Below are 57,047 nucleotides of genomic sequence, written 5' to 3'. Positions count from 1 at the left end.
GATCAGCGGAATCTCGGTGCAGCCCAGCACCACCGCATCGCAACCTTGCGCCTTGAGGTCTTCGATCACGCCCTGGAAGTACGCGACGGTCTCGGGCTTGAACACGCCATAGACGAGCTCGTCCATGATCAGCCGCCCGATCCGCGCGCGCTGCTCGGCGCTGGGCCGCACGTAGTCCAGCCCCAGCGCCGCGAGCTGGCGCGGATACACCTCGCTCTCCACCAGCCACTGCGTGCCGGTCAGCCCGATCCGGCGCAAGCCGCGGGCGCGCGCCTCGTTCGCCACCACTTCGGCGATGTGCAGCCACGGCAGCGGCGAGCGCGGCCGCACGTAGTCCATCGCCTGGTGGATGGTGTTGTCTGGGCAGATCAGCAGCCTGGCGCCGGCGCGTTCGAGCTTGCGCGCCGAGGACAGCATCAGTTCGCCGACGCCGTCGAGGTCGCCGCGCTCCAGGCACGCGACGTAGTCGGCCAGCGAGTGGCCGTGCAGGGCGATCTCGGGGTGCGCATGCGGGCCGAGCAGGGCCGCGGCTTCGGCGCAAACGGTTCGATAGCACAGCGCCGCGCCTTCCGAAGAACAGGCGACGATGCCGAGCGGCAGGGCAGAGGACATGCGGGCTCCAAACGCGCGGCGGACGCCGCCTGCCGGCAACATGCGTGCGCCGGCGCGGTCGCGCAAGTGCGCGCGCGCGGCGCCGGCAACGAAAAACAAACACCTTGCGCGCGCCGGCCCCGCTAGCATTCCGCTAATGGATTCTCTGACTCAAATCGTGCTCGGCGCCGCGCTGAGCGCCGCCATCGCTCCTGCGCAACACCGCCGCGCGGCCCTGCTGGCCGGCGCGGCGCTGGGCACCTTGCCGGACCTGGACGTCATCCCGGTCAACCTGCTCACCGACGACCCGGTCGCGCGCATGACCTGGCACCGCAGCCTCAGCCATTCGCTGCTGGTGCTGCCGTTCGTGGCCTGGGCGATCTGGGGCTGGTGCCGCGGCCGCGGCGGGCGCGTGGCGCAATCGCCGCGGCGCTGGTTCTGGGCGATGCAGGCCGCGCTGCTGACCCATCCCCTGCTCGACGCCTTCACCGTCTACGGCACCCAGCTGTGGTGGCCGCTGCCGGCGCGGCCGACGATGTGGTCGAGCATCTTCATCATCGACCCGCTCTACACCGTGTGGCTGCTGATCGCTTGCGTCTGGGCCTGGTTCGCGCGCGCCTCGCGCAGCGCGCAGCCGGCGCTGGTGCTGGGCCTGGCCTTGAGCTCGCTGTACCTGGGCGGCTCGCTGTGGGCCAAGCAGCGGGTCGAGGCGGCCGCGCAGCCGGCACTGGCCGCGCTGGGGCTGGAGAACGCGCCGCGCTTCTCGGTGCCGATGCCGTTCACCACCGCGCTGTGGCGGGTGGTAGCGATGACCCCGGACGGCTACGTCGAAGGCGAGCGCTCGCTGATCGCCGACCGCGGGCCGATGCACTTCCGCCTGTATCCCTCCGACGCGCTGGCCTATTCGCAGGTCAGCGGCTATCCGGCGGTGCACCGGCTGCAATGGTTCAACCACGGCTTCATGAAGGCCGAGGAGCGCGACGGCCGGCTGGTGCTGAGCGACCTGCGCATGGGCATGGAGCCGGACTACAACTTCCGCTTCGCCGTGGCCCGGCGCGAGGGCGAGCAATGGCGCGAGATCGCGCCGGAGCAATTGCGCTGGCCGTGGCAGGCGACCGAGCGGCTGCCGGCGATGTGGCAGCGGATCTGGCGCGAACCGGCGCCGGTGCCGGTGGCGCAGACGGTCGCCGACGTGCGCCGGCTGCAGCGGGCCACGGCGCTGCGCGCGCGCGGCGGCGAGCCGCTCGGCGCGCACCGCGAGCCTGAACCGATGCGCTGAGCGCGCATGCGATGTGGCGGGCGAGGACCGCCGGGCCATGCCGGCGGTCATGCAAATCTGCATAATCGGCGCGCCGCGGCCCCGGACGGCCGCGCTTCCGACTCCTCCGAGGTAGACCATGTCCCTGTCCCCGCGCCGGATCGCGCTCGCGGCCGTCGTCGTCCTCGCGCTCTGCCTCGGCGGCTGCGCCACCTTCATCCGCGGCTCGACCCAGTCGCTGACCATCGACAGCCTGCCCGGCGGCGCCACCGTGTCGCTGTCCAACGGCGAGCGCTGCGCCACGCCGTGCGTGCTCAAGCTCAAGCGCAAGCACCCGGTCGCGGTGGAGCTGTGCAAGCCCGGCTACCGCCAGGCCCAGACCCTGGTGCGCAGCGAACTGGGCAGCGCCGGCGCGGTGCGCATGGCCGGCAACGCGCTGATCGGCGGCCTGATCGGGGTCGGCGTGGACGCGGCCAGCGGCGCGGCCAAGGACCTCAGCCCGAACATGTTGGCGGTGCTGCTGGTGGAAGAGTCGCCCGGTTGCACCGCGCCGCAGTTTCCGGCCGTGCCCGAGGACGGACAGACGCCGGAAGAATATGCGCGGACCAAGAAGAAGGCGGCGGCGAAGTAACTTCGTATCGGCGCGACGGCGGCCGCACGGACAAACTGTGACGTGCATTGCATGAAGCGCGCGGCTGTGGCTTGATACCGCGGCGGCTGGGGAGCCGCCGGGCCACGCCCGTATTTCTACAAGGCCCGCTCTACAGGGCTGCATTTCTACAGGGGGCTTCACATGCGTCACATGTCTCGCCGGCTCGCGCCGGCGATCGGTATCGTTTTGTCTCTCGCCGTCACCGGCTGCGCCACCATCACCCGCGGTTCGACCCAGGCGCTGACCATCGACAGCGCGCCGCTGGGCGCGACCGCGTCGCTGTCCAACGGCGAGCGCTGCACCACGCCGTGCACGCTCAAGCTCAAGCGCAAGCATCCGTTGACGGTGGAAGTGTGCAAGGCCGGCTACCAGCCGGTGGTGACCCAGGTGCTCAGCCAGATCGCCGGCGCGGGCGCGGCCGGCATGGCCGGCAATGTGCTGGTCGGCGGCCTGATCGGCGTGGGCGTGGACGCGGCCACCGGCGCGACCAAGGACCTGACGCCCAATCCGCTGTCGGTAACCCTGGTCGCCGGCGAGCCCGGCTGCGTCGCGCCTAGTTTCCCCGGCGTGCCCGACGGCGGGCAGACCCCGGCGGAGTACGCGGCCCAGGGCAAGAAGAAGGACAAGGGCAGCAAGGCCGGCAAGGTCGAGAAAGCCGAGGCCAAGCAGGACGAGGCGAAGAAGGCCGAAGCCAAGCAGGCCGACGTGGCCGAAACCGCCGCCGCTGCCGCGCCTGCGGCTGCCGGCGAAGGCTGATCGAGCCTGCGCACGCCGGGTCGCACGACCCGGCCCGGGACGCCGCGCGCAAGCCGGCGTCCTGTCGTTCTGATCCGTTCCAATACCGATAGGCGCCGCGCGCGAAGCCGCCGCCGCGCCGCTCAGGCCGCCGCCGACAACTCCGGCGCCACGCCGGCCACCAAGGCGTCGAAGTAATCGCGGGTCAGCCGCAACTGCTGCTCGGCCGATTCGGCGCGGTTGACCACGGCGCGGAAGGCGGCGTTTTCAGGGCGGTCCTTGGCGTACCAGCCCAGGTGCTTGCGCGCGATGCGCACGCCGGAGACTTCGCCGTAGAACGCATGCAGGTGTTCGAGGTGGCCGAGCAGGATCGCGCGCACTTCCGCCAGCGGCGGCGCGGGCAGTTCCTCGCCGTGTTCGAGGAAGTGGGCGATCTCGCGGAAGATCCACGGCCGTCCCTGCGCCGCGCGCCCGACCATGACCGCGTCGCAGCCGGTGTGGGCGAGCACGGCCGCGGCCTTGCGCGGCGAATCGATGTCGCCGTTGGCGATCACCGGAATCGACAGCTGCGCCTTGATCGCGGCGATGGTGTCGTACTCGGCGCTGCCGGTGTATTGCTGGTCGCGGGTGCGCCCGTGCACGGCCAGCGCGGCGATGCCGGATTGTTCGGCGATGCGCGCGATCAGCGGCGCGTTGCGTTGATCGTGGTCCCAGCCGGTGCGGATCTTGAGCGTGACCGGCACGTCCACCGCCGCGACCACCGACTCCAGGATCCGCGCCACCAGTTCCGGCTCGCGCATCAGCGCCGAACCGGCCCAGGCGTTGCAGACCTTCTTGGCCGGGCAGCCCATGTTGATGTCGACGATCTGCGCGCCGTGGTCGACGTTGTAGCGCGCCGCCTCGGCCATGACCTGCGGCACCGTGCCGGCGATCTGCACGCTGATCGGGTCCGGCTCGCCGGCGTGGTCCATGCGGTGGCGCGACTTGGCCGTGGACCAGAAGCGCGGATCGCTGGTGGTCATCTCCGACACGCACAGCCCGGCGCCCAGGCGCTTGCACAGCACCCGGAACGGTTTGTCGGTGACGCCCGCCATCGGAGCGAGGACCACCCGGGGGGCGAGGGTGTGGGAGCCGATGCGCATGGCGCGCATTGTAAGCCACCCGGCCGCGACGGGCCGGGGGCGGGCGCCGGGCGCGCCGGCGCGGGCGGACGCCGGCTCAGGGCCCCGAGGTGTCTTCCACCTTCAGCGACGGCCCGTTTTCCTTGACCGAGGCGATGCCGCCCTCGCGGCCGCTGGCGTCCTTGTACATCTGGCTGTTGCCGATGGCCTGGCCGTTGCTCGCGTCGAGCAGGAAGTACAGGCGGCCGTCGGCGGCCTGCTTGCGCACGTAGCGCGCGTCGATCTGGCTGTTCTTGCGCACCGACTCGATCCCCTCCAGCGCCGAGACTTTCTGCTTGTAGCTCTCGCTGCTGAGGATCACCTGGCCGTTGCCGGCCTTGAGCACGAAGTGGTACTGCCCGTTGCTCTGCTTGCTGATGACGTACTTGCCTGCCATGTCCGTTCCCCTCCTAGGCGCCGCCATCGCGGCGGTGATGATGTTGCTGGGCACGCGCATAGGCGTACACGTCCTTAGAACGGCGTTGTGAAGCCGGACCGGACGCGGGGGCGGGGATGCGCGGGCGCAACAAATGTTTCGGCGGCGGAAAGCTATGCGCGAAAGCGGACAAATTCCGCGGTTTTTGTGGGAGGGCCTACAGGCCCGAGGCTTTTGTTCCAGATCGCGGCGATCCGAGCGAAAGGCCTCGGGCCTGAAGGCCCTCCCACAAGAGCAGGGCCTCGCCGGGGCAGCGGGCGAGCGGCGGGCTCAGCGCCCGCGCCGGCGTCGCCAGAACAGGAAACCGGTGACGAGCAGGAACGGCGGCATCAACCCGGTCAGTGCGATCAGCACCTGCCACACCCGCCCGCCGACGAAGCCGCCATGCAGCGGATAGATCGCCTCATAGGCGCGCGCGCCGGGGCCTTGCCGGGTCGAATCCAGAGTGCGCAGCACCGCGCCGCGATACGGATCGATCCACACCATGCTGCGCCCGACCGGGTGCCACTCGCCGACGGCGCGCGCGCGGATCGTGACCAGGCCGCTGTCCTTCTTCGGCAGGCCGATGCGGCGCAGTTGCGCGCCGGCCATCGGCCCGCCCGGCGCCACCGCCGCGTCGGCCGCGCGCAGCACGGCGGCCCAGTCGAGCGCGGCATCGGCGCGCGCGGCGAGTGTCGGCGGCTTGGGCGGCTTGGCTTCGGAAAGCGCCGCGCGCAACGCGCTGCGCGCGACTTCGTCGTAGACCATCGCGGTGCCGGTGAGCGAGGCCAGCAGGGTCAGCGGCAACAGCCACAGGCCGATGCCGCGGTGCCAGCTCAGCCAGCGCCGCGTCGGCGGGCCGCGATACCACTTCAGGCTCGCCGCCAGCGCCGACCAGCGCGGCCACCACAGGTACAGGCCGCTGAGCAGCATGAACACCGCGCCGATGCCGACGGCGCCGAGCACCTGCTCGCCGTTCTTGCCGGCCAACAGATGCGTATGCCAATCGCGCAGCCACAGGATCAGGTCGTTGCCGGTGTTGCGGGTCAGCAGCAGCTCGCCGCTGGCCGGGTCGAAATAGCGCCGCTCGTTGTTGGGGAAATAGCCCTGCCACACCGGGAACTGATCCGAGGGCAGATCCAGCGAGGTCATGCCCTGGCCCTGCCAGTGCGCGACGATCCGCGCCAGCGCCTGCGCGCGTTGCGCCGGGGCGACGTCGGCGTCGCGCTGCAACTGCGGATACGCCCACAGGCCCAGCTCGCGCTGGAAGCTCAGCACCGTGCCCGACAGCGCGACCAGCGCGAACACCGTGCCCAGGCTCAGGCCCAGCCACAGGTGCAGCCCCTTCAACGCCGCGCGCATGCGGCGCGGCTTGGGTTTAGGCGGTACGGCAGGGGCCTGGCTGATGTTCATGGCTCGGCGCGCGGTGGGGACGGGATCAGAAGCGGTGCGACCAGCTCAGGTTGAACACGCGACCGCGTCCGGCCACATAGGTGTCGTTGCGCGGCGTGCTCTGCGAGTAGTAGGTGATGTACTGCTCGTCGAACAGGTTCTCGATGCCGACGTTGAGCTGGCCCAGCGGCAGCTTGAAGCGGCCTTGCAGGTCGACCGTGGTGTAGCCGTCGGCGCTGGCCACGCGCACGCCCTTGGCGTCGAAGTCGCGGTCGATCGCGTGGCTGCCCTGCAGGCGGGTCGAGAAGCGATCGTTCCAGGTCTGGTCCCAGAACGCGGTGACCCGGTCGGGGCTGATGTTGACGCCGGGCAGGTCGCTGTCGACGCGGTCATCGCCGTCGCTGTCGTAGCGGCCCTTGCCGCGCGCATAGCCCATGCCGACGCGGCCGGCGTCGGAGAACTGGAACGCGATGTTGCCCTCGAGGCCGCGGATTTCGGTGCGCTCGCGCACGACGAAATAGCTCTGGGTGTTGCGGTCGAACTGCAGGCGCGAGCCGAGGTCGGAATCGGACCAATACGCGGCCAGATGCGCCAGCCAGCGGCCGTTGTCGAAGTCCACGCCGATTTCGCGGTTGTCCGACACCACCGGCGACAGGTCGACCAGCTTGTCCACGCTCTGGTTCGGCGTGGTGATGCCGCGCAGCACGCGGCCGATGTCGGCCACGGTGTAGCCCTCCGAATAGGAGGCGTAGAACTTCAGCGAATCGGTGGCCTCGAACACGATGCCGTAGTTGGGCAGGGTCTCGCGGGTCTTGGGCGTGCCGCCGCGGACGAAGCGGCTGCCGCCGGCGTTGGCCGGAATGGTGGTGAAATCGCCGACCTTGAGCTCGCCGCGCTCGTGGCGCACGCCGGCGGTCAGCATGATCTTGTCGGCCACCCACCACTCGGCCTGCACGAACGGCGACCAGGATTCGTATTGGGTTTCCGGCACCCACTTGAGCTTGGCCGCGACCAGTTCCTGGTAGGTCTTGTCGCGGTTCCAGTCCAGGCCGAAGGTCGCGCGCAGGCGCTGGCCGAACAGGTTGTCGCGCGACCAGCTGAACTTGCCGCCGATCTTTTCCGAGACGTTCTGCGACTGGTCCCACCAGTGCAGGTCGCGGCCGTCGCGCCAGAAGTCTTCCCAGTCGGTGGCGCCGTACAGGCCCTTGAAGTCGACCCAGAACAGCTGCGCGTTGAGGTAGCCGCCGGCCAGCGACTTGTCGGTGTAGTCCAGCACCAGCGAGGTCGAGCGGTTCTGCGCGCCGCGGCCCTCGCGGCTGCCGCGCGCGGAGGTCGCGAGCTTGCCGGTGCGGATGTCGCCGTTGACGGTGATGTAGTCGTTGTTGCCGCGCAATTCGTAACGGTTGGCGGTCAGTTGCAGGCGCTTGTCTGCGTCGATGTCCCAGCCGGCCTTGGCGAACAGGTTGTAGCTGCGCGCGTCCATCAGGTCGCCCTGGATGTCGTTGACCGCGATCGCGCGGCCGTTGCCATCGTAGAACAGGCCTTCGCTAGCGTAGGAAGCGCCGCCGACGAAATCAACGTCGCCGCTGCGAGTGCCGAACACGTAGGAAGCGCGGTAGCCGACGCTGTCGCTTTGGTTCGGCAGCGCGCTGCTGACGCCGATGTTGACGTCCTGGAAGACCGCGCCGTCCTCGCGCGGAGCGCGCTTGGTGATGATGTTGATGATGCCGCCCGAGGCGCCCAGGCCCTGCAGCGCATTGGCGCCGTGGATGACCTCGATGCGCTCGATCATCGCCGGATCGATGGTGTGGCCGTCGCGGCCGCCTTCGCGCAGCGGGGTGGACTGCGGCACGCCGTCGACCAGGTACAGCGGCTTGCGCCCGCGCAGGGTTTCGCCGGCGTTGGTCAGCTTCTGCCGCGAGGGCGAGAACGAGGGGATCAGGTTGGCGAGGATCTGCGACACGTCCTGGGTCACCGCCAGCTGCTGCTTGAGCTGCTCGGCGTCGATCACGGTGATGGTGTTGGCCAGCGCCGCTTCCGAATTGGGCATGCGGCTGGTGCTGGCCGAGACGGTGACGCGATCGAGATCCTTGGCCTCCTCGGCCTGGACGACGGGCGCGACGAGGACGGCCAGCACGGCGCTGGCGAGAAGCTGGGGACGGAGCATGGGGACGGGCGGCCTGAGAACTGCGACAGGGCTCGCATGTTAATGCGAACCATTCTCAGATCAAGGCTTGCCGACGAAGTGGGGTAGGGGCTAAGGCCCGATCCGGCGAAAAACACCAGTTGTTTCAGGTCTTTAGCTCTTCGACGAATGGATGGGAAAACTTTCCGGCACCCGGGGGCTTCCGACGCGATCGGCCACCCCGCAGTCGCGGCTTGCGCCGCTCCTACAGGTAGATCGCGCGGTGGCCGCAGCCCCTGTAGGAGCGGCGCAAGCCGCGACCGCGACAACTCACCTGCGACGAAACGTCCGGCACAAGCGACAAGCCGTACCCGGCCCGGTCGCTCAGCCGAACCGCGCCCGCACTTCGGCGTCGCGCGGCATCGCCGAAGCGGCGCCGGTGCGCTCGGTGGACAGACCGGCGAAGCGCACCGCGTAGCGCACGTGTTCGACGAACGCGGCGCCCGGCGCGCGCGCCAGCGCGGCGGCCAGCGCGCCGTTGAAGGCATCGCCGGCGCCGGTGGTGTCGATCGCTTTCACCGCCGCGGCGTCGACGCGATAGAACGCTTGCGCATCGCCGCGCAGGGCGGCGTCGGCGTGCGAGACGAAGCAGCCCGACTTGCCCAGGGTGATGACCACGCTGCCGTGCGCCAGCAACAGCCGGCAGTGCGCGTGCAGCGTCGCCTCGTCGAGGCCGGCCAGCGCGTCGGGATCCAGCGCCGCGCCGCCGCGCCGGCGCAATTGCGCGCAGAACTCGGTTTCGTTGGGCGTGGCCACGTCGGTCAGCGCCCACAGCGCGTCGCTGGCGACGGCGTCGGCCGGGGCCGGGTTGAGCAGGGTCGATCCGCCGGCATCGCGCGCGCGCGCGAACGCGGCGACCGCCGATTCGTCCGGCGTTTCCAACTGCGCCAGCGCCACCTGCGCCGCATCCAGCGCGGCCGCGTGTTCGCCGACGAAGGCCGGCGACAGCTCGGCGTTGGCGCCGGGGCCGATCACGATGGTGTTGCGGCCTTCGCCGTCGACGTAGATGCCGGCGGTGCCGGTCGGCTGCGCGCTTTGCAGCGCGCGCAGGTCGATGCCGTCGCCGGCGGCGAGCGCGCGTGCCAGTTGGCCGCCGGCGTCGTCGCCCAGCGCGCACACGAACGCGGTCGCCGCGCCCGCGCGCGCCGCCGCGGTGGCCTGGTTGAAGCCCTTGCCGCCGGGACCGGTGTGGTAGGTGCCGGCCAGGGTCTCGCCCGGGCGCGGCAGCGCGGCCAGCGCCCAGACATGGTCGACGTTGAACGAGCCGACGACGACGACGCGGCCCGCGGCCGAAGCAGTGGAATCGCTCATGCGCTTACGAGAAGTGGGTCAGCACGCCGGCGATGGTCGCGGTCATGAAGGTGGCGATCGAGCCGCCCAGCACCGCGCGCAGGCCGAAGCGGGCCAGGTCCTGGCGACGCTCCGGGGCGAGGCCGCCGATGCCGCCGATCTGGATCGCGATCGAGGAGAAGTTGGCGAAACCGCACAGCGCGTAGGTCGCGATCAGGCGGCCCTCGTCGCTCAGGCTCACGCCGGCGACCTTGCCGTTCACGATGTCGGCCAGATGGGTGTAGGCGACGAACTCGTTGAGCACGACCTTCTCGCCGATCAGGCCGCCGACCACGTTGGCGTCGGCCCACGGGGTGCCGATGACCCAGGCGATCGGCGCCAGCACGAAGCCGAGAATGGTCGACAGGTTGGTCGGCTTGCCGATCGCCGCAGCCAGGCCGGTGTACTCGCCGATCCAGGTCAGCGGCGCGTTGATCAGCGCCATCAGCGCGATGAAGGCCAGCAGCATCGCGCCGATGTTCAGCGCCAGGCGCAGGCCGTCGCCGGCGCCCGCGGCGGCGGCGTCGATGATGTTGGCGGTGTTCTTTTCCACTTCCATCTTGATCGTGCCGCGGGTCAGCGGCTCGCCGGTCTCGGGCACCAGGATCTTGGCGATCACCAGCGTCGCCGGCGCGGCCATGATCGACGCGGCCAGCAGGTGCTTGGCGTAGAACGCCTGCGCCGCCGGATCGCCGGCGCCGAGCATGCCCACGTAGGCCGCGAGCACGCCGCCGGCGATGTGGGCCATGCCGCCGATCATCATCGTGATCAGCTCCGACTCGGTCATCTTCGGAATGTACGGGCGCACGGTCAGCGGCGCCTCGGTCTGGCCGATGAACACGCTGGCGCAGACGCTGGTGGTTTCCGCGCCCGACACGCGCATGACCTTGGTGATCGCCCAGGCCATGCCGCGCACCACCGCCTGCATCACGCCCAGGTGGTAGAGCACGCCCATCAGCGCGGAAAAGAAGATGATCGTCGGCAGCACCTGGAAGGCGAAGATGAAGCCGAATTTGCTCACGTCCATGAGGTCGCCGAAGATGAACTTCGAACCGGCGCCCACGAATTCCAGCACGCGCACGAAGCCCTTGCCGATGGCGTCGAACACGTCCTTGCCGCCCGGCACCAACAGCACCACCGCGGCGAACGCGATCTGCAAGGTGATGCCGGTGGCGACCAGCTTCCAGTCGACCTTGCGGCGGTTGACCGAGAACACCCAAGCGATAGCGACGAGCACCGCCAGTCCGAACAGGCCGAAGCCCACGCGCGAAATCGAATCCACTCCACTCTCCCCGGGCGCCGGAGCCCCGGCGGCGTTTGGACGTCTAATAGTTAGTCGGCGCAGCCTAGTGGCAGCGGGCGTCAGCAGCAAGCCGCGGCGCAGCGCAGGACGCGAAAACCGCCGATTTTAGCGGGCCGGCGGGCCGCTGGGGCGGGGCAGGGCAGAAACCTCCTGGCCGGCGCCATGGCGCCGCGACCCGCGGCCGCGCCGCAATACGGCGAAAACCGCGCCGCAGCGTGCTCGCAGCTGCGTTTGCGCCGGCTAAAGCGGCGTCGAACCGAAGCGGGCCGCACCCGACACAATCCGGCCAAATCGTTCAGCCGGCCCGCGCGCCGGTCAAAGATCGCGCGCCACCACCCGGTTGCGGCCGGATTGCTTGGCCCGTTGCAGGCGCAGGTCGGCGCGGCGCAGCAGCCGCGACAGGTCGCCGCCTTCCTGCGGAAAGGTCACCAACCCCGCGCTGAAGCTCAGCCACAGCGGCTCGGCGCCGCGGCCGGGCTCGAACGGGCGCTCGGCGACGGTGCGGCGGATCGCGTCGACTTCCTCGAACGCGGTGCCCAGCGGCTTGCGCATCACCAACAGGAACTCGCCGCCGCTCAATCGCACCAGCCATTCGCTGGGCTCGGCCTGCTCGCGCAGCACCGCCACCAGATGGCGCAGGCTGCGGTCGCCGAGGCGGTGGCCGTAGTCGTCGTTGATGCGCTTGAAGTGGTCCAGGTCGATCAGCGCCAGGGTCAAGCTGCCGCCGTCGCGGCGCACCGCGTCGAACAGGCGCGGGATGCGGTGGGTCAGCCAGGTCCGGTTCGGCAGCCGGGTCAGGCCGTCGGTGCCGGACATCTCGATCAGCCGCTGCATCCGGTACACCACCATCGAGGTGGCCAGGGTCATCATCGCCAGCAGCACCAGGCGCTGGGTCTGGCTGCCGACGGTGACCGCGCCGTAATCGCTGGACATCAGGTCTTCGGGCGAACCGGACGAGGCAAACACCCACAGCACCAGCAGGCCGTACTGCAGCAGCGCCAGCACCCCGGCGAACAAGGTCACGCGGCCGTCGCTGCGCAGCGCGGTCATCAAGATCGCGAGCAGATAGCCGCACCACACGATCAGGCTGTTGAGCCCGGCCGGCAGGTGCTGCACGGCCAGCATCGCCAGCACCGCGGTGGTGGCGGTGACGTCGAAGGCGGCGGTGCAGAACGGCAGCCAGCGGTAGCGGCGCTGGCGTCGCGCCAGCCCCAGCCACAGTTGCGAGAACACATTGACGAAGACCGCGCCGCCCAGGCCGATCAGGGTTTCCTTGACGCTGCCGCCGCCGAGCGCGTTGAACAGCGGCAACAGCAGCAGCATCGCCGCCAGCACCGCGCGCAGCCGCGCCACCAGCAGTTCGCCGCCGGCGCCGATCTCGAGCATGATTTCGTCCGGGCGCGACAGCAGCGCGACCAACACGCTGCGCATCCGCCCGCCTACGCCCTGGTACATCCCCGTCCTTCCGTCGCCTCGGCCCCGCGCGAGCATAGCGCGAGCAGGGCCTGACACCGTGTCAGGGAAGGCGCGGTTCGCCGCCCGCACCGCCGCGGACCGGCCGCGGCGGCAGCGCGGCCATGCTCAGCCGATGCCGCGGATCGCCACCCACAAGGCCAGCGCGGCGAACACCGCGGCGGCGACCAGGCGCGCGGCCTTGAGCGGCAGGCGGTCGGCGAAGCGGGCGCCGAGCAGGGCCACCGGCACGTTGGCCAGCAGCATGCCGACGGTGGTGCCCACGATCACCGCCCACAGCGGCTCGTAGCGGGTCGCCAGCAGCACCGTGGCGACCTGGGTCTTGTCGCCGATCTCGGCGAAGAAGAACGCGATGGTGGTGGCGATGAACGCGCCGCGCGCGGAGAACTGGGTCTCGCCCTCGTCGAGCTTGTCGGGCTTGAGCGTCCACAGCGCCACCGCCAGGAAGCTCGCGGCGACCACCCAGCGCAGGATTTCGGGCTTGAGGAAGGCCGCGACCAGGGTGCCGAACCAGGCGGCCAGCGCGTGGTTGAGCAGGGTCGCGACGAGGATGCCGAGGATGATCGGCACCGGCTTGCGGAAGCGGGCGGCCAGCAACAGGGCCAGCAGCTGCGTTTTGTCGCCGATTTCGGCGAGCGCGACGGTACCGGTGGAAACGGCGGAGGCGACGACCCAGGCCGGGAAGTGGGACAGATCCATGAGAGCTCCAGGGTCGGGCATTCGCGTGGACGCGAAGGCAAACGCCGCGCGGCCCGACCCGGGTACGCACAACGCCTGCCTTCGGTCTTGCCCGTGGTCGCTGGCTCGAGGTCGAAAGACGCTCGCGCTGGCTGCCGCTCATACGCCATGGCCTGCTGGCCAAGTGTGTTGACGCATGCCCCCGCGAGCTGACGCCGGCGGGTGGGCTACTCCCCGGAGGAGGAAAGTGCGCGCATTGTAGCCACATCGCTGGGGCGATGCAGCAAATGAGAGGCTTTCTCGGTTGGGTGGCTGAATGTGGTGGGGACGGGCGTGGGGCGCGCGCGGGTGTCGTCGTAGTTGCGTTGTCGCGGTCGCGGCTCGCGCCGCTCCTACAAGGGGCTCCGGCCGGTTGCGTTTGCGACTGTAGGAGCGGCGCGAGCCGCGACCGCGACAACGCAACCACGACGACATCTTCTTACTGCAGCGCAGGCTCCGAACGTCGTTTCAAACCGACGCCGCGAACGGCAACGAACAAAACAACACCGACCGCAACCCGGCCGAATCGCTCACGGCTGGCAATGCCGCGCAGCGCAACCGCTACGTCGAATCCGCCGCCCCAACCACCGCACTCACTGCGAACACGCCGACGTCTCGCCGCCTTCCTCGCCATACAACGCCGCGAAACTCGCCGGCATCACCCGCGGCTGACGCTGCAACGGCGGTTTCACCGCGGCGAAGTAATCGCGCTGCCACTGCGCCGCCAACGCCGCCGCCGCCGGCTCCAGCGCGACGTCGCGCGCAGCCGGCGGATCGGCGGGCTTGGCGGTCAGCCGCGCCACCAGTAGCCGCATCGCCCGCGCCTTGGTCGGGTCGTTGGCGATCAGGCCGGCGGTCGGCGAGGAATCGTCGCCGTACGCGATCATCAGATCGAACAGCGCCGGCACGTAGCCGGCTTCGAACGAGAGTTGCAGCAACGCGCCGGCCTCGGCGCGCCAGCGGTCGAACTCGGGCGTGTTGAGGTGGGAGTAGTCCAGCAGCACCGAGTCGCCGCGCGCGTAGCGGTACATCGCTTCGGGCTCGCCGGCCAGCGCGGCCTGGCGCAGGTAGCGGTTGCCCTGGCGCCAGGCGTCGCTGTGCGAATCGCGGCATTCGGCGATGATCCGCCGCGCGCGGTCTTCCATCCGCGCCATGTAGGCGCGCTGGTCCGGCGCCAGCGAGGCGCTGGCGTTTTGTTCGGCGGAGGCGAGCAACTGCTGCGCGGCGGAGGTATCGGCGCAGCGCAGCAGTTCGACGCCTAGCTGGCAGGCGGCGCGGCTGTCGCCGGCTTCGGCGCGCTGGCGCAGTTCGGCCTGGCGACGCTGGCGGTAGTCGGCCTGCGCCGGTTGCGGTGCCGGCGCAGGCGCTGCAACGACGGCGGGCGCCGGAGCCGGCGCCGCTTCGGGCGCGGGCGTCGCCGCCACCACGGGCGCCGCGTCGCGTCCGTGCCATTGCTGCCAGACCAGCAGTGCGATCGCGAGCGCGATCGCCGCTGCGAGCCAAACCCGGATGCCGGCCTTCATCGTCCGCTGCCGTCCTGTCTCGATGCGTACACCGGCGTAGCATGCCCGCAATCGTCCATCCGATTCGGAGCCGTGCTATGCAATACCGTCGACTGGGTTCGTCCGGGCTGAAGGTGTCGGCGCTGTCGTTCGGCGCCTGGGTCACCTTCGGCGCGCAGATCGGCCGCGACACCGCGCGCGACTTGATCGCCGCAGCCTGGGACCACGGGATCAATTTCTTCGACAACGCCGAGGGCTACGCCAACGGCGAAGCCGAGCGGGTGATGGGCGTGGCGCTCGCCGAGCTGGGCCTGCCGCGCGATGGCTACTGCGTGTCGAGCAAGGTGTTCTTCGGCGCGCAAGCCGAGCCGTTGCCGACCCAGCGCGGCCTGTCGCGCAAGCACGTCACCGAAGCCTGCCACGCCGCGTTGCGGCGGCTGCAGGTCGAGCACCTGGACCTGTATTTCTGCCATCGCCCCGACCCGGATGTGCCGGTGGAAGAAACCGTGTGGGCGATGGACGCGCTGATCCGCCAGGGCAAGGTCTTGTACTGGGGTACCTCCGAATGGCCGGCGGCGCTGATCCGCGAGGCGCACAAGATCGCCCGCGCCCATCACCTGCACGCGCCGACGATGGAACAGCCGCAGTACAACCTGCTGCATCGCGAGCGGGTCGAACTGGAATACGCGCCGCTGTACGCCGAGCTGGGCCTGGGCACGACGATCTGGTCGCCGCTGGCTTCGGGCCTGTTGACCGGCAAGTACCGCGGCGGTTTCGAAGGCGAGAGCCGGCTCGGCCATACCGACAAGGAATGGCTGCGGCGGATCGCGGTCGGCGAATCCGGCCAGCGCCGGCTCGAACGGGTCGCGGCGTTCGTCGCCCTGGCCGACGAACTGGGCGTGGCGCCGGCGTCGCTGGCGATCGCCTGGTGTCTGCGCAATCCGCATGTGTCCACGGCGATCCTCGGCGCCAGCCGGGTCGAGCAGTTGCTGCAGAACCTGCAGGCGCTGGAGCTGCAGTTGGACGACACCGCCTGGCAGCGGGTGGAAGCCGCCACGGCCTGATCGCAGAGGCGACCGCCCCTTGTAGGAGCGGCGCGAGCCGCGACCGCGGCAATCCGAACCACGGCGCGGCTGCGATGCCGGCGCTGGCCCTACGGCGTGGGCGTCTGGCATGAACGTCGGCGTAGGGCGGGGCGCCGTAGTCGGGGCGGCGCGGTCGCGGCCTGCGCCGCTCCTACAGGGTGCTCCGGGACCGTCCCGCCGACGGACGGTTTGACCGGGCTCGCAGATTCACGCAATCGCGTGTTGACTGGCAAATGAGAATCATTATCATCATTCGGGAGCCCACCCCCGAACGAGTCACCGCCATGTCTCTGCGCAACCCCGTGCTGCAGCTGAAGCCCCGTACTGATCGTTCCCTGGCCGCGGTCGCCCCGCCGGTCGCCGCGGTCGCGCCGGCCGCCGCCGCGGCGGTGGTCGCCGCCGCCCAGGGCGGACTGGTCGAGAGCGCCGCCCTGCTGCGCGGCGCCCGCGAAGTCCTGATCCGCCACGGCGGCGAGGTCTATCGCCTGCGCCATACCCGCAACGACAAGCTGATCCTCACCAAGTAACCCCGCGTACGGCGCGCTTCCACCCAAGCCCGCTCAGCAACATCCACGCCGCACCGGTCCGGATTCCTCAGCGCTGAGGCAAAGCAACCGCCCCGACGCCCGAATCCAGTCCGCACTCGATCCCGTCCAAGCAACCCCGCGCAAGGCGCGCCTCCAGCCCAGCCCGCTCAGCAACATCCCCTCCCACGTCGGCCCAGATTCTCCAGGCACAGGACGCCCAACGTCCCGCCGCCCGAATCCCAACCGCGTTGCCGAGCCCGCCGCCGCAGCCGCGCCACCGCAAGCACCACCCGCACCGCGCCCACCCCCGGGCGCGGTGCGGTGCGTCGGTCCGCCGACTTGCCAGCACCTCTCTCCCAGGCTGCCAGCCCCGCCTCTCTCCGGATGCCAGCTCGCCTCGGTTCCACTGTTCATCCAACCGAGTCGAAGAATGTCCCGCGTCCATACCCCGGCTGCGTCCGCGCGCCCTGTTTTTCCGTCCGTCCTTCCCGCGCGCTCCGCGCTGGCCCTGGCTCTGTTGCTGGCGTTGCCGGCCGCGCACGCCGCCGACGCGCCCGACGCCAGCGGCGAGGTCAACGAACTCAATCGCGTGGTGGTCAGCGCCACCCGCACCGAGCGCGCCGTGCAGGACGTGCCCGCCACGGTCAGCGCGATCGACCGCGAGCGCATGGACAACGAGCTGACCCGCAACATCCGCGACCTGTTCCGCTACGAGCCGGGCATTGACGTGGGCGGCAACCGCGAGCGCTTCGGCCTGGGCGACATCCGCATCCGCGGCCTCGGCGGCAACCGCGTGCGCGTGCTGATCGACGGCATCTCGGTATCCGACGGCTTCTCCATCGGCAGCTTCTCCAACGCCGGGCGCAACTTCGTCGACCTGGACACGGTCAAGGAAGTCGAGGTCGTGCGCGGCCCGTCCAGCGCGCTGCACGGCTCCGACGCGCTCGGCGGCGTGGTTTCGTTCGTGACCAAGGATCCCGCGGATTACCTCAAGGACGGCGCCAAGTCCTACTTCGGCCTCAAGCTCGGCGCCGAGAGCCAGAACGAAGGCATCTACGGCAGCGCCACCGCCGCCTTCGCCGGCGAGCGCTGGTCCGGCCTGGTCGTGGTCAACCACCACCAGGGCAAGGAGACCGAGAACCAGGGCGACAACGACGCCCACGACAGCCGCCGCACTCGCGCCAATCCGCAGAGCTTCGAAGGCCGCAGCCTGCTGAGCAAGCTGGTGTTCGCGCCGAGCGAGAACCAGCGCCTCCGCCTGACCGTGGAAGGCAGCGAAGACCGCACCAAGACCGACGTGTTCAGCGCCCTGGGCCTGAGCGCGCTGACCCCGGGCCTGCCGCCGACCGCGCCGCGCACGCGGGTGCTGTCGATGTACGGCAACGACCACCAGACCCGCGCCCGGGTGGCGTTCGCCCACGAGATCGACTCGCTCGACAGCGTGCTGGCCGATTCGCTCAACTGGCAGGTCTATCGTCAGGACAGCGAGACCACCCAGCGTACCCGCGAGCAACGCGCCAGCGTCGTCGGCGGCCGCGACACCAGCCCGACCCTACGCCTGCGCGAGTTCAACTTCGACCAGCGCGTCTACGGCGCCGAAGCCACCGCGCACAAGGACTTCGCCACCGGCTCGGTCGAGCACACGCTGACCTACGGCTTCGAATACGAGCAGACCGAATTCCGCCAGAAGCGCGACGGCCGCTCGGTCAACCTGACCACCGGCGCGATCAGCAGCACCATTTCGCCCGATGCGTTCCCGGTGCGCGATTTCCCGATCAGCAAGACCCGCAACGCCGGCGTGTTCGTGCAGGACGAGATCCGCTTCGCCGACGGCGCGTTCCGGCTGGTGCCGGCGGTGCGCGTGGACCGTTACGAGCTCAAGCCGCAGAGCGATGCGATCTGGAACGGCGACAACCCGGGGGTGAAGATCAGCGACCTGACCAAGACCAGCGTCTCGCCCAAGCTCGGCGCGGTCTGGCACTTCGCCCAGGACTGGTCGCTGTACGGCGGCTACCAGCGCGGCTTCCGCGCGCCGCCCTACAGCGACGTCAATCTCGGCTTCACCAACCTGCAGTTCGGCTACACCGCGATTCCGAACCCGAACCTCAAGCCGGAAACCAGCAACGGCTACGAGCTGGGCCTGCGCTACAGCGGCAAGGCGGTGTATGCGCAGCTGTCGGGCTATTACAACGACTACAAGGACTTCATCGAGTCCAACCGCCAGGTCAGCGCGCCGCCGCAGTCGCCGTTGATCGTGTTCCAGTCGCAGAACGTCGAAAAGGCGCGCATCCGCGGCGTCGAGCTGCGCGGCGGCGTGGACTTCGGCGAGCTGTATCCGTCGCTGGCCGGCTGGTCGAGCCGCTTCGCCGCCGCCTACAGCAAGGGCGAGGACAAGACCGACGACCGTCCGCTGGAATCGATCGCGCCGCTGACCGCCACCGTCGGCGTCGCCTACGACCGCGACACCTGGGGCGTGGAGCTGGCCGGCCGTTTCGCCCGCCGCAAGAGCGACCTGCCCGAGGCCGGCCGTTTCGCCGCGCCGGGGTACGGCGTGTACGACCTGCTCGCGCACTGGAACTTCGCCCCGGGCGCCAAGTTCAACGTCGGCGTGTTCAACCTGGGCGACAAGAAGTACTGGGACAACGGCGACGTTCCGGGCGCGTTGACCGCGAGCAGCGCCATCCTCGACCGCTACACCGCGCCGGGCCGCAACGTCGGCGCCAGCGTGGCGGTGAGCTGGTAAGCCGTGCGCGCGGCGCCGTCGTCGGTTTTCTCGCTGCTGCCCGGCCACGCCGGCGCGCGCGCCGCGCTGCCCGCGCCGGAGCGGCTGGCAGCGGTGGCGACGGTGCTGTGCGTGCATCCGCGGCGCCAGCGCGACGTGCTGGCCGGTTGGCTGGCGGCGCGCGAGGCGCGGCGGCTGGGCGACGGCGCGAGCGAAGCGCTGTCGTTCCGCGACGCGGCCGGGCGCGAATGCTGGCGGCTGTATCTGCTGGCCGACAGCGATTTCCTCGCCTGGGACGACGCCTGCGCGGCGCTGGCGGCCGCACCCGCGCGCACCGACGCGTGGGCGGCCGCCTCGCGCTGGCTGCGCCGCCTGCGCGGCGGCTGGCGCGCGCAGGTCTTGCGCCTGAGCGTGCTGCGCGACGAGGCCGGCCATTGCGTGCTGCTCGCCGAAGCGGCCGCGCTGTCGCCGCTGGGCCGGTCGCAGGCGCGGCGGATCGCCGCCGCGGCCGGCGCGCGTCTGGACGAGCGCGCCCACGCCTGTTGTTGCCTGGCCTCGGCCGCCGCGGCGGCAGCGAAGCCCTGAGCGCCGATGCGTTCCCTCCTTATCTATTTGTCTACAGCCAAAGAGCCAATCGAGAACCCATGAACCTTCGTCACTTCCGCGCCAGCGTGCTGGCCTCCTGCCTGCTTTCCACCGGCCTGCTGTGCAGCACCTCGGCGCTGGCCCAGTCCGCCGACATCGCCCGCGACCGCGCCTCGATCCTGGCCATGCAGGGCGAGTACATCGTCGATTTCGCCTTCGACGAAACCGTGCTGCTCAAGCCCGGCTACGAGCGCGCGCCGGCGATGCGCAGCGGCGGCAACGAGACCGTGATCGTGGTCGAGGACACCCCGACCAAGGTGGTGCTGCAGCACATCCTGGTCGACGGCAAGAGCGGCCACGTGACCAAGCACTGGCGCCAGGATTGGAGCTTCGAGGCGCCGCAGCGCTTCGAGTTCAGCGCCGACCAGACCTGGCACGTGCGCAAAATTCCGGCCGAACTCAACCGCGGCGCCTGGACCCAGTGCGTGTACGAGGTCAGCGACGCGCCGCGCTACTGCGGCACCGGCCGCTGGGACTACCGCGACGGCCACGCCACCTGGACCAGCGATCCGAGCTGGCGTCCGCTGCCGCGGCGCGAATACACCAAGCGCAGCGACTACAACGCCATCGTCGCGATCAACCGCCACACCCTGACCCCGAACGGCTGGACCCACGAGCAGTTCAACACCAAGGTGCTGCGCAAGCCCGACGGCAGCCAGGAGCCGCTGGCGCGCGAGTTCGGCTTCAACGATTACGTCAAGACCAAGGAAGTCGACTTCAAGCCGGCCTACAAATACTGGGACGCGACCCGCGGCTTCTGGGCCAAGGTGCGCGAGCGCTGGGACGGTTATCTCGGCAAGGCGCCGGGCGTCCGGCTGAAGACCAAGATCGACGGCATGGCGATGATCATTCCGCTGTTCGAACAGGCCGGCAAGCTGGAAGAGGGCAAGAAGGTCGCCGACAAGGACATCGACCAGGTGTTCGCCAAGTGGGTGACCGCGGCGCCGGCCGAGTAAGCCGCGGCGCGAGAGTTTCCGGCGCGGGCCTGCGAAGGAGCGCGGGTGTCGGAGCGATGATCGGAACCGGCCGGGCAGGATGCCCGGCCTTTTTGTTGGCCGCGATTCCTTCTTCATCGACTGCGCCGCAGCGGACGCCCCCTGTAGGAGCGGCGCAAGCCGCGACCGCGCCACCGCGGCTACGACGAAGCCCACTACGCCCGCGTCTTTGTTGGCGGCGATTCCTTTCGCATCGACTGCGCCGTAGCGGACGCCCCTTGTAGGAGCGGCGCAAGCCGCGACCGCGCCACCGCGGCTACGACGAAACCCACTACGCCCGCGTCGCCGGCCGCTCTGCATTCGGCGCGACCGGACGCTGCGCGGTCGCGGCTCGCGCCGCTCCTACAGGGAGACTTCGGTGCGTTCGACGCTGATGAAAAGAGCCGGGCCGGTGCGTGTCGCCGCCGGCCCGACTAGGGGAACACTGCGCGCTCAGACGATCGGTTCGGCGGGCACGGCTTGGATCGGTGGCATCGGCGGCGCCGGCAGCGCGGCCGCGGGCCGGCCCTTCGGCGGCGGCGGGGGCGGAGGCGGAGGAGGCGGGACCGGCGCTGCGGGTGCGGCCGGCGGCGCGGGCGGTGCAGGCGGTGCCGGCGGCGGAGGCGGAGGCGCGGGCGGCACCCAAGCCACTGCCTTGGGCACGCTGAGCTTGAGCTTGGCGCTGTTGCGGTCGCGCAGATAACCGATCTCGACCTGCGCGCCTTCGGGCTTGTCGCGCAAGGCGTCCATGGTCTGGCGCGGGGTGTCGACCGCGCGGCCGTCGACGCTCTGGATCACGTCGCCGGCTTCCAGCCCCTTGAGCCCGGCCGGCGCGCTGAGCACCAGCACGCCGCGCTGGGCGCCGAAGTAGCGGCCGAGCTTGGGCTCGACCGTGGCCAGGTTGAGGCCGTTCCAGCGCAGCGCCTCGCTGATCAGCGGCATGCTGCAGGCCGGATGCCGGGCCTTGCCCTTGTCCTTGCCGGCGCAGTCCAGGTCCGGGCCGATGCGGTGGATCTCGGTGCGCAGGCCCGGCGCGACCGCGATGCCGGCGGCGGGCACCGAATCGATGACGACGGTGCGCGCGTACCGATTGGTGACGTATTCGCTGCCGTCGGGATTGCGGTAGACCATGATCCGCTCGCCGACCTGCGGCGCGAGTTCGACCGTGGCCTCGCGCTGCTCGCGCTGGTAGCGGATGCGCACCGGCTTGCCGGCTTCGAGCTTGGCGATCCGCTCGCGCGCTTCGCCCAGGCGCGCTTCGCCGTTCTTGCCGGCGAGCTTGCGTTCGTCGACCGCGAGCAGGCGGTCGCCGCTGCGCAGGCCGGCGCGGGCCGCAGCGCTGCCCGGGGTGACTGCGAGGATGGCCACGCCGCTGCGCTCGTCCGGAGCCAGGATCACCCCGAGCTGCGGGCCGCGCAGGTCGTCGCTGATCAGCACCGGGCCGAACTGCGAGGGCTCGGGCAGGGCGCCGATGGGATAGGCGGGGCGGCGCATCTCCACCACCATCGGCCGCGCCTGCGCCAGCAAGCGCGGCGCGGTGTCGGTGTCGGCGAAGAAATAGGCTCGGGTTTGGTGCGGCGCGACGCCGGCCGGGATGGCCTGGGCCGGGACGGCCGCTGTGTCGGTGCGGATGAAATATGCGGGGACTGCGTGCGGCGCCGGCAGGGCCGGCACGAATTCGAGCCGGGCCGGTTCGGCCGGCGCCGGGACGGCTGGGGTCGCGACGGCATCGGTCGCGCCGGCCGCGGCGGGAACCGCGAGCGCGCCGCCGATCGCGGCGGCGAGCAGGGCGGGAAGCAGGAAGCGGGACGACATGGCGGTCTCCAGTGAAAGTCGTGGCGATAGTTCGTGGCGATGATCGGTGGGGCGGCGGCGCGCTCAGTCCACCCGTACCAGCGCGCTGTCGTAGCGTTCGCCGCGCGCGGCGTACCAGCGTTGGGTGCTTTCCATGCCGGCCAGCGAGCGCAGCGAGTCGACCCGTTCGCGCCACAGCGCGACGCGGGTGGGCGCCGGCAGCGCGGCGTCGCCGAGCGCGGTGTCGATCAGTTGCAGGCGCTGGTCGAGGCCGGCGCCCATCACCGCGGCGGAGGCGCTGGCGACGCGCTCGTCGCGCGCGACGGCGACCAGGGCTTCGAGCTGGGCCGACTCGGCTTGCAGTTCGCGCAGTTGCGCGACGAGGCGAGTGTCGGCGTCGGCTGCGGCTGCGGTGGATGCGCCGGCATCGGCGGGTCGCGTGCGCGTCGCCGTGTGTTGCGACGCGGCGGCGACGGGTGCGGTTGCGTCGTTCGGCTTCGGCGCTGTCGTCGCGACCCGCGTCTGGCTGTCCCGATCGGTGGCGGCCGTTGCGGGATCGGAGGCCGATGGGCCCGCTGATATAGAAGGAGCGGATACAGAAGGAGTGGCCGCCGAAGAAGCGGACACCGACGGGCCGGTACCGGCCGCGGCGACGGCTTCGTTTCGCGCGGAGCGGCCGCCATCGGCCGGTGCGGGATCGCGCTGCGGCGTCGGCGTCGCGTGCGATTGCGCCGCGACAACCGGCGCGGCGGGTTCCGCGTCCGGCCGCTGCGCGCGCAGGCTCAGCCACAGGCCCAACGGCAGCGCCGCGGCCAGCATCGCGGCCAGCGCCCAGCGCCGCAGCGGCGTTGCGGCTGCGCGCGGTGCGGACGATTTCGATGCAGCCGATTGCGGCGCGACGAACTCGGCCGACGTCGCGGCCGATGCGGCCGGCAAACGCGCAACCATGCGCGCCCAGCCGTCGGCCGGCGGGGTTTCGGCGGGCACCGCGGCGAACGCGCCGGCCCAGGTCGAAGGCGGCTCGCCTGCGGCAGGCGCGCCCGGAACGAGCGGGGGACGATCAGGCATGGGCCTGCTCCGGTTCCAGCAACTGGCGCAGGCGGCGGCTGCCGCGGGCGAGCTGCGATTTTGAAAAACTGATCGAACGCTGCATCAGCGCGGCGATCTCCTCATGGGTGTAGCCCTCGGCGTGGTACAGCCACAGCACGCTGCGGGTCGCCTCGGGCAATTGCGCCAGCGCGCGGCCGAGCGCGGCGGCGTCGGCCGCGGCCGGCGGCGGCGGGATGCGGTCGTCGGCCAGATGCTCTTCGTCGCTGTCGCCGTGTTCGTGGCGGCGCCGGCTGCGCAGCCGCATCAGGGCCTCGTTCACAGCGATCTGGCGCAGCCAGCCCCAGAACGGCGTGCCGCTGCCGTCGCGGTGGCCGCGGAAGTCGCCGATCCGCGTGAGCACTTTGAGCATGGTCTCCTGCAGGACTTCGGTGGCTTCCTCGCGGTCGCCGGCGATGCGCACCGCCAGGGTGAACACCGGCCGCTCGAACCAGCGGTAGATCTGCTCGAACGCCGCGCCCTCGCCGGCGCGCGCGCGCGCCAGCAGCGACTCGGGCACGTCGATGGCGAAGCTCGACACGGGCCGGTCGGCGACGGGCGAGGGCGGCGGCAGGGGCATGGGTTCGGGTGGCATTCCCAGGCAAGGATGCGCCAGGGGCGTGAAGGGTCGCAGCCGGCGCCTGGGCCTATACTGCGCCCATAAGACTAAGGACAAGGAGGGGAGTCATGGGAGCCAGCTTTCTCGCGTTGGTGCTGGTGTTCGCCGGCGTCGTGCTGCTGTTCAAGACCGTGCGCATGGTCCCGCAGGGCTACCAGTGGACGGTCGAGCGCTTCGGCCGCTACACCCACACCATGGACCCCGGCCTGCACTTCCTGGTCCCGGTGATCTACGGCGTCGGCCGCAAGATCAACATGATGGAACAGGTGTTGGAGGTGCCCAGCCAGGACGTGATCACCAAGGACAACGCGGTGGTCAAGGTCGACGGCATCGTGTTCTTCCAGGTGCAGGACGCGGCCAAGGCGGCGTATGAGGTGGCTCAGCTGGAAGTTGCGATCCTCAATTTGGTCATGACCAACATCCGCACCGCGATCGGTTCGATGGACCTGGACGAATCGCTGTCCAAGCGCGACGAGATCAACACCAAGGTGCTCAACGCGGTGGACGCGGCCACCCATCCGTGGGGGCTGAAGGTCAACCGCATCGAGCTCAAGGACATCCAGCCGCCGCGCGACCTGGTCGATTCGATGGCCCGGCAGATGAAGGCCGAGCGCGAGAAGCGCGCCAACATCCTCGAAGCCGAAGGCCATCGCCAGTCGGAAATCCTGCGCGCCGAAGGCGACAAGCAGGCCGCGATCCTGGAAGCCGAAGGCAAGCGCGAGGCCGCGTACCGCGAGGCCGAGGCGCGCGAGCGTCTGGCCGAGGCCGAGGCCAAGGCCACCCAGTTGGTCTCCGACGCGATCGCCGCCGGCAACGTGCAGGCGATCAATTACTTCGTCGCGCAGAAATACATCGAGGCGTTCAAGGCCCTGGCCGAAGCGCCGAACCAGAAGTTCGTGATGATGCCGATGGATTCGTCCGGGGTGATCGGCTCGATCGCCGGCATCGCCGAGCTGGCCAAGGACGCGATGGCCCAGCAGGCCGCGCACGGCGCGCGGCCGCCGCGCAGCGGGGCATGACATGAGCTGGAACTGGCCGACCGTGGCCTGGGCGGCGTTGGCGCTGCTGCTGTTCGCAGCCGAGGCGATGGCGCCGGGCGCGTTCATGCTCTGGCTCGGCCTGGCTGCGGCGGCGGTGTTCGTGCTGGTGTTCGCCTTTCCCGGACTCACCGTGCTGGCCCAGGTGGCCGCGTTCGTGGTGTTGAGCTTCGTTTCGATCCAGGTCTACCGCACCTGGTTCCGCAAGCGCGAGCCGGCCAGCGACCGGCCGCTGCTGAACCGTCGCGCCGAGCAGTTGATCGGGCGGGTGGTGCCGTTGGAGCGCGGCATCGTCGCCGGCCGCGGGCGGGTGCAGATCGCCGATGCGTTCTGGGACGTCAGCGGCCCGGAGCTGCCGGCCGGCGCGATGGTGCGCGTGGTCGGCGCCGACGCGATGTTGCTGCATGTGGAAGCGGCGGGCTGAGCGGTGAACGCCCGCTGCGCCAAGCCCTGGTCGTCCGCCTCGGCGCGCCGGCGCGCGTCGACCGCGTTGGGCGCGTGCGCGCTGGGCTTGTGCCTGGCCGCGCAGGGCGGCCCGACCACGCCGGCCGCCACGCGCGCGTCGGCCGCCAGTGCGCCGACCGCGGCCAAGCTCGCGCAGAACGGGCCCGCGCCGGCTAAGCCGGCGCAAGCCGCGCCCGCGCCGAGCGGCGCGGCGACGCCGAGCGGCCCGATCCTCGGCCGCCCGCCGGCGGTGCGCGACGACGGCAAGACCGCGATGCGCGACTGGATCGGCCGGGTGGTGCCGCCGTATCCGGACGGCTACCGCTCCAACACCGGCGGCTGCGTCGGCAGCGGCCGCAGCGCCGAGCAGATCTGCGCGCGCAGCATCGGCACCATCGACGACAGCGAAGACCGTTCGCAACTGCTCTACGCCGCCGAACTGGTCGGCCGCGCCGGCAACGAGGCGCGCTGGAAGATCACCGACGTGGTCGCCTATCCCAGGCTGCAGCGCGGCGAGCGCGTGTCGATTTCCACCTGCCTGTTCGACGGCGCCGGCGATCCCGGCGTGATCGCCATCGTCGACACCCTGGTCGAGAACGCCGCCGCGCGCGAGACCTTCGACGCGGTGCGCTGGGCGGTGCGGCTGGATCGCGGCAAGGGCAAGTTCGTCGAGATCAAGACCGCCGAGGTGCAGTGCTACAACGAAGGGCCCGACGGGGAGTGAGGCGGGTTTCGGTAGCGTTGCCGCATCGGGTACGAAAGCGTCGGGGCTAAAGCCCCTCCCACAACAGCAGCCTGGGACGAAGCCCTTCGCGCTTTTGTGGGAGGGGCTTCAGCCCCGACGCTTTGGTATCCGCTGCCCCGAACCCGCATCCAGCGCACCGGCAATACTTGAAGCCGCTCCCACCATTCGCCGGGGTACCGAAATCCGGCAAACCCGCACGCCGCGCGCATGAGGGATAATCGCCGGCTCCCACCCCCACCAGCAGAGCAGGCCGCGCCCATGAGCCAGAAGACCATCCTCAACGACGCCCACCGCGCACTCGGCGCCAAGATGGTCGACTTCGGCGGCTGGGACATGCCGATCAGCTACGGCTCGCAGCTCGAAGAACACCACCAGGTGCGCCGCGACGCCGGCATGTTCGACGTCAGCCACATGACCGTGGTCGACCTGCGCGGCGCGCGCGTGCGCGAGTTCCTGCGCCACCTGGTCGCCAACTCGGTCGACAAGCTGCAAAAGTCGGGCAAGGCGCTGTACACCTGCATGCTCAACGCCGACGGCGGCGTCATCGACGATCTGATCGTCTACTTCCACGAGGAAGACTATTTCCGCCTGGTGGTCAACGCCGCCACCCGCGACAAGGATCTGGCGTGGATCGGCCAGCAGGCCGCAGCGTTCGGCGTCGGCGTGACCGAGCGTCCGGAGCTGTCGATGATCGCGGTGCAGGGCCCGAACGCGCGCGAGAAGCTGATCGGCCTGCTGCGCGAGGACGACCGCGCGCGCATCGGCAAGCTCGGCAAGTTCGTCGCCGGCCAGGCGCAGACCGCCGACGGCATCGAACTGTTCGTCGCCCGCACCGGTTACACCGGCGAGGACGGCTTCGAAGTGATCGTGCCCGAAGACCGCGCGGTGGCGCTGTGGGACGCGCTGCTCGCCGCGGGCGTGAAGCCGGCCGGCCTGGGCGCGCGCGACACGCTGCGCCTGGAAGCGGGCATGAATCTCTACGGCCAGGACATGGACGACACCGTCTCGCCGTACGAAGCCGCGCTGGCCTGGACCGTGTCGCTGGACGAGGGCCGCGACTTCATCGGCCGCGCCAAGCTCGAAGCGCAGAAGGCCACCGGCGCGCCGCGGCAGATGATCGGCCTGGTGATGGACGAGAAGGGCGTGCTGCGCCACGGTCAGAAGGTGCTGACCGCGCACGGCGAGGGCGAGATCCTCTCGGGCACGTTCTCGCCGACCCTGGGCAAGTCGATCGCATTCGCGCGCGTGCCCGCCGGCGAGATCGCGCTCGGCGCGGCCGGCAACGTGCGCGTGGACATCCGCGGCAAGGAAGTGCCGGTGCGCGTGGTCAAGTTCCCGTTCGTGCGCGACGGCCAGGCGCAGGACGGCGTGCTGGGCTGATCGCATTGGCGCCGGTCCGGTTCGTCGCCGGACCGGATCGCCAGGGCGTCGCCGGCTGGTAGAAGAGCGTCGGGCCTGAAGGCCCTCCCACCATTCTTCTCCCCGTCGCGCCGTCCGCTCTTGTGGGAGGGGCTTCAGCCCCGACGCTCTTCGACCACAAGCCACGCACCGATCTGTTTCCATCGACCACCGCACCGATCCCGCTGCCCCCGATCTGCCGACCTGAATGGAGCTGCCACCGTGAGCGTCGTCGTCGACTACTACTTCAGCCTGATCTCGCCCTACGTCTATCTCGGCCACGCGCCGCTGCTGGCGCTGACGCGCGAGACCGGCGCACGCTTGGCCTACAAGCCGGTGCGCATCTTCGAACTGTTCTCGGCCAACGGCGGCCTGCCGCTGGGCCAGCGCGCGCCGGCGCGCCAGCGCTACCGCCTGGTCGAACTGCAGCGCGCGCGCGCCGAGCGCGGCGTGCCGTTGAACCTGACGCCGAAGCACTTCCCGGTCGACCCGGGCCTGGCCGACCGCTGCGCGATCGCGCTGTGCGAAGCCGGACGCGATCCGGCGCAGTACATGGACGCGGTGCTGCGCGCGATCTGGGCGCAGGACGAGGACATCGCCGACCGCGCGCTGCTGGCGCGGGCGTTGCGCGACGCCGGTCACGATGCCGATGCGATCCTCGCCGCGGCCGGCAGCGCGGCGGTCGCGGCGATCTACCAAGACAACACCGCCGCGGCGATCGCCGTCGACCTGCCCGGCCTGCCGGGCTATGTATTGAACGGCGAGCCGTTCTGGGGCCAGGATCGCGTCGACGCGCTCGGCGCGGCGCTGCGCAGCGGCCGCGCGCCGTTCCTCGCCCCGGCCGGGCCGCCGCGCTGAGCGCTCGTACCGGTCGATCGCGCCGCTCGCTCGCGCCGGTCGTCGTCACCCCCTCCCACGACGCGCCGGCATCGTTAAACTACGCGCCAATATCCGCGTCTCCCCGCAACGTCCGAGGCCCCAGCCATGAGTGAAATTCCCGGCGATCTGAAGTTCATGAAGTCCCACGAGTGGGCCCGCGTCGAAGGCGACGGCAAAGTCACCGTCGGCATCTCCGACCACGCCCAGGGCCTGCTCGGCGACCTGGTCTACGTCGAACTGCCCAACGTCGGCGACCGCGTCGAGGCCGGCAACGCCTCCGCGGTGGTGGAGTCGGTGAAGGCCGCCTCGGACGTGTACGCCCCGGTCTCGGGCACCGTCACCGCGGTCAACGCCGCGCTGGCCGACAAGCCGGAGACCATCAACGAAGACGCCTACGGCGAAGGCTGGATCTACACGGTCGAGATCGACGAGCCGGACCAGCTCAACGAGCTGCTCTCGCCGGACGACTACGCCGAACTGCTCGAAGACGACGACCACTGATCCGCCCGCCGTGGCCGACGCATCGGCCACGGCCCCGACGGGGAGCGCAGGACCGGACCGCGACGCGGAACCGGGACTCGCTCCCCGTTTCGTTTGTGCGAAGCGCGGCGGCGCCGGGCCGCGTATCGGTAGCGCGGCGTTGCCGCCGACCGCGGAGCGACGCGGCCGGGATGCCGATGCCGGCGCCGCCGTCAGCGTCAGCGTCGATACGGCGCGCGGTCGCCGCGCCGAGTCGAGTCGAGTCGAGTCGTCCCGCTGCCGCGCGCCTCGCGATCCCGACGACGGCGCAGCCGCGCCCCGATCCTTCCCACCGTGAGCAGCTTGCGCCGCACCGCGACGATGGCGTCGGCGTGGGCGTGGGCGTGGCGTGAGTTGCGGGCGCGGGCACCGTGCCGGCTCGCGCGCCGCCGCGCGTTCGCGCGAATGCGAATACGAGGTGGCATTCGGACGCGCGTTGTTGACGTCGGCGTAACGTCGCCGCGCGCGTGCTCGCGGCTGCCTTGCGAACCGTCGCCGGCGCCGCCAGCGGTCCGCCGCGAAGCTCGGCGACCCGGTTCGCGCAGCGCTCGGCCACGCCAGTGCGAGGCGCGTCGCGCCGGCTTCGGTATCCCGCCACGGCCCGATGCCGGCATCGGTCGGCCGGACGCAGCGCGCGAACGTTTTCGCATGCGCATCGATTTCGCTCGGGAAAAAACCGCGTCGCCGTCGTGCGCGGGCGCATCGGCGCCGGCGTCGGCCGCGTCGATGCGGCCGCGCGCGAGTCGCGACCGCGCCGGCATCCACGACCGCGCCGATCGTCGCCGCCGGCCCGCGCCGACGGCGGCCGCGCTCGCGCGCATCGCGCCGGCCGGCACCGCGTCGCCGCTTCGCTGCCGCCGCGTGCCGCGTGCGTCCGCCACTTTCGCGTAGCGTTTCGCGCGCGCATCCCGACGCCGCGTCGCGCGCGTTCCGACAGCTTCGCGACATCCGCGCCGGACCGCCGTCGCGGCGCGCGCGCCGCGTTCGAGCGCGCCCGAATCGGCCCGCGCATCCCGAGCAGCAGCGCGCGCGGCGTCCGTCGCGCGCGCTGCGCATGCACGTCGAACCTCGCCGCCTGCGCCATCGCCGGCATCGGCGCGCGCGTCGGCGGCGGACGCCATCGAACGCGTCCAGCGTCGGCGAAGGGCCGACCGACGGTCGTCGACGGCGGAAAAAAGTTTGCGCACTTTCGCGCATTCGGGCTTGTGCGGCGCGAAATCGGCGGCGTCCGCGGAACGGAATTTTTTCTTCCGATACAGGTCGCCGCGCGCGCGTCGAACGCGTCGTCGAACGCGCGCGCGCATCGATCGATGCGCGCGAAAGAAAAACGCGAACGCGCCGAAACCCGCGCCACGCTTGGGTTTCAGCGATGCGATGGAAATTCGTTCGCGCGATGCGCGGCGCGCGCGCGCGTTCGTCGACGACGCGCGCTCGCGCGCCGGTCGCGCCGGCGCGGCCGGCGGGGCGAAGAAAAATTCGCCGGGGTTGTTGACAGTAGGAAAAAGCGTGATTAGGTTTCGCCCAGCAGACGTTTCCTGCCACGAGAGTGAGAACAGCCAGCGCGCCAACACGCAGCACAACTCGAACCTCCGCCCGGATTATCAAAACGGTGGACGCAGGGTTCGCTTCCTCTGCAGAAATGTTGGCACCGCTCTCTTTGCCGATGACATCCAAAGTCCCGATGACATCGCTGGCGTCCTGCTATGCACCCGGTACGCGTTCGGCGGCCCGGGTTTTTGTTTGGCCGCGAGGTTGCGCGGCCGCCCCCGCCCGCTTGGGCGGGCCAGCCATCGATCCGGTCGCCGCCACGGCCGGATGCGATCCCCGATCCGTTCCGACGCGCCTGGCGCGCCGGCGGTTGCACGCGGGTCCGACTCCCGCGGCTCTGCCACCACAGAGTCATTCTCCACTGGGCTTACCGCACCACCACTGATCATCCCTGATCAACCACTGACGAGGAGCCATCCCATGGCCGTTAAGAAAGCCGCTAAGAAGTCCGCCGCCAAGAAAGCGACGAAGAAGGTCGCCAAGAAGGCCGGCGCTAAGAAGGTCGCCAAGAAGGCCACCAAGAAGACCGCCAAGAAGGCCGTGAAGAAGGTCGCCAAGAAGGCCGTCCGCAAGACCGCCAAGAAGGCCGCCAAGAAGGCCACCAAGAAGACCGCCAAGAAGGCGGTGAAGAAGACTGCGAAGAAGGCCGCGAAGAAGGCCACCAAGAAGACCGCCAAGAAGGCGGTCAAGAAGACTGCTAAGAAGACCGCCAAGAAGGCCGCCAAGAAGGCCCCGAAGAAGGCCGCCAAGCGCGCCCGCAAGCCGAAGGCCGCCGCTCTGCCGGCGACCCCGGCTCCGCTGATCTGAATCAGCGCCCCGATTAGGCCGTAATCAGACTCTCTCCCCGCAGCCCAGGCGGGGGGAGAGTTTTTTTTATGGGCGAAGGCTTGCTGCAGCGATCCGCGCCCGGCGCGCTTCGATCTGTCGATGCCGCTCGCGGCGTCGCTCACCCAGCCTCACCGGTGTCGCGTCGCGGCGCCTCCTGTCGGCCGGCCGCCCGGCATTCCCGCGTCCGCGCCGCGACGGCGCTAGGATCGGTGCGTAGCCACCGCCGGGGATCGCGCCGTGAAAGCTCTGCTCAAGGGTCTGTTCTATCTGATCGTGCTGCTCGCCGTGGTCTTCGCCGGCGGCGGCCTGCTGTTGCCGGACAAGACCCATGTCGAACGCTCCGCGGTGATCCAGCGGCCGCCGGCGCAGGTGTTCGCCCTGCTCGACTCGTTCAAGCGCTTCAACGAATGGTCGCCGTGGTACGCGCTCGAGCCCGACGCCAAGTACAGCTACAGCGGACCGGAGTCCGGCGTCGGCGCGGGCATGGCCTGGCAGGGCAAGCGGGTCGGCCGCGGCAGCCAGCGCATCGCCGAGTCGGTGCCGCAGAGCCGGATCGCGGTCGCGCTGGACTTCGACGGCAGCCAGGCCACCGCGACCTACACCCTCGCCGCCGAAGGCGAGGGCACCAGGCTGACCTGGGCGCTGGACAGCGACCACGGCTACAACCTGATGGCGCGCTGGATCGGTCTGGCGATGGAGAAGATGGTCGGCAAGGATTACGAGCAGGGGCTGGCGCGGCTCAAGCAGGTGATGGAGAACGAACCGCGCTGAGGGCGGGGCGAGGTTCTTGCAGGAGGGACTTCAGTCCCGACGCTTTGCTTTCCGATCGCCGCCATCGGAGCCCAAGGCATCGGGACTGAAGTCCCTCCCACGACAGCGCAGGCGGCAAGGCCGTGCAGCCGCAAACGAAAAGGCCCGCCGAAGCGGGCCTTTTCGTTGTCGATCCCCAGACCGCTTACTTCGGCGCCGCGGTCGACTTCTGCGCGTTGCTGCCGTTGATGTCGCGCGCCGGGCCGACGCCTTCGGAGGCGTACAGGCCCGGGTCGTCGAAGCCGTCGACGTCGAGCCAGCGCTGCACCGGCATGCCGATGGCGCGGTCGAGGATGGTCGGCAGCAGGCCGGTGGGCAGGCCGCTCTCGCTGTTCCACAGCACCGCGATGCCGAGGTCGCGCTCGGGCATCATCGCGACCATGCCGCGGTAGCCCTGCACCGCGCCGGCATGGAACACCACGCGGTGGCCGGCGTAGTCGAACACGCGCCAGCCCAGCGCGTAGCCGGCCGAGCCGATGCGCTGGCGGCGCCAGCTGGAGCCGCGGATCTCGCTGGGCGTGTCAACCAGCGGCTGATGCAGGGTGGCCAGCAGCGGCAGCGGCAGCACGTCGGTGCGGTGGCCGGTCTGCGCGATCAGCCACTGCGCCATGTCGCTGGCGCTGGCGTTGACGCCGGCGGCCGGCGGCAACTGGTAATAGGTCGGCTTCGGCGTCACCGAGGCCCAGCCGCCGCGCGCGCGCACGTGCGGCTTGGCCCAGCGCGCGCTGGCGGTGATGCCTTCCAGGCCGAGGCTGGCGTCGTTCATGCCCAGCGGCTTGAACAGGCGGCGCTGGACTTCCTGGCTGTAGAAGTCGCCGGTGGCGGCGAAGACCACGTCGCCGATCAGGCTGAAGGCGATGTTCTGGTAGCCGTAGCAGGTGCCGGGCTGGCAGGTCATCGGCGCGTAGGCGAGCTTCTGGGTCAGTACGCGGTAGTCGGCGTAGTTCTCCAGGTCGCGGTCGTAGGTGTTGTGGCCCAGGCCGACGCGGTGGCTGAGCACGTCGGCGACGGTGACGTTGTGCGCGGCGCTGGAGTCGACCAGCTGGAAGCCGGGCATGTAGTCGACGACCTTGCTGTCCCAGCGCAGGGTGCCGTCGTTGACCAGCAGACCGGTCAGGGTGCCGGCGAAGCTCTTGGACAGCGAGGCCAGGCGGAACACGGTGTGGGCGTCGATCGCCTCGGCGTTGCGCACGTCGGTGATGCCGTAGCCGCGCGCGCTGAGGATCTGGCCGTTGTGGACGATGGCCATGGCCATGCCCGGGATGCGCTGGTCGGCGACCATGGCCTGCGCCATCGCCTCGAACTGCTGCACGTCGAAGCCGGCGGCCAGCGGCTGCACGCGCACATTAGCGTTGGCCGGCGCGCCGATGCCCAGGCCTTGCGGCGCGGTGCCGTCGCTGCCCTGGCCGCGCGCGACCGCGTCGGTGGACACCGGCGTAGGCAGGGACGGATTGGCCGGTTGCCAGCGCAGCGAGGTCTGCGCGCTGGAGCCGAGGGTGAGGGTGAGCAGCGCCGCGAGCGCACTCACGCGCCAAGGGGTGAGTGAGCGTCGGGAAGGATCGCGTTTCATCGCTCAGCGCCTGCAAAGACCGGGTGACCCGATTCTAGCTCCGATCTCAGGGAGTTGGGCAACAACCGCATTCAGGTTTATGTTTTTTCAGGGATTAATTGTTTTTCTGCAAAGCGCGGCTCGGTCTGCGGGTGTGGCTTTTCGGTGGTTGGGAAGTGTGAGCCTTTGGGGCGAGGGCGCTGAGGATGGTCTGGGCTTGCGGGGCCCTTGGAAAGCCGGGAGCGGGTTGGTCGAGGCAGGGCGCTGAAGTCTCTGGATCCCGGTCTTCGCGGGGATGACGACTTGGGAGCGGCGCGGCGAAACCGACTTGCCGCGAAACCTACCTACCGTCATTCCCGCGAAAGCGGGCTCCGCTTCACTTCGGCGAAGCCGAACATCCAGGGCTTTATCGAGGCATGACTCTGAAGTCTCTGGATCCCCGCGTTCGCGGGGATGACGATCTGGAGCGGCGCGGCGAAACCGACTTGCCGCGAAACCTACCTACCGTCATTCCCGCGAAAGCGGGCTCCGCTTCACTTCGGCGAAGCCGAACATCCAGGGCTTTATCGAGGCATGACTCTGAAGTCTTTGGATCCCCGCCTGCGCGGGGATGACGGCTGGGAGTGGCGCGGCGAAACCTACCTAGCGTCATTCCCGCGAAAGCGGGAATCCAGGGCTTCATCGAGACAGGACTATGAAGTCTCCGGATGCCCGCCATCGCGGGCATCACGGCATGAATCAAACCCGCCCGCGAATCAAATCCGCTGCGCGCTCGGCGATCATCATCGTCGGCGCGTTGGTGTTGCCGCCGATCAGCGTCGGCATCACCGAGGCGTCGATCACGCGCAGGCCTTCGACGCCGCGCACGCGCAGGTGCGGGTCGACCACCGCGGCATCGTCGCTGCCCATGCGGCAGGTGCCGACCGGGTGGTAGATGCTTTCGGCCTTGGCCCGCACGAACGCTTCCAGGCCGGCATCGTCGAGATCGTCGCGGGCCGGGAAGATCGGCGTGCCGCGGTAGCCGTCGAAGGCTTTTTGCTTGAGCAGATCGCGCGAGAGCTTCGCGCATTCGATCGTCATCTTCAGATCGAAACCCTCGGCGTCGCCGAGGTAGTTCGGATGCAGGCGCGGTTTGTCGCCGGCGCTGGCGCTGGCCAGTTCCAGATGGCCGCGGCTGCGCGGGCGCAGGAAGCAGGCGTGCACGGTGTAGCCGTCGCCGGGCAGGCGGTGGCGGCCGTGGTCGTCGAGCATCGCCGGGACGAAATGGAACTGGATGTCGGCGCGCTCGTCGCTGGCGTACTGCGAGCGCACGAAGCCGCCGGCTTCGGCCATGTTGCTGCTGCCGATGCCGCTGTGGCCGCGCAGGAAGTAATCGAAGATCACCTTGAGTTCGCTGGCGCGGTCGTAGGTGATGCGTTGGGTGGCGTGGTAGAGCGTGCAGATGTCGAGATGGTCCTGCAGGTTCTGCCCGACCTGCGGCGCGTCGGCCAGCACCTCGATGTCGTGCTGGCGCAGGTGCGCGGCCGGGCCGATGCCGGACAGCATCAGCAACTGCGGCGAATTGATCGCGCCGCCGCACAGCAGCACCTCGCGCGTGGCGCGCTGGTGCAGCGCGCTGCCGCCGTGGCGATAGATCACGCCGGTGGCGCGGCCGCGTTCGAAGGTGATGCGGTTGACCAGCGCGCCGGTGACCACCTGCAGGTTGCGGCGCTCGCGCGCCGGATCGAGGTAGGCGACCGCGCTGGAGCAACGCGCGCCGTTCTTCTGGGTCACCTGGTAGAAACCGAAGCCTTGCTGCTGCGCGCCGTTGAAATCGCGGTTGCGGGCGTAGCCGGCCTGTTCGGCGGCGTCGATGAAGGCCGACGACAGCGGGTTGGTGTGGCGCAGGTCGGACACGTACAGCGGGCCGAGGCTGCCGTGCAGGGCGTCGTCGCCGCGGCTGTTGCGCTCGCTGCGCTTGAAGTAGGGCAGGGCGTCGTCCCAACCCCAGCCGCGCGCGCCGAGCGCGGACCATTCGTCGTAATCGCCGGGCACGCCGCGGATGTAGCACATGGCGTTGATCGAACTGGAGCCGCCGAGCACGCGGCCGCGCGGCCACCACAGGCGGCGGCCGTCGAGGTTGGGTTCCGGCGCGGTGTCGTAGTCCCAGTTCACGCCCTTCTGGTTGACCAGCTTGGCGATGCCGCCGGGCATGTGGATGAAGGGGTGGTAGTCGCGCGGGCCGGCTTCGATCAACAGCACCCGGGTGTCGGGATCCTCGCTGAGGCGGTTGGCGAGGACGCAGCCGGCCGAACCGGCGCCGATGATGATGTAGTCGAACTCGGTGGGCACTGGCGGTTCCGGCTATGGCGCGGCGTGGCGTGCGGCGCTGATCGGGCGACCGTAAGCGCCGTGGCTAGAGTAAATGCTCCCAACGATCCGGCCCGGCACCGCCAGCTGCGTATTGCACTGTAGGAGCGGCGCGAGCCGCGACTGCGGGGTGGCCGGTCGCGCCGTATGCGCGATGTCGCGGCCGCGGCTCGCGCCGCTCCCGCAGGGCAAGCCCCGGGCCCGACGCGCCACGCGCGGTGGTAGCGGTACGCGGCGGCTTTGGGCTACCGTGCCGGCAATCGCGCGGCCGCCACGGCGGCGCGGGGCGGCGGCGGCCGCGACGGGCCCCGGGAGCGATCCCGACACGGGCGCGCGGCCGGCCACGATCTGCAGGGCCGGCGGCGAGGCGCCGCCGGTTCACTCACGGAGCGACCCGATGTCGGCTGTGCAAGGCGCCACCCTGTCCGGCGGACGGGTCCACACCGGGGAGTGGCGGGCGGTGGCGCTGTCGCTGGCCTATTTCTTCTGCGTGCTGACCGCGTACTACGTGATCCGGCCGGTGCGCGACCAGCTCAGCGCGGCGGTCGGCTCGACCCAGCTGCCGTGGTTCTACGCCGCCTCGTTCCTGGCCACGCTGGCGCTGACGCCGCTGTTCTCGGCGCTGGTCTCGCGCTACCCGCGGCGGGTGGTGGTGCCGGTGGTGTACGGCTTCTTCATCGCCTGCCTGATCGGCTTCGTGCCCTTGTTCGGCGAGGGCGGGCCGCTCAGCGCGCATGCGCTGGGCGTGCTGTTCTTCGTCTGGATCAGCGTGTTCAACCTGTTCGTGGTGTCGGTGTTCTGGAGCTTCATGACCGACATCTGGAACGAGGCGCAGGCGCGGCGATTGTTCCCGATCATCGCCGTGGGCGGCACCGTGGGCTCGCTGGTCGGGCCGGCGCTGACCCGCGAATTGGTCGGCACGATCGGCGTGGCGCCGCTGCTGCTGGTCTCCGCCGGGCTGCTGTGCGCGGCGCTGGCGCTGGTGCTGGCGCTGGGCCAGTGGTCGCGCGTGCACGGCACGCGCCGCTTCGAGGGCCAGCACGAGGCCGCCATCGGCGGCGGCATGTTCGACGGGATCAAGCAGATCTTCGCCAATCCGTTCGTGCGCTCGATGGCGATCCTGATGCTGCTGGGCGACTGGATCGGCACGGTCAACTACGGCCTGGTGGTCGATTACTCCAAGGCCACCTTCACCGACGCGGTGGCGCGCACCCGCTTCGCCGCCGATCTGGACCTGATGACCAACATCGTCGCGCTCAGCACCCAGGTGCTGATCACGCCGTGGCTGCTGTCGCGGCGCGGCGCGGCGGCGGTGATCGGGGTGTGGTCGGTGGTGACGGTGGCGGTGTTGAGCCTGGCGGCCGCGGTCGGCGATGTCTACGTGCCGCTGACCGAGCTGTTCCCCGGCTACGGCGCGCTGGTGGCGCAGCTGCCGTCCGGCATGGCCGGGCTGGTCGGCCCGTTGCCGGCGGTGGCGCTGGCGCTGGTGGTGAGCCGCGGGCTGTCCTACGGCATGGTCGGCCCGGCGCGCGAGAGCTTGTTCGCCAGCGCCGCGCGCACGCTGCGCTACAAGGGCAAGAACGCGGTCGACACCGCGGTGTGGCGGTTCGGCGATGTCATGGTCGCCAGCACCATGGTGGCCTTGCGCGGGGCCGGTGCCGGGGTGGCCGGGCTGGCCGGCATCAGCGCCGCAGTCGCGGTCGGCGCCGGCGTGGTCGGCTGGAACCTGACCCGCTGGGTGCAGCGCGGCGGCGCCGACGAAGCGGCGCGGGACGCACGCGCATGAGCGCGGCGCGCACGCAGCGGCCGCGAGCGGGCGGTCGATGAGCCGCACGCCGCGCGGCTGGCGGCCGTGGCCGCGCAATGTCTGGCTGCAGCGTTTGTTCGTCGGCACGGTGCTGATCGCGCTGGGCTGCCTGGCCTGGGGCTTCTTCTGGGAACCGCGGCAATTGGTCGAACGCGACTACGACCTGGCCCTGCCGCATTGGTCGCGCGACTGCGACGGCCTGCGCCTGGACGTGGTCGCCGACACCCACACCGGTTCGCCGCACAACGGCCTGGACAAGCTCGACCGCATCGTCGACCGGCTGATCGCCAGCGACGCGCCGGCGGTGCTGATGGCCGGCGACTACGTGATCCTCAGCGTGCTCGGCGGCACCTACATCTCCGCCGACGAACTGGCGCCGCACCTCAAGCCGCTGACCGCGCGCAAGCCGGTGTACGCGGTGCTCGGCAATCACGACTGGTGGAAGGACGGCGCGCGCGTGCGCGCGGCGCTGGAGTCGGCCGGGGTGATCGTGCTGGAAGACCAGGCGCGCAAGGTGCGTTTGGGCGGATGCGGGCTGTGGATCGTCGGCATCGGCGACAAATGGGAAACCGCCCACGACATCGTCGGCGCCTTCGACGGCGTCAACGACCAAGCGCCGGTCATCGCGCTGACCCACAACCCGGACCTGTTTCCCGAAATCCCGGCGCGCGCCGCGCTGACCGTCGCCGGCCACACCCACGGCGGCCAGGTGCGGCTGCCGTGGTTCGGCACGCCCGTGGTGCCGGCGCAGATACGCTACGCCGGCGGCTACATCGTCGAGGACGGCAAGTCGCTGTTCGTGTCCACCGGCATCGGCACCAGCATCCTGCCGGTGCGGTTCGGGGTGCCGCCGGAGATTTCGCGGTTGAGGTTGCGGGCGGCGTTGCGAGCGCCGATCGAAACCGCGCACTGAGCGGCGAGGCTTGCCTGAAGAGCGGGAGTCGCGATGCGGCGTATTCGCGCTCCTGGCCGCCACGGCGGCAAGGTCGATACGATGCGCTACTGCATCCCCGCTTCGGTCGGACGCGGGCTCAAGCGGGCTGGGCGCCGCGCCGCCGAGCCCGCGGATTCATCGCGACCGGCCACCCGGGGATTGAAGCTCCTCGGACCCGACGGCGGGGCTCTGGGACTGCGCCGACGACGGCGTCTGAAGTTCGCGCTGTACCTGCTCCATGGGCGGCGCCTGCGCCGGATCGACGCTGACGTGGAACCCCGGCGTGGTTGCGCCGATCCAAATTCTCCCCTGGCTAAAACCGATCTTGCTCGGGTCGACCTGATCGGCTTCCAGCCCGTCGCGTTTGGCTTGCAGCACCGCGTGCGCAACGGCGTGATCGGGCACTTGCTCGGGCAGCCGGTCGCGCACCAGTTGGAAGTAAGCGCGGTCGCTGGGACCGGGTTCGCCCGGCAAGCCCCTAGACGGATCGAGCAAGAGCGAAGGTGTCGCCGATTCGGTGGAGTGCGGCGCCGTTTCGGGCGATCGAGCTCCCGGCGCCAGCGAAGGGCTGCTGTCGGAGAAGCCCAGCGGCAGCGCAAGGCCGGGCAGCCCCAACGCCTGCAGGTCCACCTTTATTTCCATTGGCGGCCGGCTCGGATCGGCCAGCGCCGCTTGGTTTTCGGCTTTTTCGGCCATCTCCAAGTTGCGTGCGGCATAGCGCTCTGCATACCGGGCCCTGTCGAAGAAATGCTGGCCCATCGCCTCGATGTTTTCCGCAGTGGGAGCGATATCGCCGTTAGGGCCGAGGGTCAGTCCGGGCTTGGGCGTGAAAGTACGCTGGCCGTTCGCGTCGAGGCCGACGTCGAAGTAAGGCTGCATCTGGTCGGAGGAGGCGTAGAGTTTCGCATACAGCTCCTCGGGCGTGGCGTCGGGATTTTCCCGACGCACGTGCGCGGCCAGGACGTTGAAGCCGGCGATCTGATCGTTGATCTCGCGCGGACGCAGGGTGTCGTTGTAGGCCTTCAGGACATCGGTGTAGTCGTGGGGCGACGGGCTTTTCGCGATCCGAGTGATTTCGCGTTGAGTGGATTCGGCGTTGCGCGCGATCTCCTCCTTGTTGACCGCATGCTCGACCTCGTGGCCCAACGCCAGGCGCAGCGTATTGGCTTTCTGCGGATCCGCGCCGGCTCCCTGCAGGAGATCGATCGGTAGCAGGATGGAGTCGTCTTTCGGGTTGAAGCCGGCTATCCAGCCGCTCGCGCGCAGCGCGGGGTCCAGCGGCTTGAAGGTATCGAGATTGCCATCGCCGATCGCGGTCAGCATCCGTACTTCCAACTCCGGCGTGGTCTCGATCAAGGTACGAAGATTGGCTCCGGCGATGGGGTTGTCGCGCTCGAAGTCGGCCAGCATGGTTTCGAGCCGTTCCGCAGGCGTAGGCATGGCCGCGTCCCCGCTCACGACTGCACGCTGATGCGCAGGCCGGCGATGCAGGCGCGCCCATCGTCGGGGGCGCGGTCGCCGTAGGTGCGCAAGCTCACCTCGACCTTACCGCGTGCGAAGGTCAAAAGCTCCACCCCGCGAAAGCCGAAACCCGGGTCCGGCGCATGCCCCGCCAATCGCGTCTGCTTGAAACCTTGAGCGGACAACGCGCGCCGGTAGCCGTCCAGATCCAGCGTGCAGATCGCGGTCGGATTGGCGGGTTCGCCGCGGTCGGCGCGCGCATCGATGAAGTCGAAATCCAACCGGCTCGGCGCTTGTCCCTGGCGATAGGAGACCGAGGCGAGGCTGTAAGCCCAGTCGGGATCGATCCTGCCTGAAGCGGCGTACTCGGTGCGGTCCGCGGAATGGATGCGCACGGACAAACCCGTCTGCTGTTCGATATTGTCCGGCGCCAGATCGGCCGCGCCGTGGATGCTGTCGATCAGCTTCAGCACGCGGGCGATGAGCGGCCCGGATTCGAGCGGGGCGGAAGCATCGGCGAGCGGGTGGGGCATGGCGGCGATCTCCTTGGCCGGCGTGTAAGTAAAGCTCGGTCCGGCGCAGGCCGGTGCGAGCAGCACGCACAGCCAGATCGGTCGGAACCGCGTAGCGAGGGCGGTGATGGCGGGCATGGCATCCTGCGCTGGCGACCTGGAGCCCAGGCTATCGGCGCGGGCGTCGACTGGCGCCGCATCGGTTCGAATTCGTGGCGTCGATCGCGGAATCTCGGTGTTCTTGCGTCGCAGCGATGCCTGACGGCACGCCTGATGTGGATATCTGCGGACACCTGCGCTGAGCGGGGCATCGCAGCCTATGCCAAAGGTCGGGATGACCATCCGCAGACGCCGCCATTCCCGCCGCGGCGCTACTTTGTTCGCGGGAAAATGGGAGCAGCGACCATGCGCGAACCGTGCTTGCGGTGCGGGGGCGAAGACGTGCGCGCGCCGTTGAGCGCGGCGCGTAGCGATGACCGACGGTGTCTGCGCGCGCCTGTGCGCGAACCCGGAGCGCGCGCATGAGCGGCCTGCGCAAGGCCCTGACCAGCACGCCGCCGCTGTGGTGGTCGCTGCTCTATTTCTTCTGCCTGCTGTGCGGCTATTACGTGCTGCGCCCGGTGCGCGATGCGATGGGCGCTTCGGCCGACGCGGCCACGGTGTTCCCGCATGCCTGGATCGACTGGGCGCGCGGCCACGGCTGGGAACTCAAGGACTTCGTGCTGCAGGTGCTGTTTACCTGCACCTTCGTGGCGATGCTGGCGCTGCAGCCGGTGTACGGCGCGCTGGTCGCGCGCTTCCCGCGGCGCGCGCTGCTGCCGATGGTGTACGGCGTGTTCATCCTGTGCCTCTTCGGTTTTCACTGGGCCTTCCACGCGCAGGTGCCGGGCCGCGGCATGGCGTTCTTCGTCTGGACCGCGATCTTCAACCTGTTCGCGGTGACGGTGTTCTGGAGCTACATGGCCGACGTGTTCGACGACCGTCAGGCGCGTCGCGTCTACGGCTACATCGGCGCGGGCGGTACCGCCGGAGCGGTGCTCGGGCCGATGTTGACCCAGTGGTTGGTCCAGCCCTTGGGCGTGGCGAATCTGCTGTTGGTCTCGGCCGCTTTCCTGTCGGTGTGCGTGCTGTGCGTGGTGCGGCTGCGGCCGTGGGCGATCGCGCGCGAGCGCGCGCAGGGGCTGGTGAGCGGCGAGGGTGCGATGGGCGGGTCGGTCTGGGCGGGGCTGCGCCTGGTGTGGCAGCGGCCGGCGTTGCGGGCGATGGCGATCACCCTGTTTTTCAGCGTCGGCGCGGCGACCTTGCTGTACAACCAGCAGTCGGCGATCGCGCGCGAGTTCTATCCCAGCGCGGAAGCGGCCACGCGCTATTTCGCCCGCATCGACAGCGCGGTGAATCTGCTGGCGATCCTGACCCAGTTGCTGCTCACGCGCTGGCTGCTCAATCGCTACGGCGTCGCGCCGGCGTTGCTGATGCCCGGGCTGATCCTGCTGCTGGGCTTCGCCGCGCTGATGGCCTCGCCGCTGCCGATGATGGTCGCGGTGGTGCAGGTGTTGCAACGCTCCAGCGAGTTCGCCTTATCCAAGCCGGCGCGCGAAACCCTGTACACGCGCATGGACCGGCCCTCTCGCTACAAAGGCAAGGCGGTGATCGACACCGCGGTGTTCCGCGGCACCGACCTGGCCTTCGTCTGGATCCACAAGGCCGTGGCCCTGCTCGGCACTCAGGCCGTGTTCGCCGCCGGCGCGCTCGCCGCTGCGGGCATGACCGCCGGCGCCTGGAGCATCGTGCGCGCGCAGCGCAGCTTGCCCGGCGCCACCGATTCCGTACCGTCCATCGAACCCAACCCACGAGGTGCCGCATGACCATCGATCGCCGCGATTTCCTCGCCGCCGGCGCGGCCGCCATGAGCCTGCTCGCGCTGCCGGGCGGCGCGCTCGCCGCCGCCCGGGCGAAGCCGCTCAAATTGCTGGTGCTCGGCGGCACCGGCTTCCTCGGCCCGCATTTCGTCGAGGCGGCGCGCAAGCGCGGACACACGCTGACCTTGTTCAACCGCGGTAAGACCAACCCGGACAAGTTTTCCGGCGAAGACTATCGCGACATCGAACAATTGCACGGCGACCGCAAGACCGATCTGACCGCGCTGGCAGGCGAGCGCCAGTGGGATGCGGTGCTGGATACCTCGGCCTACATTCCGGCGGATGTGACGCGCTCGGCCAAGCTGCTCGCGCCGAAGATCAAGCAATACGTTTTGGTCTCCACCATTTCGGTCTACGCCAAGAACGACGTGCCGAGCGACGAGAACTCGCCGCTGGCGGTGCTGGCCGACCCCACCGTCGACAAGGTCAGCAACGAAACCTATGGCGGGCTCAAGGCGCTGTGCGAGAAAGCGGCCGAGGCGGAGCTGCCGGGCCGCGCGACCGTGGTGAGGCCGGGGCTGATCGTCGGCCCGGGCGACAACAGCGACCGCTTCACCTACTGGCCGGCGCGCGCCGACCGCGGCGGCGAGATCCTCGGCCCCGGCAGCGCGCAAGACCCGACCCAGTTCATCGACGTGCGCGATCTCGCCGCGTTTTTGTTGACGACGATCGAACGCGGCCAGTTCGGCATCTACAACGCCGACGGCGCGCCGGGCGCGTTGACGATGGGCGCGTTGCTGCGCGAGTCGCAGCGCGCGTCGGGCAAGAAGTCCAGCGTGACCTGGGTGCCGGCGGATTTCCTGGAAGCGCAGAAGGTATCGGCCTGGGGCGACATGCCGGCGTGGATTCCGGCGCGCGGCGAGTACGCGGGTTTCGGCCGCACGTCAGTGAGCAAAGCGCGCGCGGCGGGGCTGACCTACCGGCCGCTGCGCGAGACGGTGCGCGATACGTTGGCGTGGTGGCGCAAGTTGCCTGAGGAGCGGCGGGCCAAGCCGAAGGCTGGGTTGTCGGCGCAGCGGGAGGGTGAGGTGTTGGCGGCTTGGCATGCGCAGGAGAAGCGGGGCGGTTGAGTTGACGGCTGGTTGCGTCATTGGCCTTGATAGGGACTGAGGCCTCGCTACAGCCATTTCGGCCAAGACCGGAATCCATGCTGCGGGTGCCGTTGCTGTTGTCGTTGCTCTTTGCTCCCCCCGCCGCCCCGAACTCGCCACAGGCAAATAGAGACCCGAAGGGCGGCGCGCAGGACGCGCGCCGTGCGCCACCCAGGCCATGGATGGCCTGTGTGGCGCATCCCTGCGCAGGCACCGAACGATAGTGGCTCTTGATTCGAAACAGGGAAAAGCACTTTCTTTGGTTACTTTCTTTGTTGCTTTGGACAAAGAAAGTGACCCGGCCGCTTGCGGACGGAAGCTCTTGATCTTGGCTTGTCGTCAGTCGCAACCAACGGGCTTAGGCGAAGTTCGTCGTGGTTGTGTTGGCGCGGTCGCGACTTGCGTCGCTCCTACAGGGTCTTCGGCCAGTTTCGTATCCCCCTGTAGGAGCGGCGCGAGCCGCGACCGCGACAACGCACCTACGACGAACCTCACCTACGCTTGTGCGCTGCGCCTGACGACAAGCGGACATCAACAGCTTCCGTCCGCAAGCGGCCGGGTCACTTTCTTTGTCCAAAGCAACAAAGAAAGTAACCAAAGAAAGGCGCTTTCCTTGTTTTCGAATCAAGAGCCACTAAGGTTCGGCGCTTGCGCAGGGATGCGCCACACAGGCCATCCATGGCCTGGGTGGCGCACGGCGCGCGTCCTGCGCGCCGCCCTTCGGGTCTACGGTTGCCTGTGGCGAGTTCGGGGCGACGGGGAGAGCGAAGAGCAACGGCAATAGCAACAGCAACAGCGACAGCATGGATTTCGGCGCTTGCCGGAATGACGGGTTGAAGATTGAGTGGCTTCGGACGCCGCGGCGGAGCTACGTCGCGGCGGTTGGACGCCGAATCCCGTCGCAACGACAGGGAACAACGCCGCGGCCGATCCGGCATTGCGCGCCCCTCACCCCGGCGCAAACTCCCGCCCAGGCCTTATGCTGCCCCTCCGTACCCCAGAGCCCGCCCTATGTCCTGGCTAGCCGTCGTCCTGATCGCCCTGGTCGCCTTGCTCCACGCCTGGTTCCTGGTCTTGGAAATGTTCCTGTGGACCAAGCCGCTGGGCATGAAGACTTTCCGCATGAACCCGGACAAGGCCGAGCAGACCAAGGTGCTGGCCGCCAATCAGGGCCTGTACAACGGCTTTTTGGTCGCGGGTCTGGTCTGGGGATTGGTCTGCGCGCGCCAGGACGTGGCGACGTTCTTCCTGGCCTGTGTGGTGGTCGCCGGCGCGTTCGGCGCGGCCACGGTGAGCCGGCGGATCTTCTACGTGCAGGCGGTGCCGGCGATCGCCGCGCTGGCGGCGTTGTGGCTGCTGTGAGTTCGGCGGCCGTTGCGGCCGCCGCTTAAGGCGCGTAATCGTCGCGCTGCCTCGATACGCACTACCTCGACACGCGCGGCCGGCATCGCGCCGGCCGCGCCGCTGCCGGCTCAGCCGTGCAGTTTCTTCGCCGTTTCCGCCACTTCGCGGCCCTGGTAGCGCGCCGCGTCGAGTTCGTTCTGGGTCGGCTGGCGCGAGCCGTCGCCGCCGGTGATGGTGGTGGTGCCGTAGGGCGAGCCGCCGGTGACCTCGTCCAGGCGCATCTGCCCGGAATAGCCGTAGTTCAGGCCGACGATCACCATGCCGAAGTGCAGCAGGTTGGTGATGATCGAGAACAGCGTGGTTTCCTGGCCGCCGTGCTGGGTCGCGGTGGAGGTGAACGCCGCGCCGACCTTGCCGTGCAGCGCGCCCTTGGCCCACAGGCCGCCGGCCTGGTCGAGGAAGTTGGCCATCTGCGAGGACATCCGGCCGAAGCGGGTGCCGGTGCCGACGACGATGGCGTCGTAATGCTCCAGGTCGGCGATCTGGGCGACCGGTGCGGCCTGGTCGAGCTTGTAGTGCGAACGACGCGCGACCTCTTCGGGCACCAGCTCGGGCACGCGTTTGATATCGACCTGCGCGCCGGCTTCGCGCGCGCCTTCGGCTACGGCCTGCGCCATCTGCTCGCAGTGGCCGTATGCGGAGTAATAGAGCACCAGAACTTTCGCCATCTCAGTCGCCTCGGGTTGGGACAGGGGGCGAGCCTAGAATGGGAAGGTTTCAGGCGTTGTGATGGACGGCACCCACCGCGGAACGCGTGAACGGATCGCGATTGCTCGCCGTCGCGGATGGCCGCCAGAAAATGAATTGCGGACTTTGCCGGAATGGGCGCGAGTCGCCGCCGCGTGCCGCAACCACGGTGGCAGGGGCGTGAGATCTGACCGACACTGGCGCCGCGTCCGGCAACGGGCGCTTCCCTAGCGCAATTCCCATGAAGGATCATATGAAAGTAACGACTTTCAGCACTGCGTTCGCGTGCTCGGTCTTGTCGATCGGCGCCGCGTTCGCACAAGGGCCGGTTCCCACGGCCATCCTCACCTACGATTTCGACGGACAAGGAACTTCGTCCTCATCCTCCGTCGCAGCCTTCGAAGCAGCTGTGGCGGACGCTGAGCGCAACGCCGCTAACCAGGGGTATGGTGGCTGCATACTCAAGGGCTATACGCAATGGCCGGTGGGGCAGACCTACTACGCGACGGCGACGGTGACCTGCACCAAGGACACCACGCCCCCGCCCCCGCCGCCGCCCCCCCCGCCGCCCCCGCCGGAAAAGCTCCCGACGCTGTTCCCGCCGCAACGAGCGGCCGATGGCGCGAATCACGTGGTGATGTGGAAGTCGAACGTGAATTGCACCCGCTTCGCCTTGGATCGGAAGATCAACGACGGGGGGTGGAACGAGGTCTACAAGGGCGGCAGTACCGCCTGGCAGGCCAATCGCATCGAGCCGGCGACTTACCAGTACCGGCTCAAGGATCTTTGCCTGACGGGTGGAATCTCGGACGTGGTGAGCATCGTCATTTCGCCCACGCCCTCCGTTCCCGGTCCGCCCCAGTCCTCGTCGCTGGTCGGCCCGACCCACACGATCACCTGGGCGGCCTCCAGCGGTGTCGATCAGTATCGGCTTGAGAGGCGCGCGGGCGACGGCTGGGCCTCGGTCTATATCGGTCCGGCCACGTCGTGGACGGCGCGCGACATGCCGGGTGGTGTATATGTCTATCGCACAGTCGCCTGCAAGAACGGAACCTGTAGCGCGCCGTCCGGGGAAAGCGCGTTCCGGGTGCTGGTCGACCTGATCGGCGCGGGCAAGCGCGACGCAAACGGCGACGGGCGCAGCGATCTGAACTGGATCGGCCCCGCACGGGACAACCTCTCCACCTGGCTGATGAACGGCGGAGTGAAGGCCGCAGGATTGAGCCATCCGGTCGGACCGGCCTGGGCGGTCGTGGCCAGCGGCGATTTCCAGGGCGACGGCATCCTCGATTTCATCTGGACCGACGGTAACCAGATGCAGATGTGGGCGGGCACGGGCTCTTCCTACATCGGCATTCCGATCCGCGACTATCCGGCCGGCTATCACGTCGTGGCTGTCGGCGATGTCGACGGCGACGGCAAGAGCGACCTGGTTTGGCGCGACGACGCCGGTTCGAACGTCTCGATCTGGCTGATGAACGGCGCGGACGTCGCCGGCAGCGCGGCGTATCCGATTCCGCAGCCCTGGCGCGTATTGGCCAGCGGCGATCTGGACGGCAACGGCAAGCTGGACTTGATCTGGACCAACGGCGAAGTGGTGCACGCCTGGATGGGGACGGCGCAAGGGTTCGTGCCGGCCGCGATCGACGATCAGTACCCCTTCGGTTGGGACCTGCTGGCGGCTTACGACGTGGATGGCGACGGCAAGACCGACCTGCTGTGGAACAACGCCACTGCCCGGCAAATCGCGTACTGGCGGATGAATGGGACGAACATTGCCGCACGCCAAGGCTTCACCTACGGCGAGAACTGGACCCCGCTGCAAGTCGGCGACTACAACGGCGACGGCAAGGGCGATATCGTCTGGACCAACGGTCAGCTGATGCAACAGTGGTCATGGAACGGCACCGCGTTCACCGGCGTCGACATGCCGGCGTTCCCGTCGGGTTGGACCTTGCTGAAGCGTTGATACTGGTTGTAACCGCGTGTTGAGTACGACAGGAGCCCGGCGCAACGCCGGGCTCTTTTTTGAATGCGGGACGCGACTCTATCGGTCGGCGCTGCGCGATCGCGGCCGGCCCGATGCTGTTGTGCCGGATCGCCGTGGGCTGAGCAGAGCACCGGGCCTGAAGGCCCTCCCACAAGATCGCCGGCCACCATGCCGCACGCGGCCGCGCGCGACTAGCCCGCGATCCGGGATGGACAGTCCCGATCCGAGCCGAATCCGCTAAACCTCGCAACGCCAAGGCTTGCGCGCATCGTCTTCGCTGCGGAACAATGCCGGCGTGGCGTTGCGGTTTATCCCGCCACCTGCTCGGACTAGAGTGCTCGCACTCGCCGGCCCGCCACGCCGGCCCGGTCCTTCTCCGAATCCCCCCTTCTCCTCGCCGCACCGCTGCGCCCTCGCGCATCGGCGACGTCCTGTCTTTGGAGCTTGCCGTGCTACTCCCCCTGATCCTGCTCTCGGCCGCCGGCTTCACCGTGCTGACGACCGAATTCATCCTGGTCGGGCTGCTGCCCTCGCTGTCGCGCGATCTGGGCGTGAGCGTGTCGCAGGCCGGCCTGTTGGTGACCCTGTTCGCGTTCGCGGTCGCCGCCACCGGGCCGTTCCTCACCGCTTACTTCTCGCGCTTCGAACGCAAGCGCTTGTTCATCGTGGTGTTGCTGTTGTTCGCCGCGTCCAACGTGGTCGCGGCGATGGCGCCGAACCTGGGCGTGCTGGCGTTCGCGCGGCTGATCCCGGCGCTGGGCGTGCCGGTGTTCTGGGCGCTGGCCAGCGAGACCGCGGTCGATATCGCCGGCCAGGACCGCGCCGGCAAGGCGATCTCGATGATTTCCTTCGGCGTGATCTGCGCCACGGTGATCGGCGTTCCCACCGGCACGCTGATCGCCGACGCGTTCGGCTGGCGCGCGGCGTTCGTCGCCTTGGCCATCGCGTCCTTGCTCAAGGCCGGCATGCTCTACGCCTACCTGCCCGACAGCCGCGGCGCGCAGCCGCCGCGACTGGGCGAACAGTTCCGGGTGCTGCGCGATCCGCGCGTGGTCGGCCACGTGCTGATGTCGGTGATCCTGTTCGCCGGCATGTTCACCGCCTACACCTATCTGGCCGATATGTTCGAGCGCCTGGCCGGCTTCAACGGCGCGGTGGTGGGCTGGGCGCTGATGGCGTTCGGCGCGGTCGGCCTGATCGGCAACACCCTGGGCGGGCGCATCGTCGACCGCCATCCGCTGCGCGCCTCGCTGATCTTCAGCGTGCCGCTGGCGCTGGGCCTGGTGCTGGTGGTGCCGTCGGTGAGCGCGCTGCCGCTGTTCGCGCTGACCCTGGCGCTGTGGGGCATCACCCAGGCCGCGCTGTTCCCGGTCAGCCACGTGCGGGTGATGAAGTCCGCGCCGCAGGCGCCGGCGTTCGCCGCCGCGCTCAATGTGTCGGGCGCGAACCTGGGCATCGGCGTCGGCGCCATCGTCGGCGGGCGGGTGATCGATGCGGTCGGCGTGGCGGGCGTCGGCTACGCCGCGGCGGCGCTGGTCGGCGTGTCGGTGCTGGTCGGGTTCGTGCTGATGTCGGCCGGGCAGCGCGAGCCGGAGCCGGATTGCGCGACCTGATGGCGCGCGGCGGCGGCATGATCGGCGCCGCGGGCCCGCCCGTCGCCGGCGGGAACACCTGCGCAAGCGGTTCCTATAGGCTGCGGCTTCTTGCGCCATGACGGCGCGAGCGGGCGGCCGGACGCAGGGGCAACGACGAGCATGAGAGATTCGGCCGAAACCGGCTATCCGCTGTTGGCGAAACTGGGCTTTCACGTTTTGCTGATAGCGATGTTCGTGCCCATGTCGGCCTTCGCCGTCTGGGAGTCGTTCGGCGGATCGCGCCTGGCCGTCTGGTTCGTTGCCGGCGGATTGGTTCCGTTCTGCGCGCTGCTGGTGCTGAAACGCCGGGCGGGCACGAGCCCGACTGCGCTGGCGGGCTGCAAGTGGTTGTTGCTGGTGCTGTACGCCGGTGTGTTCGGCCTCAACGCGTACCTGTTCGTGTCGGGTTGCATCTGGTGGGGCGCGGTCAACGCCGCGCTGTCGCTGGCGGGGTTGGCGTTGGGGATGGGCGGCGTGTCCCTGGCCACGCGCTATCCGCCGCGATGGGGCGGTACGGTCGCGAGTGCGATGGCTTTGTTGATCGTGATCGTGGACACCGGCGTGTCGATGAGGGTCGGCGGCATGGTGTTTTTCCCGTTTCTGTTCGCGCCGGTCATGATGATCGCCGCGCTCGCGTTGGCGGCGGCGGTTTGGCTGGATGCGGGTAAGGGCCGCGATCGCTGACGGGCGCGGCTTTGTGTCAGCGCACGAAGCGCCGCACCAACCGAACCCGGCTCAGCGCGCCTCTGCGCCGGCCTCGCGCGGCGCGGGCGTCGGCGCCGGCTCGAAGTCGACCGGCGCCGAACCCGCCAACGCAGCGGGCTCCGGCGTCGCCGCCTTGGCCGGGATCGCCCACCACACGATCGCCACGGCGGCCAGCAGCAACACGCTGGCGACCAGATACGGCGCGCCCGGCAGCGGCAGCCGCGTGTCCGGCAGGGTGACGTAGGCGAAGCTGCTGGCGTACAGCGCCGGGGCCAGGATGCCGGCCAGCGAGATCAGGCTGGTCAGCGCGCCCTGGGCGCGGCCTTGCGCCTGCGCGTCGATGCGCTGGCTCACCATCGCCTGCGCCGCGGGCAGGGCCAGATACCACAAGGCCGCGATCGGCATGCCCCAGAAGAACCAGCGGGTGTCGCCCGCGGCCAGCATCCACAGGCCCAGCGTGCCGCAGACCAGGCCGAACAGCAGGGTGGCGCGCTCGCCGAAGCGCCGCGCCATCGGCGCCACCAGCGCCACGCTGACCACCGCCGCCATCGCGCCGACCGCGGCCAGCACATAGCCGGCCTGCTTCTGGCCCCAGCCGAACTGATAGTCGGCATAGAGCACGAACACGATCTGATGCGAGAACTGCGCCAGCGAGTGCAGGAACACCACCGCGGCCAGGGCCAGCACCTGCGGTTGTTCGCGCAGGAAGCGCAGCGAGGCGAACGGATTGGCCTGGGCCCAGTCCACGCGCGGCGCGCGGCGCTCGGGCGGCAACGATTCGGGCAGCACCAGCCAGCCGTAGAGGAAGTTGGCCAGGGCCAGCGCCGCGGCCAGCCAGAACGGATAGCGCAGGTCGTAGTCGCCGAGCACGCCGCCGATCAAGGGGCCGAGGATGAAGCCGACGCCGAACGCCGCGCCGAGCAGGCCGTAAGCCTGCGCGCGGTCTTGTTCGCGGGTGACGTCGGCGACGTAGGCGTTGGCGACCGGCGCGCTGGCGGCGAACACCGCCGACACGATCCGTCCGGCCATCAGCCAGGCCAGCCCGTCGGCCAGCGCCATCACGATGAAGTCCACGCCCAGGCCGAAGCACGACAGCAGGATCACCGGGCGTCGCCCGTAGCGGTCCGACAACGCGCCCAGCAGCGGCGAACAGGCGAACTGGATCGAGGCGAACACCACGCCGAAGATGCCCACCCACCACGCCGCGTCCGACACGCTGCCGCCGGCGAACTGTTCGAGCAGGTGCGGCAGCACCGGGATGATCACGCCGAACGACAGCACATCGATCAGGACGGTGAAGAAAACGAAGATCAGCCCGGCTTTCCGCTTCGATGGCGAGCTCATTGGGAGGTCCATTCCTTGGCTTCGACGACAGGCGCAGAACCGTGACGGGTTTCGGTGCCTTCCTGCGAACTACGTTAGCAGGACGGTCGCGGCCGCGCGCCCTGCGCATGCATCACGACCGGTAACGCATGCAGCGTATACCGGATCGGTGACACAGCGTATAGCGCGACTGCTACGCGCATTGAATATGTCGTTGGCCGCATTGACCGGTGTAATACGTTGTGGTTTACGATGATATTGCGTCACACACCGCATGTAGCTTGCGGTCGTGCTCATGGATCGACAACGTCGCAAGGACCAAGGGAATGGAAACGTTTACGGGCATTAATGCGTCTGTGGCCATCGTCGGCATCGGTTGCCGTTTTCCGGGCGGCGGTAACGACCCCGAAACGTTCTGGGACAAGCTCTCGCAAGGGATCGATTGCATCGGCGAGGTTCCCGCCGATCGCTGGCATCGCGACAACTTCTACCATCCGCGCAAGGGCGTGCGCGGGAAGTCGGCCACCCGCTGGGGCGGTTTCGTCGACGGCATCGACCGCTTCGACGCCGGGTTCTTCGGCATTTCGCCGCGCGAAGCGGCGGTGATGGATCCGCAGCAGCGCCTGCTGCTGGAAGTGTGCTGGGAAGCGTTCGAGGATGCGGGCATCGTGCCGTCGTCGCTGCACGAGCGCGCGGTCGGCGTCTACATGGGCGGCTTCACCCTCGACTACATGCTGCAGCAGCTGGGCAATGCGGATTACCGCAACGTCGAGGCGCACACCGCCACCGGCTCGATGATGACCCTGCTGGCGGCGCGCCTGTCCTACGTGTTCGGCCTGCGCGGCCCGTGCATGTCGATCGATACCGCGTGTTCCTCGTCGATGGTCGCGGTGCACCTGGCCTGCCAGAGCCTGCGCAACGGCGAATCCGACATCGCCCTGGCCGGCGGCGTCAACGCGCTGCTCGGCCCGGCCTACACCATCGCCGAATCGCAGGCCGGCATGCTCTCGCCGACCGGCCGCTCGCGCGCGTTCGATTCGCGCGCCGACGGCTATGTGCGCGGCGAAGGCGGCGGCATCGTCGTGCTCAAGCGGCTCGACGATGCGCTGGCGGCCGGCGACCATATCTATGCGACGATCCGCGCGACCCAGTCCAACCAGGACGGCCGCAGCCAGGGCATCACCGTGCCGAGCGCGGACGCGCAGCGCCTGCTCATGCGCGCGGCGCTGGCGGCGGCCGACGCGGCGCCGGCGCAGATCGACTATGTGGAAGCGCACGGCACCGGCACGCCGGTCGGCGATCCGATCGAGGCCGGTGCGATCGGCTCGGTGATGAGCGAAGGCCGCGACCCGGCCGAGCCGTGCTTGATCGGCTCGGTCAAGACCAACATCGGCCATACCGAAGCCGCCGCCGGCGTGGCGGCGCTGATCAAGACCGCGCTGGTGCTGGAGCGCGGGCAAGTGCCGCCGCATCTGCATTTCCTCGAGCCCAACGCGCAGATCGACCTGCAGGCGCTGAAACTGCGGGTGCCGACCGGGCTGACTGCGTTGCCGCGCCGCGACGGCGCGACGCTGGCGGCGGTGAACTCGTTCGGTTTCGGCGGCAGCAACGCGCACGCGATCCTGGCCAGCGCGCCCGCGCCGACCGCGCCGGCGCAGCCCGAGCCGGCGGCCGCGGGGCCGTGGCTGCTGCCGCTGTCGGCGCGCCATCCCGATGCGCTGTCGGCGCTGGCCGGCCGCTATGCCGACCGCCTCGAACGCGGCGGCGCGCTTGCCGACGTGGCATTGCAAGACCTCTCCCGCGCCGCCGCGCTGGGCCGCGAGCATCATCCGCACCGCGCCTGCGTCGCCGCCGATTCGGCCGAACAACTGGCGCAACGCCTGCGCGCGTTGGCCGACGAGGGCCGCAGCGACGGCGCGTGGACCTCGGATACGCCGGTGCAGTCCGCGCCCGGCCTGGTGTTCGTCTATTCCGGCTCGGGCCCGCAGTGGTGGGGCATGGGCCAGCAGCTGTACCGCCGCGAGCCGGTGTTCAAGGCCGCGGTCGACCGTTGCGCGCAGCTGTTCGCGCAGGTGGCCGGCTGGGATTTGCTGCCGCATATGCTGGCCGAGTCTGAGACCGCGCGCGCCAACGACACCGATGTGGTGCAGTCGGCCGGCTTCATCCTGCAGGTGGGCCTGACCGAGCTGTTGGCGCAGTGGGGCGTGCGTCCGGCCGCGATCGTCGGCCACAGCCTGGGCGAGATCGCCGCGGCCTACGCCGCGGGTTGCCTGAGCCTGGAGGACGCGGTGTGCGTGATCCATCATCGCAGCCGCCTGCTGCACCGCATGGCCGGCCACGGCGCGATGCTCGCGGTCGGGCTGGCGCGCGAACAGGCGCAGGCGGCGATCGACGCGCTGGCCGATCCGACCGTGTCGATCGCCGCGATCAACGGGCCGGCCCAGGTCACCGTGGCCGGCTCGCTGGACGGCATCGAACGCCTGCAGGCCGAACTCGCCGCGCGCGAACTGTTCGTGCGCCGCTTGCGCGTGCAGGTGCCGTTCCACAGCTGCTACATGGACGGCCTGCGCGAGGAGATGCTGGCCTGCACCGCGGCGGTGGCGCCGCGCGAGCCGCAGGTGCCGCTGTATTCGACCGTGAGCGGGCAGCGCGTGGACGGGCACCTGCACGACAACGCCTACTGGTTCGCCAACATGCGCGAGCCGGTGCGCTTTTCCGATGCGGTGACGGCGATCCTGGCCGAGGGCGGCGCGCATTTCGTCGAAATCTCGCCGCACCCGGTGCTGGCCTCGTCGCTGGGCGAATGCGCCAACGCCGCCGACCGCGCGGTGCGCACCACCGCGACCCTGCACCGCGAGCGCGACGAATCCGAGCGCATCGCCGCGGCGGTCGCCGAGCTGTACTGCGCCGGCGCCGCGCCGGACTGGTCGCAGCGCCTGCCGCGCGGCGCGCACGTGCGCCTGCCGACCTATCCCTGGCGCAAGGAGCGCCACTGGCACGAATCGCCGGGCTCGGCGCGCGCGCGCCTGCAGGCGCTGCCGCATCCGCTGCTGCAACGGCGCATCGACCACGACCTGCCGAGCTGGGAAAGCGATCTGGACAGCCCGCAGCTGGAGTTCCTGCAAGACCACCAGCTCGACGGCACCGTGGTGTTCCCCGGCGCCGGCTACGCCGACATGGCGCTGACCGCCGCACGCACGCTGCACGGCGGCGACGCGCGTCTGGCCTTGGCCGACATCCGTTTCGAACGCGCGCTGTATCTGTCGCAGGAGCAGGCCGCGACCTTGCGCGTGGGCCTCGACGCGGACACCGGCGCGGTGCGCATCGCCAGCCGCGGCGAGGACGAGCGCTGGCGCACCCACTGCACCGGCCGGATCGAATTCGACACCGACGCGCGTCCCGCGCCGGCCGATCTGGACGCGCTGCGCGCGCGCTGCCCGCGCGACATCGCGGCGGAGGACTGCTACGCCTATTTCCGCAGCGTCGGCCTGCAATACGGCCCGACCTTCCGCGGCCTGGCGGGCCTGCGCCAGGGTGAGGGCGAAGCGCTGGCGCGGGTTGCGGTGCCGGCGGCGCTGCACGAGTCGCTGGACCGCTTCCATCTGCATCCGGCCGTGCTCGACCTGTGCTTCCAGACCCTGGCCGCGGCGCTGCCGCTGCAGGTGGAAGGCTCCAAGGTCTACATGCCGACCGGCTTCGCGCGCGGCCGCAGCTACGGCGCGTTCGCGCCGGATCTGTACATCCACGCGCGGGTGACCCGGCGCGAGGACGACCGCATCCACGGCGACGTGCGCGTGTACGCGCCGGACGGCGAACTGCTGCTGGAAGTCGCCGATTGCGCGGCAAAGGTGCTCGGCGGCGCCGGCGGTTTCATCGAGACGCCGCAGCGCCTGTACGCGCCGGCCTGGCGCGAGGCCGAACTGCCCGCCGCCGCGGCGATGGCGCCGGGCGCCTGGTTGTTGCGCGGCGACGGCGCGCTGGCCGCGGCGGTGGCCGCGGAACTGCGCGGGCGCGGCCACGCCTGCATCGAATTGAGCGCCGAGCCTGGCTTCGTCGCGGACGATGTCGAGGCTTGGTCGCGCGCGCTCGACGCGCACGCCGCCGCATTGCGCGGCGTCATCGACCTGGTGCCGCCGGCGCCGGCCGAACCCGACGCGGCGCAGGCGATGACCTTGCTCGCCGAACGCTGCCTGCCGACGTTCGACGCCGTGCGCGCGCTGGCGCGCCGGGTCGCGGCGGAGAAGCCGAAGCTGTGGATCGCGACCCAGGCCGCGCAACGCGTGCTGGCCGGCGACCGCGCCGATCCGTTCGCCGGCGCGGTCTGGGGCCTGGGCCGGATCGTCGGTCACGGCGAACACATCGACCTGTGGGGCGGCGCGGTCGATCTCGACGGCCGCGATGCCGCGAGCGACGCGCGCAACCTCGTCGACGAATGCCTGGCGACGCGGCGCGAGGACCAGATCGCCTGGCGCGACGGGCGCCGTTATTCGCTGCAGTTGGAAGACAGCGGCGTCGACGCGGCGCCGGACGCGCTGCCGGCGTTGCGCGCGGACGCCAGTTACCTGATCACCGGCGGGCTCGGCGCGCTGGGCCTTGAAATCGCTGCGTGGCTGGTCGAGCGCGGCGCGCGTCATCTGATCCTGATCGGACGCACGCCGCCGCCGCCGCGCGCGCAGTGGCGCGACCTGCCGAACGGGCATGCGCAGGCCGGCTTGGTCGCGCGCCTGCTCGAACTGGAACGCGCCGGCGCCAGCGTCGCGGTGGAATGCTTCGACATCGCCGACGCGGCGGCGCTGGACGCGCTGATCGCGCGCATGGACGGCGAATGCCGGCCGCCGATCCGCGGGGTGATCCACTCCGCCGGCGTGGCGCGGCCGCAGTTGCTGGCGCAGAGCGACCACGCCGAGTTCCTGTCCGCGTTCCCGCCCAAGGCGGTCGGCGCGTGGAACCTGCATCGGGCCTTCGCCGTGCGGCCGCTGGATTTCTTCGTGCTGTTCTCGTCGGTGGCCGCGCAGGTCGCGTCGATGGGGCAGGGCAATTACGCCGCCGCCAACAACTTCCTCGATCTGCTCGCCCAGCACCGGCGCGCGCAGGGCCTGCCGGCGCTGAGCGTGGGCTGGGGGCCGTGGGGCGATGTCGGCATGGCGATCAAGCTCGACCTGACCACGTTCTTCCACGACCGCGGCCTGTACCCGATGTCGGCCGAGCAGGGCTGCCGCGCGCTGGGGCGGTTGCTGACCGCGCCGGAGCTGCCGCATGCGGTGGTGCTGGGCGCGAAGTGGACGCGGGTCGGCGAGACCAGCCCGCTGG

General features: G+C 70.0%; 47 protein-coding genes and 1 pseudogene (2 of these 48 running past the window's edge). 26 read left to right on the top strand and 22 right to left on the bottom strand.

Going from position 1 to position 57,047, the window contains the following annotated elements; all coding sequences use genetic code 11:
• Nucleotides 1-612, bottom strand: partial view of an aspartate/glutamate racemase family protein gene (locus tag BLU84_RS07005; protein WP_074864377.1) — the 5' portion only. It extends 84 nt beyond the left edge of the window; only the first 612 of its 696 coding nucleotides appear in the window; its start codon is at nt 610-612; its stop codon lies beyond the left edge, outside the window.
• A gap of 136 nt (nt 613-748) precedes the next feature.
• Here BLU84_RS07005 and BLU84_RS07000 point away from each other — a divergent pair, with 136 nt between their 5' ends.
• From BLU84_RS07000 to BLU84_RS27460, 3 genes are all read left to right on the top strand, one after another.
• The gene (locus BLU84_RS07000) at nt 749-1,870 is read left to right on the top strand and encodes a metal-dependent hydrolase (protein ID WP_083382382.1); all 1,122 of its coding nucleotides are present in this window, start codon (nt 749-751) and stop codon (nt 1,868-1,870) included.
• A gap of 118 nt (nt 1,871-1,988) precedes the next feature.
• A complete protein-coding gene (locus BLU84_RS06995) occupies nt 1,989-2,480 on the top strand; it encodes a PEGA domain-containing protein (RefSeq protein ID WP_074864376.1) in 492 nt (163 codons plus the stop codon).
• A 162-nt stretch (nt 2,481-2,642) separates the two neighbouring features.
• Entirely contained in the window at nt 2,643-3,257 is a 615-nt protein-coding gene (locus tag BLU84_RS27460; RefSeq protein ID WP_211664510.1) for a PEGA domain-containing protein, read from the top strand.
• A gap of 122 nt (nt 3,258-3,379) precedes the next feature.
• Here BLU84_RS27460 and dusB read toward each other — a convergent pair whose 3' ends face one another.
• The 10 genes from dusB to BLU84_RS27455 form a co-directional block, all read right to left on the bottom strand.
• Nucleotides 3,380-4,378, bottom strand: coding sequence for a tRNA dihydrouridine synthase DusB (gene dusB, locus BLU84_RS06985; RefSeq protein WP_074864372.1), 999 nt, complete (start codon nt 4,376-4,378; stop codon nt 3,380-3,382).
• Nucleotides 4,379-4,454: 76 nt separating this feature from the next.
• On the bottom strand, nt 4,455-4,793 hold the full coding sequence (locus BLU84_RS06980; protein ID WP_074864370.1) for a YegP family protein: 339 nt from the start codon (nt 4,791-4,793) through the stop codon (nt 4,455-4,457).
• A gap of 152 nt (nt 4,794-4,945) precedes the next feature.
• Complete coding sequence (locus tag BLU84_RS28345) at nt 4,946-5,062, bottom strand: DUF6053 domain-containing protein (protein WP_425479333.1); 117 nt, start codon at nt 5,060-5,062, stop codon at nt 4,946-4,948.
• Nucleotides 5,063-5,102: 40 nt separating this feature from the next.
• Nucleotides 5,103-6,224, bottom strand: a complete 1,122-nt coding sequence (locus BLU84_RS06975) for a PepSY-associated TM helix domain-containing protein (RefSeq protein WP_074864368.1) — start codon at nt 6,222-6,224, stop codon at nt 5,103-5,105.
• Nucleotides 6,225-6,249: 25 nt separating this feature from the next.
• The gene (locus tag BLU84_RS06970) at nt 6,250-8,370 is read right to left on the bottom strand and encodes a TonB-dependent receptor (protein ID WP_074864366.1); all 2,121 of its coding nucleotides are present in this window, start codon (nt 8,368-8,370) and stop codon (nt 6,250-6,252) included.
• A gap of 342 nt (nt 8,371-8,712) precedes the next feature.
• Nucleotides 8,713-9,699, bottom strand: coding sequence for a ribokinase (locus BLU84_RS06965; RefSeq protein ID WP_074864364.1), 987 nt, complete (start codon nt 9,697-9,699; stop codon nt 8,713-8,715).
• Between the two features lie 4 nt (nt 9,700-9,703).
• Nucleotides 9,704-10,999: a NupC/NupG family nucleoside CNT transporter gene (locus tag BLU84_RS06960; RefSeq protein WP_074864362.1), complete on the bottom strand. Its 1,296-nt coding sequence runs from the start codon at nt 10,997-10,999 to the stop codon at nt 9,704-9,706.
• Between the two features lie 336 nt (nt 11,000-11,335).
• Nucleotides 11,336-12,475: a GGDEF domain-containing protein gene (locus BLU84_RS06955; protein WP_170849105.1), complete on the bottom strand. Its 1,140-nt coding sequence runs from the start codon at nt 12,473-12,475 to the stop codon at nt 11,336-11,338.
• Nucleotides 12,476-12,601: 126 nt separating this feature from the next.
• Nucleotides 12,602-13,192: a TMEM165/GDT1 family protein gene (locus tag BLU84_RS06950; protein ID WP_074864358.1), complete on the bottom strand. Its 591-nt coding sequence runs from the start codon at nt 13,190-13,192 to the stop codon at nt 12,602-12,604.
• Between the two features lie 611 nt (nt 13,193-13,803).
• Nucleotides 13,804-14,733, bottom strand: coding sequence for a hypothetical protein (locus BLU84_RS27455; protein ID WP_139174736.1), 930 nt, complete (start codon nt 14,731-14,733; stop codon nt 13,804-13,806).
• A gap of 77 nt (nt 14,734-14,810) precedes the next feature.
• Between BLU84_RS27455 and BLU84_RS06940 the strand changes: the two genes are divergently transcribed.
• The 5 genes from BLU84_RS06940 to BLU84_RS06920 all read left to right on the top strand — a co-directional run bounded on the left by BLU84_RS06940 (nt 14,811) and on the right by BLU84_RS06920 (nt 20,647).
• Entirely contained in the window at nt 14,811-15,776 is a 966-nt protein-coding gene (locus tag BLU84_RS06940) for a potassium channel beta subunit family protein (protein ID WP_074864356.1), read from the top strand.
• 305 nt (nt 15,777-16,081) lie between these two features.
• The gene (hemP, locus tag BLU84_RS28340) at nt 16,082-16,324 is read left to right on the top strand and encodes a hemin uptake protein HemP (RefSeq protein WP_074864355.1); all 243 of its coding nucleotides are present in this window, start codon (nt 16,082-16,084) and stop codon (nt 16,322-16,324) included.
• A 430-nt stretch (nt 16,325-16,754) separates the two neighbouring features.
• Nucleotides 16,755-19,067, top strand: a complete 2,313-nt coding sequence (locus BLU84_RS06930) for a TonB-dependent hemoglobin/transferrin/lactoferrin family receptor (RefSeq protein ID WP_425479332.1) — start codon at nt 16,755-16,757, stop codon at nt 19,065-19,067.
• 3 nt (nt 19,068-19,070) lie between these two features.
• Complete coding sequence (locus BLU84_RS06925) at nt 19,071-19,631, top strand: hypothetical protein (protein ID WP_083382379.1); 561 nt, start codon at nt 19,071-19,073, stop codon at nt 19,629-19,631.
• 59 nt (nt 19,632-19,690) lie between these two features.
• Nucleotides 19,691-20,647 carry a DUF6607 family protein gene (locus BLU84_RS06920; RefSeq protein ID WP_074864353.1) on the top strand — a complete coding sequence of 319 codons (957 nt, stop codon included), beginning with the start codon at nt 19,691-19,693 and terminating at the stop codon, nt 20,645-20,647.
• A 471-nt stretch (nt 20,648-21,118) separates the two neighbouring features.
• Here BLU84_RS06920 and BLU84_RS06915 read toward each other — a convergent pair whose 3' ends face one another.
• The 3 genes from BLU84_RS06915 to BLU84_RS06905 form a co-directional block, all read right to left on the bottom strand.
• Entirely contained in the window at nt 21,119-22,480 is a 1,362-nt protein-coding gene (locus tag BLU84_RS06915) for a PDZ domain-containing protein (RefSeq protein ID WP_074864350.1), read from the bottom strand.
• A gap of 63 nt (nt 22,481-22,543) precedes the next feature.
• Nucleotides 22,544-23,527, bottom strand: coding sequence for a hypothetical protein (locus BLU84_RS06910; protein ID WP_139174734.1), 984 nt, complete (start codon nt 23,525-23,527; stop codon nt 22,544-22,546).
• Nucleotides 23,520-24,125, bottom strand: a complete 606-nt coding sequence (locus tag BLU84_RS06905) for an RNA polymerase sigma factor (protein ID WP_232518340.1) — start codon at nt 24,123-24,125, stop codon at nt 23,520-23,522. Before BLU84_RS06905 ends, BLU84_RS06910 begins: the two co-directional genes overlap by 8 nt.
• A 107-nt stretch (nt 24,126-24,232) precedes the next feature.
• Between BLU84_RS06905 and BLU84_RS06900 the strand changes: the two genes are divergently transcribed.
• The 6 genes from BLU84_RS06900 (at nt 24,233) to gcvH (ending at nt 29,168) form a co-directional block, all read left to right on the top strand.
• Nucleotides 24,233-25,183: an SPFH domain-containing protein gene (locus BLU84_RS06900; protein WP_074864344.1), complete on the top strand. Its 951-nt coding sequence runs from the start codon at nt 24,233-24,235 to the stop codon at nt 25,181-25,183.
• Nucleotide 25,184: 1 nt separating this feature from the next.
• On the top strand, nt 25,185-25,625 hold the full coding sequence (locus tag BLU84_RS06895; RefSeq protein ID WP_074864342.1) for an NfeD family protein: 441 nt from the start codon (nt 25,185-25,187) through the stop codon (nt 25,623-25,625).
• Nucleotides 25,626-25,628: 3 nt separating this feature from the next.
• Complete coding sequence (locus tag BLU84_RS06890; protein ID WP_074864340.1) at nt 25,629-26,369, top strand: hypothetical protein; 741 nt, start codon at nt 25,629-25,631, stop codon at nt 26,367-26,369.
• 279 nt (nt 26,370-26,648) lie between these two features.
• Nucleotides 26,649-27,770, top strand: a complete 1,122-nt coding sequence (gcvT, locus tag BLU84_RS06885) for a glycine cleavage system aminomethyltransferase GcvT (protein ID WP_074864336.1) — start codon at nt 26,649-26,651, stop codon at nt 27,768-27,770.
• Between the two features lie 240 nt (nt 27,771-28,010).
• Complete coding sequence (locus BLU84_RS06880) at nt 28,011-28,646, top strand: 2-hydroxychromene-2-carboxylate isomerase (protein ID WP_074864334.1); 636 nt, start codon at nt 28,011-28,013, stop codon at nt 28,644-28,646.
• Nucleotides 28,647-28,772: 126 nt separating this feature from the next.
• Nucleotides 28,773-29,168: a glycine cleavage system protein GcvH gene (gene gcvH, locus BLU84_RS06875; protein WP_074864332.1), complete on the top strand. Its 396-nt coding sequence runs from the start codon at nt 28,773-28,775 to the stop codon at nt 29,166-29,168.
• Between the two features lie 197 nt (nt 29,169-29,365).
• Here gcvH and BLU84_RS26160 read toward each other — a convergent pair whose 3' ends face one another.
• Nucleotides 29,366-30,757, bottom strand: a complete 1,392-nt coding sequence (locus BLU84_RS26160) for a hypothetical protein (protein ID WP_139174732.1) — start codon at nt 30,755-30,757, stop codon at nt 29,366-29,368.
• A gap of 397 nt (nt 30,758-31,154) precedes the next feature.
• Between BLU84_RS26160 and BLU84_RS28330 the strand changes: the two genes are divergently transcribed.
• Nucleotides 31,155-31,541 carry a hypothetical protein gene (locus BLU84_RS28330; protein WP_074864328.1) on the top strand — a complete coding sequence of 129 codons (387 nt, stop codon included), beginning with the start codon at nt 31,155-31,157 and terminating at the stop codon, nt 31,539-31,541.
• Between the two features lie 258 nt (nt 31,542-31,799).
• A complete protein-coding gene (locus BLU84_RS06860; RefSeq protein WP_083382378.1) occupies nt 31,800-32,333 on the top strand; it encodes an SRPBCC family protein in 534 nt (177 codons plus the stop codon).
• Here the strand turns inward: BLU84_RS06860 and BLU84_RS28325 are convergent.
• Entirely contained in the window at nt 32,279-32,434 is a 156-nt protein-coding gene (locus BLU84_RS28325; protein ID WP_425479338.1) for a DUF6053 domain-containing protein, read from the bottom strand. The genes BLU84_RS06860 and BLU84_RS28325 overlap by 55 nt on opposite strands.
• Here BLU84_RS28325 and BLU84_RS28320 point away from each other — a divergent pair.
• Nucleotides 32,367-32,561, top strand: a pseudogene (locus BLU84_RS28320) (DUF6053 domain-containing protein); the annotation flags it as partial. The gene BLU84_RS28325 and the pseudogene BLU84_RS28320 overlap by 68 nt on opposite strands.
• Here BLU84_RS28320 and BLU84_RS06855 read toward each other — a convergent pair.
• Together BLU84_RS06855 and BLU84_RS06850 are read right to left on the bottom strand one after the other, a co-directional pair.
• Nucleotides 32,518-33,942: a serine hydrolase domain-containing protein gene (locus BLU84_RS06855; protein ID WP_074864326.1), complete on the bottom strand. Its 1,425-nt coding sequence runs from the start codon at nt 33,940-33,942 to the stop codon at nt 32,518-32,520. The pseudogene BLU84_RS28320 and the gene BLU84_RS06855 overlap by 44 nt on opposite strands.
• Before the next feature lie 717 nt (nt 33,943-34,659).
• On the bottom strand, nt 34,660-36,252 hold the full coding sequence (locus tag BLU84_RS06850; RefSeq protein ID WP_074864324.1) for a GMC family oxidoreductase: 1,593 nt from the start codon (nt 36,250-36,252) through the stop codon (nt 34,660-34,662).
• A gap of 415 nt (nt 36,253-36,667) precedes the next feature.
• On the opposite strand from BLU84_RS06850, the gene BLU84_RS06845 reads away from it, so the two are divergent.
• Nucleotides 36,668-38,056: an NTP/NDP exchange transporter gene (locus BLU84_RS06845; RefSeq protein ID WP_074864322.1), complete on the top strand. Its 1,389-nt coding sequence runs from the start codon at nt 36,668-36,670 to the stop codon at nt 38,054-38,056.
• Between the two features lie 37 nt (nt 38,057-38,093).
• The gene (locus BLU84_RS06840; RefSeq protein ID WP_083382377.1) at nt 38,094-38,990 is read left to right on the top strand and encodes a metallophosphoesterase; all 897 of its coding nucleotides are present in this window, start codon (nt 38,094-38,096) and stop codon (nt 38,988-38,990) included.
• A gap of 156 nt (nt 38,991-39,146) precedes the next feature.
• Here BLU84_RS06840 and BLU84_RS06835 read toward each other — a convergent pair whose 3' ends face one another.
• Both BLU84_RS06835 and BLU84_RS06830 read right to left on the bottom strand, forming a co-directional pair.
• Nucleotides 39,147-40,421 (bottom strand): hypothetical protein, encoded by a 1,275-nt coding sequence (locus BLU84_RS06835; protein WP_139174730.1) that lies wholly within the window; start codon nt 40,419-40,421, stop codon nt 39,147-39,149.
• Between the two features lie 44 nt (nt 40,422-40,465).
• Complete coding sequence (locus tag BLU84_RS06830) at nt 40,466-41,122, bottom strand: hypothetical protein (RefSeq protein WP_074864317.1); 657 nt, start codon at nt 41,120-41,122, stop codon at nt 40,466-40,468.
• Nucleotides 41,123-41,466: 344 nt separating this feature from the next.
• Between BLU84_RS06830 and BLU84_RS06825 the strand changes: the two genes are divergently transcribed.
• The 3 genes from BLU84_RS06825 to BLU84_RS06815 all read left to right on the top strand — a co-directional run bounded on the left by BLU84_RS06825 (nt 41,467) and on the right by BLU84_RS06815 (nt 45,356).
• Entirely contained in the window at nt 41,467-42,849 is a 1,383-nt protein-coding gene (locus tag BLU84_RS06825; RefSeq protein WP_170849104.1) for an NTP/NDP exchange transporter, read from the top strand.
• Complete coding sequence (locus BLU84_RS06820) at nt 42,846-43,973, top strand: SDR family oxidoreductase (RefSeq protein ID WP_074864313.1); 1,128 nt, start codon at nt 42,846-42,848, stop codon at nt 43,971-43,973. The genes BLU84_RS06825 and BLU84_RS06820 overlap by 4 nt, the downstream gene beginning before the upstream one ends.
• Before the next feature lie 1,032 nt (nt 43,974-45,005).
• The gene (locus tag BLU84_RS06815; protein ID WP_074864311.1) at nt 45,006-45,356 is read left to right on the top strand and encodes a DUF1304 domain-containing protein; all 351 of its coding nucleotides are present in this window, start codon (nt 45,006-45,008) and stop codon (nt 45,354-45,356) included.
• 110 nt (nt 45,357-45,466) lie between these two features.
• On the opposite strand, the gene wrbA is transcribed toward BLU84_RS06815, so the two are convergent.
• The gene (gene wrbA, locus BLU84_RS06810) at nt 45,467-46,066 is read right to left on the bottom strand and encodes an NAD(P)H:quinone oxidoreductase (protein WP_074864308.1); all 600 of its coding nucleotides are present in this window, start codon (nt 46,064-46,066) and stop codon (nt 45,467-45,469) included.
• Nucleotides 46,067-46,338: 272 nt separating this feature from the next.
• Between wrbA and BLU84_RS25425 the strand changes: the two genes are divergently transcribed.
• The 3 genes from BLU84_RS25425 (at nt 46,339) to BLU84_RS06795 (ending at nt 50,393) form a co-directional block, all read left to right on the top strand.
• On the top strand, nt 46,339-48,054 hold the full coding sequence (locus BLU84_RS25425) for an FG-GAP repeat domain-containing protein (RefSeq protein WP_139174728.1): 1,716 nt from the start codon (nt 46,339-46,341) through the stop codon (nt 48,052-48,054).
• Nucleotides 48,055-48,524: 470 nt separating this feature from the next.
• Complete coding sequence (locus tag BLU84_RS06800) at nt 48,525-49,688, top strand: MFS transporter (protein ID WP_074864751.1); 1,164 nt, start codon at nt 48,525-48,527, stop codon at nt 49,686-49,688.
• A 141-nt stretch (nt 49,689-49,829) separates the two neighbouring features.
• Complete coding sequence (locus tag BLU84_RS06795; RefSeq protein WP_074864304.1) at nt 49,830-50,393, top strand: hypothetical protein; 564 nt, start codon at nt 49,830-49,832, stop codon at nt 50,391-50,393.
• Between the two features lie 51 nt (nt 50,394-50,444).
• On the opposite strand, the gene BLU84_RS06790 is transcribed toward BLU84_RS06795, so the two are convergent.
• Nucleotides 50,445-51,758 (bottom strand): TCR/Tet family MFS transporter, encoded by a 1,314-nt coding sequence (locus tag BLU84_RS06790; RefSeq protein ID WP_074864302.1) that lies wholly within the window; start codon nt 51,756-51,758, stop codon nt 50,445-50,447.
• Nucleotides 51,759-52,063: 305 nt separating this feature from the next.
• On the opposite strand from BLU84_RS06790, the gene BLU84_RS06785 reads away from it, so the two are divergent.
• A protein-coding gene (locus BLU84_RS06785) for a type I polyketide synthase (RefSeq protein ID WP_074864300.1) crosses the window boundary here: on the top strand, nt 52,064-57,047 show its 5' portion. 476 nt of this gene lie beyond the right edge of the window; only the first 4,984 of its 5,460 coding nucleotides appear in the window; the start codon lies at nt 52,064-52,066; its stop codon lies beyond the right edge, outside the window.

Origin of the sequence: Lysobacter enzymogenes (genome assembly GCF_900106525.1) — a bacterium.
In the GTDB taxonomy this organism is placed as follows: domain Bacteria; phylum Pseudomonadota; class Gammaproteobacteria; order Xanthomonadales; family Xanthomonadaceae; genus Lysobacter; species Lysobacter enzymogenes.
Note: the sequence above shows the minus strand (reverse complement) of the source record. Positions and strands in the feature narration are given on the sequence as shown.

Coding starts and splice junctions, on each gene's coding strand:
- gcvH (WP_074864332.1), top strand. CDS start 28,773: ATGAGTGAAATTCCCGGCGATCTGAAGTTCATGAAGTCCCACGAGTGG.
- BLU84_RS06975 (WP_074864368.1), bottom strand. CDS start 6,224: ATGAACATCAGCCAGGCCCCTGCCGTACCGCCTAAACCCAAGCCGCGC.
- BLU84_RS06830 (WP_074864317.1), bottom strand. CDS start 41,122: ATGCCCGCCATCACCGCCCTCGCTACGCGGTTCCGACCGATCTGGCTG.
- BLU84_RS06930 (WP_425479332.1), top strand. CDS start 16,755: ATGTCCCGCGTCCATACCCCGGCTGCGTCCGCGCGCCCTGTTTTTCCG.
- BLU84_RS06835 (WP_139174730.1), bottom strand. CDS start 40,421: ATGCTGGCCGACTTCGAGCGCGACAACCCCATCGCCGGAGCCAATCTT.
- BLU84_RS07000 (WP_083382382.1), top strand. CDS start 749: ATGGATTCTCTGACTCAAATCGTGCTCGGCGCCGCGCTGAGCGCCGCC.
- hemP (WP_074864355.1), top strand. CDS start 16,082: ATGTCTCTGCGCAACCCCGTGCTGCAGCTGAAGCCCCGTACTGATCGT.
- BLU84_RS27460 (WP_211664510.1), top strand. CDS start 2,643: ATGCGTCACATGTCTCGCCGGCTCGCGCCGGCGATCGGTATCGTTTTG.
- BLU84_RS27455 (WP_139174736.1), bottom strand. CDS start 14,733: ATGAAGGCCGGCATCCGGGTTTGGCTCGCAGCGGCGATCGCGCTCGCG.
- BLU84_RS06940 (WP_074864356.1), top strand. CDS start 14,811: ATGCAATACCGTCGACTGGGTTCGTCCGGGCTGAAGGTGTCGGCGCTG.
- BLU84_RS06895 (WP_074864342.1), top strand. CDS start 25,185: ATGAGCTGGAACTGGCCGACCGTGGCCTGGGCGGCGTTGGCGCTGCTG.
- BLU84_RS06995 (WP_074864376.1), top strand. CDS start 1,989: ATGTCCCTGTCCCCGCGCCGGATCGCGCTCGCGGCCGTCGTCGTCCTC.
- wrbA (WP_074864308.1), bottom strand. CDS start 46,066: ATGGCGAAAGTTCTGGTGCTCTATTACTCCGCATACGGCCACTGCGAG.
- BLU84_RS06790 (WP_074864302.1), bottom strand. CDS start 51,758: ATGAGCTCGCCATCGAAGCGGAAAGCCGGGCTGATCTTCGTTTTCTTC.
- BLU84_RS06900 (WP_074864344.1), top strand. CDS start 24,233: ATGGGAGCCAGCTTTCTCGCGTTGGTGCTGGTGTTCGCCGGCGTCGTG.
- BLU84_RS06950 (WP_074864358.1), bottom strand. CDS start 13,192: ATGGATCTGTCCCACTTCCCGGCCTGGGTCGTCGCCTCCGCCGTTTCC.
- BLU84_RS06855 (WP_074864326.1), bottom strand. CDS start 33,942: ATGAAACGCGATCCTTCCCGACGCTCACTCACCCCTTGGCGCGTGAGT.
- BLU84_RS06965 (WP_074864364.1), bottom strand. CDS start 9,699: ATGAGCGATTCCACTGCTTCGGCCGCGGGCCGCGTCGTCGTCGTCGGC.
- gcvT (WP_074864336.1), top strand. CDS start 26,649: ATGAGCCAGAAGACCATCCTCAACGACGCCCACCGCGCACTCGGCGCC.
- dusB (WP_074864372.1), bottom strand. CDS start 4,378: ATGCGCATCGGCTCCCACACCCTCGCCCCCCGGGTGGTCCTCGCTCCG.
- BLU84_RS06845 (WP_074864322.1), top strand. CDS start 36,668: ATGTCGGCTGTGCAAGGCGCCACCCTGTCCGGCGGACGGGTCCACACC.
- BLU84_RS06955 (WP_170849105.1), bottom strand. CDS start 12,475: ATGTACCAGGGCGTAGGCGGGCGGATGCGCAGCGTGTTGGTCGCGCTG.
- BLU84_RS06905 (WP_232518340.1), bottom strand. CDS start 24,125: ATGCCCCTGCCGCCGCCCTCGCCCGTCGCCGACCGGCCCGTGTCGAGC.
- BLU84_RS06915 (WP_074864350.1), bottom strand. CDS start 22,480: ATGTCGTCCCGCTTCCTGCTTCCCGCCCTGCTCGCCGCCGCGATCGGC.
- BLU84_RS06820 (WP_074864313.1), top strand. CDS start 42,846: ATGACCATCGATCGCCGCGATTTCCTCGCCGCCGGCGCGGCCGCCATG.
- BLU84_RS06840 (WP_083382377.1), top strand. CDS start 38,094: ATGAGCCGCACGCCGCGCGGCTGGCGGCCGTGGCCGCGCAATGTCTGG.
- BLU84_RS25425 (WP_139174728.1), top strand. CDS start 46,339: ATGAAAGTAACGACTTTCAGCACTGCGTTCGCGTGCTCGGTCTTGTCG.
- BLU84_RS06795 (WP_074864304.1), top strand. CDS start 49,830: ATGAGAGATTCGGCCGAAACCGGCTATCCGCTGTTGGCGAAACTGGGC.
- BLU84_RS06920 (WP_074864353.1), top strand. CDS start 19,691: ATGAACCTTCGTCACTTCCGCGCCAGCGTGCTGGCCTCCTGCCTGCTT.
- BLU84_RS06980 (WP_074864370.1), bottom strand. CDS start 4,793: ATGGCAGGCAAGTACGTCATCAGCAAGCAGAGCAACGGGCAGTACCAC.
- BLU84_RS06815 (WP_074864311.1), top strand. CDS start 45,006: ATGTCCTGGCTAGCCGTCGTCCTGATCGCCCTGGTCGCCTTGCTCCAC.
- BLU84_RS06970 (WP_074864366.1), bottom strand. CDS start 8,370: ATGCTCCGTCCCCAGCTTCTCGCCAGCGCCGTGCTGGCCGTCCTCGTC.
- BLU84_RS28330 (WP_074864328.1), top strand. CDS start 31,155: ATGGCCGTTAAGAAAGCCGCTAAGAAGTCCGCCGCCAAGAAAGCGACG.
- BLU84_RS06910 (WP_139174734.1), bottom strand. CDS start 23,527: ATGCCTGATCGTCCCCCGCTCGTTCCGGGCGCGCCTGCCGCAGGCGAG.